Raw genomic sequence first — 54358 nt, 5'->3', positions numbered from 1 at the left:
AGTCATGCTCGATATCATATGGACATTGTAGATTCATTATTGAACTAGACCCGATTCAGACCCTAACCCCACAGGACCCCCTTTTATGAGCGCCACCAGCCCAACCAATATTGCCCGCCCAAGCGGCCGTCAGCCAAAAGATTTGCGCCCAGTCACCATCTCTAGAGCCTTTACCAAGCATGCCGAAGGTTCAGTATTAATTGCCTTTGGGGATACCAAAGTACTCTGCACCGCCAGCATCCTGGAAAAAGTGCCTCCCCATAAAAAGGGCTCTGGCGAGGGTTGGGTAACTGCCGAGTACGGCATGCTCCCGCGCTCTACGCACACCCGAAGCGATCGTGAAGCTGCGCGCGGCAAACAATCAGGACGTACCCAAGAAATTCAGCGCCTCATTGGCCGAGCGATGCGTAGCGTTTTTGACTTGAAAGTGTTAGGCGAGAGAACCATTCATCTGGATTGCGATGTATTACAAGCCGACGGTGGCACACGTACGGCATCTATTACTGGAGCCTATGTAGCAGCAAGAGATGCCGTTAACCAACTTCTAAAGAGTGGTGCTCTCACCCAGGATCCAATCATTGATAGCGTAGCCGCTATTTCTGTTGGTATCTATCAAGGTACTCCTGTGCTTGATTTGGATTACCCAGAAGACTCTTCTTGCGATACCGATATGAACGTGGTCATGACTGGTAAAGGCGGCATGATTGAAGTACAAGGCACTGCTGAAGGCGCAGCCTTCTCTAGAGCTGAGTTAAATGCGCTCCTGGATCTTGCTGAGCAAGGCATTCGTGAGCTCACCCAAATGCAAATTGATGCATTGAAATAAACATCCAGATGCAAAAGCTCGTTCTCGCCTCCAATAACGCTGGCAAGGTAAAGGAATTTCAGGCGCTTTTAGCTCCCCTGAATTTTCACGTTATTCCCCAGGGTGAATTAGGCATTCCGTCCGCAGATGAACCTCACTGCACTTTTGTAGAAAACGCACTAGCCAAAGCACGTCACGCCAGCGCGGCGTCTGGTCTTCCTGCTTTAGCTGATGACTCCGGTATTTGCGCCCATGCTTTATATGGCAAGCCTGGTGTTTTATCAGCCCGCTTTGCAGGAGAGCAAGGCGATGATGCAGCGAACAATGAAAAACTCATTCAAGAATTAAAGGCTCACACTGATCGGGGTGCGCATTATGTATGTGCACTGGTATTCGTCAATAGCGCAGATGATCCAGAGCCCATCATTGTTCAAACACGTTGGTATGGGCAAATTGTGGATAAAGCATCGGGTAGCAATGGTTTTGGATATGACCCTCACTTTTTCCTGCAGGAACATGGCTGCACTGCTGCAGAGCTAGAGCCCGCAAAAAAGAACTTGATTAGCCATCGCGGTCAAGCCTTGCGCGAACTCATTACCCAACTTAAAGCGCGTGCTTAACTCCAACCCCAACAAAGTAAGTCTCAGTGCATTGCCACCTCTGGCTTTGTATATTCACTTTCCTTGGTGTGAAAAGAAATGCCCTTATTGCGATTTCAATTCGCATCAAATTAAAGAGGGTAAAGCAGGTTTTGATGAGGCGCGGTATATCCATGCGCTGATTGCCGATCTAGAAACAGAATTGCCCAATACTTGGGGGCGCCAAGTCCACAGTATTTTTATTGGTGGCGGAACTCCAAGCCTGCTTTCCGCCGAAGGCATGGATCAACTTTTATGCGCAATACGTGCCAGAGTGAACCTAGAGCCAGATGCCGAGATCACGATGGAAGCGAATCCTGGATCAGTTGAGGCTGAAAAATTTGCTGGTTTTGCAAAGGCAGGAATTAACCGCGTTTCCCTAGGTATTCAGAGCTTTCAAGATGAATACCTTAAGGCCTTGGGTCGTATACATAACGGTGAGGAAGCCAAGCGAGCCGTAGAGATAGCACTAAAACACTTTAAGTCCGTAAATTTAGACCTCATGTACGGCCTGCCAAATCAAACGCTAGCGATGGCCAAAGCAGATGTAGAAACTGCCTTGTCATTTAAGACGCCCCACCTCTCTTTCTACAACCTTACCCTTGAGCCCAATACGTACTTTGCTAGCTTTCCACCATCCCTTCCGAATGATGATGCAATTGATGCTATCTATGAGCAGAATTTAGATCTACTCACTAAGGCGGGCTATCAACGCTATGAAGTCTCTGCTTACGCTAAAAAAAATCAGGAGTGCAAACACAACCTAAACTACTGGCGCTTTGGAGATTACATTGGCATTGGTGCAGGGGCACATGGCAAAGTTTCCTACCCAGACCGAATCACACGACAAGTTCGAGAACGTCAACCCGAGGCCTATATGACTGCGATGGAAACCAAAGGTAATGCACTCATTGAAAATCGCGAGATTGCAGCCAAAGACCTCCCATTTGAATTTATGCTCAACACTTTAAGGTTGACTGATGGGGTAGATACCAACACCTTTAGTGAGCGCACCGGCTTACCTTTGAGCGTCATTAGCAAAGGTCTTGATGAGGCAAGTAAAAAAGGATTGCTAGATGAAAATCCTAGCAGACTAAAAGCAACTGAGCTAGGGATTCGCTACCTTAATAATCTGCAAGAGATGTTTTTGGATTGATTGAAATTAAGTCTGGGGCTCTAGATTGCTACTTACCAATCCAGCTTGGTGGCTCACCCTTTAAAAATGCTGTGACACCACTCTTAAAGTCTGCACTTCCATACGTTTCACTAATCAGATCGTTGCAATCAGGTAAATTATTTTTGATCAATCTTGCAAGAACAAGCTTGCTCGATTTTTGCGTAATCGGAGCCAATTTACTTAGTCGCTCAGCTAAGTGATCAGCCTCTTGACTAAGTTGATCTTGATTATGGATGGCAAAGATATAGCCTTGCTTTGCTAACTCTTCAGCAGAAATCATTTCTGCCAATAGCAACATCCGCTTCACAATATTGATATCAAGATGAGCTACAAGCCAAGCGATATTGCCTGCCGATAAACAGTTGCCTAGTGTTTTAGCAATAGGAACACCAAATTTTGCGCCTGGGGTGGCAATTCGAAAATCACAACAGCTCGCAATCGCTAATCCACCGCCTACTGCCATGCCGTCAATTACCGCAATCGTTGGGATGGGTAAGGTGGCAAGTGGAGCAAGATAGCTATCGATGCCCTCTTCATAGCGCACACCATCTTCACCACTCTTAAAACCAGCAAATTGGGCGATATCGCTACCTGATACGAAAGACTTGCCTCCAGCCCCCCGAAAGAGAGCAACCCGCACCTGTGGATTTTTAGCAAGATCCTCGCAAATTGTCTTGAGGCTTTGATACATGGAGACGGTCATCGCATTGCGAGCCACCACATGATCAAAGGTAATGTGGGCAATGTTGTCGCGTATCTCTAATACAACTTGCGCAACATTACCCCCTTTAACGTACTCAGCCATGCAATTTATTCAGCCTTGATGTTGAGACTCTTTACAAGACGCTGATATTTAGCAAGTTCAGCTGCCAAGAACAAACTAAAGGCTGCTGGTGTTGCAGGGCCCTCTGGCTGTAAGCCTTGGGCATCCAATGTCTTCTTGATTTCAGGATCATTCATAGCGGCTTTTACAGCTTGATCAATTTTGTTTACTACCGCTGGATCCATCGCTTTTGGCCCCATCACGGAGTACCAATTAGTGACATCGAAACCAACAATACCGACTTCAGCAAATGTTGGCACATTAGGCAACAGTGATAAACGTTTTGGTGTTGAGATCGCCAATGCCTTGAGGTTACCCTGACGAATCTGCTGCAAGTTTGGAGGCAAGGTATCAAAGTTCATTGTGATTTGACCGCCTAGCAAGTCCACAATCGCCTGGCCACTACCTTTGTATGGCACATGGTTCATCTGGATACCAGCAATCTTGGAGAACAAAGCACCAGCTAAATGCTGAGTACTACCAATTCCTGAAGATCCATAGGTCATCTGACCTGGATTTGCCTTAGCAAGAGAAATTAACTGAGCTACCGAATTAACAGGCAATGAAGACTTCACAACCAATACGTTTGGCACGTAACCCAAATAGGTAATCGGCGTGAAATCCATTGCAGGGTTATATGGCACGTTAGTTAATACAAATGGAGAAATCGCATTCGAATTAGAGTGCCCCATCAGCAAGGTGTAGCCATCAGGATTTGACTTTGCTACCAAATCTGCACCAATCGTGCCAGCTGCGCCTGACTTATTCTCAATAATGATGCTTTGACCGAGAATTTCACTCATCTTCGGTGCAATTGCACGCGCAACAATGTCAGTACCGCCACCCGGTGCGAAACCAACAATTAAACGGATCGGTTTTGATGGGTAGGCTTGCTGACCCATGGCAAAAAATGAACTAGTGGCCAGTGTGATTGCGAGCAAGCTACGCATAGCCCATTTAGGCGTTTTAACCAACATAAAGTCTCCAAAATTGTTTTAATTGTGTTTGTTACTATTACAGGGTAATTCTAAACATATAAAAACAATTGAGACAATGACGAAAACACCTATAAATGGCGCTTTAGATGCCTCACATCATGGACCCACAAAGCCATTACCCCTATCGGGAGTGCGTGTTCTTGACGTGAGTCAAGTCATGGCCGGCCCATACTGTTGCATGCTCTTGGCCGACCTGGGTGCCGATGTCATCAAGATTGAGCCGCCTGGCACTGGAGATCAAACTCGAGGATCCATGGGATTCAAGATGAAAGGTTCAGACAGCATGGGCTTTCTGAATATGAATCGCAATAAACGTAGTCTCACCCTTAATCTCAAAACAGAAGCCGGTAAAAAGGTATTTTTTGAGCTGGTCAAAACAGCCGATATCTTGGTTGAAAACTACCGCCCAGGTGTAATGAAAAAACTCGGCATTGACTACCCATCTTTGCAAGCGATTAATCCAGGCCTGGTCTATGCCAGCATCTCCGGTTTTGGTCAAACAGGTCCTTGGGCAGATCGCCCTGGCTTTGATTTAATGGCCCAAGCAATGTCTGGCGTAATGAGTGTCACAGGCTACCCTGATGGCCCACCAGTGAAAGCTGGTGTACCAGTAGCTGACATCGGCTGCGCCCTATTCGCCGTATACGGAATTTTGTCTGCCTATATTGGTAAAACTAAAACGGGTGAAGGTCAGTTTATTGATGCCTCACTATTTGATTCTGCTTTGGCATTTTCTATATGGGATACCGCTCAGTATTGGGGCACTGGGGTTGAGCCCTACAAACTAGGCACAGCTAATCATATGAGTGCACCCTATCAAGCCATGAAGGCTTCCGATGGATACTTTGTGATGGGCGCTACGAATCAAAAACTCTGGAAACTGCTCTGCGACAAAATTGAACGTCCTGAATTATTTGAAGATGCCCGTTTTAAAACCAATCCACTCCGTTTAGCCAACCGGCTAGAACTTGCAGCTGAATTAGAAACATCATTCGCTAAGAAAACTAGTGAGGAATGGGTAGACGCACTTTTGGCGGCAGGAATTCCTGCTGGCCCAATCAATACCTATCCGGAAGCATTTGATAGTGAACATGGGCGTCATCGCAAGATGCGCATGGAAATCGATCATCCCATTGAAGGCAAAATTCCCAATATTGGCTTTGCCGTCAAAATGAATGGCACTCCTCAGCAGGTTTATCGCCACCCTCCTTTACTGGGCGAACATACCAGTGAGCTGCTTGCTGAATTAGGCATTGCCGGCGATGAACTCAAATCGTTAGAAGCTGGTGGAGCATTTACGGCCTAACAAATACCTCTGTTTTGGATAAAAGAAATGGGCTCCTAGGAGCCCATTTCTTATTACCTACCAGCTGATTTACTTAGGCGCCATCAGAATTGGCAATCGGAGGAGCCTCAAACGGATCTTTACTTGGTTTAGCTGGTGGCGCTTTTACTTTCGTGCCAGGCATTAACTCAAAGTCTGGGGCAAAGGTAGTCATGGTGCTACGCAATTGATCAAATACTTTGCGGTCACCAACAAACTTGGCTTTTCCTTCGGCCTGAAGTTTTTCAAAAGTAGTTTGTCCGCCCATGACTTTCTCCAAGTCACTACGATTTACGGTAATGGTCAAGTTTGGATTCTTATCTTGATAACCTTTGATATTGGTCAGCGCAGAATTACTCATCTCCACAACAAACTGTTCACCGTTATCAGGAGTGCTCAGGTTGATAGCGAACTTCATACCGGCGGCTTTTTTACTATCCATGCTGATTGCTAAGGCATTCAGCCAAAGCTCTGTGGTCATTGCTCTGATCATGTCAGGGCCGTTGGTCTTCGGCGATGCTCCAGAAGGCATGCCATGACGCAATTCGTATGCAGCACCCAGGAAGCTATTGCGTACACTAGGACTTTCTTTTTGATAGCCAATTTGCTCAAAAATATCGGCCAGCAAATCTTTAGCGGCAGCATTGTTAGGTTCCGCATAAACTAATTTATTCACAATTTCCATGGCTTCGCGATATTTGCCCTGCTGATAGAGTTGCTTACCCTTAGCCATAATCTTGCTAGAGCCGCCCATCATCTCAACATAAAGCGGTGCAGAATCTTTTGGTGACAGAGGAATCAAAGTAGCTGGATTGGCATCCCAGTAACCTAAGTAACGATTAATCACCGCGCGACTGTTGTGCTCTTCAGATCCGTGGTAGCTATGCGCCGCCCATTGCTTTTTCAAACTCTCAGGCTGTTTGTAGACGTTATGCACTTCATTAATTGTGATGCCATTGTTCGCCAAATGGAGAACCTCATTATTTAAATGGGCATAACTATCGCGCTGCGTACGCATCACTTCTTGTACGCGGTCATTACCCCAGCGTGGCCAAGAGTGTGAGGCAAACATCACCTGCGCCTCATTACCATAGCGATACAAAGCATTATTGATGTTCTTAGACCATGCCAAAGCATCACGCACTAGTGCGCCGCGTAAGGTGTAAATGTTATGAATAGTGCCGGTGATATTTTCAGCAGCCCAGAATGCCTTGAACTGTGGGAAGTACGTATTCATTTCAGCAGGTGCTTCGGTTCCTGGCGTGTTTTGGAACTCCATTTCGACACCATCCACCGTCATTTTTTCAAATGGCTCATTAATCAAAATGGTTGGCTCAATTAAACCCAGGTTACCGGCTGCAGTATTTTTACCAATCGATTGGTCAACGTGGCCAAATGGACTGCGCGGCAATAAGACGCCATACTGAAAATACAAGCGACGAGTCATGGCGTTACCAGCGTATACGTTCTCTGCAACAGCATGATCCATAAAGCCCGCTGGGGCAATGATTTTTACCCTGCCGCTCTTCACATCAGCTTCCTCCACTACACCACGAACACCACCAAAGTGGTCGGCATGTGAGTGGGAGTAAACAACAGCAACGACTGGGCGCTTGCCAAGCTTCTCATTTACCAACTCTAAGGCCGCTCTAGCAGTCTCTTTTGACGTTAATGGATCAAAAACAATCCAACCCGAATTTGTTTTAACAAAACTAATGTTCGATAAGTCAAAGCCGCGAACTTGATAAATTTTGCCAGGCACTACTTCATACAAACCGTAGCCCATATTCAGAATGGCTTGACGTTGCAATGATGGATGCACGCTATCGAAATCTTTACCCTGCAAGAGGAACTCATAGCTACCCATATCCCAAGCCACATTACCGGCATCGGCCATAATAGTTTTATAAGTTGGCGCAGCTATAAAGCCTCTTTTGGACTCCTCAAAGTCGCGCTTATCTTCAAAAGGCAGCGTTTTGCGTAAGCCATTTTGCAATTCAACTGTATAGCTCGATGGCATCTTGCCTTTGACATCAAAGTGCTTGCCTTGCATGGCACCAGCATCGGCAACTACACCACCACCGCCTGCGGCAAACACCAAGCCCGAGCTGATCAAAGATGCTGCCAGTGCAATTTGAGAAAGTTTGGTTTTCATAAGGATGTCTTTATGGGAAATAACAAAGTAATGACTATTTATTTAATGATATGAGCTACTTCATCTAGGGCAATTAGCTCTTGAGCTAATGTTTTACTCAAAGATTAATACGGCTCAATTGCGTCGGGAAATTTCAGAACAAACTTTGCGCCGCCACCATCATTTGGCTCGAATTCAATAGAGCCACCATGGCGCGTAATGATGTGCTTACAGAGCCATAGACCAAGGCCCATTCCAGAAGACTTGCTGCTAGAAAGCAGTTCAAATAATTGTTGCTGGGAACCTACGGGAATGCCGTCACCATTATCAGCAACAGACAATAAGACACCGCCTTCAATATTTCGCGCTGAGATCGTCAATTTTTTAACAGTCTGTGATGAGGTCGCCAAGGCTTGAATCGCGTTATTGATTAAGTTCAAAAGCACTTGTTGAATTTCGCCGCGATTTGCTTGAATCATTATTTGAGGCTCAACGCTTAATACGATCTGAATCGACTTTGCAGTGAGCTCAGGCTTTGTAATATTAAGAACTGCTTCGATTAACTCAGCAAGATTGATCTTGGATGATCCCACCTGTTCATCTGAAAATATGGAGCGCAATGAACGGATAATCCCTGCAGCTCGTTGGTTATCAGAAAGCAAAGTATCCAGAATCTCTTTTTGAAGTGCTGGGTTTAACTGCCCTTCCGAAAGTTTCTTCTGTAAAAATTGAATATTCAGACTTGATGCGCCCAGCGGTTGATTTAATTCATGGGCAATAGCGGCTGATAAAGCTCCAGTACTAGCTGTCTTATTGGCTTTGAGCAAAGAGCCAATCAGGGTCTCACGCTCCTTTAGGAGGGCTTTAATCTCTTGATTTTCTTGGTTAGACTTGAAGCTCGAGAACGCAATTTGCTCAGCCCAATAACTACCAATTGCAATGTACGACAGCGTATTCATCACAAGCTGTGCAATCGTAAAGAGAATTAGAACTTGGGGGATCTGCTCTACCTGTCTGATCGCCAGCGAACCAACAATGACAATCGTGAGTCGCCCGATGGCGAAAAATAATTCAGCCATGCTTGCGTACTGCATATAAATAAGCTGACTCGAAGGAGATGTTTTTCTCTTGATTCGCACCTCAATAATCTGCCAGATATAAAAAAATCCCGCCAGTACACACATAAATGCTGTGCGAATTTCAAAGGTAGATTCATTACGCAGCCACTCAAATATCAGTAAAAATAGAGCGATCGATACAGTAAGGATCACTTTTACAGGTTTACTGACATCGCGATTTAAGGACTGACAGAACAAGGCTTGCAAAACAGCTGCGCCATAGAAGAAAGTATTGGCGACAGTGAAATTAAACTCAGGCCGCGCGATATCTTCAATCGTCAGAATGCCGCCGCCAAAAATCGCTAAAGCCAAAACACTGAGAGTTAAAGAGCTCATCCAGTAAATATTTGGACGCACTAAATTTTGAGAACGGTAGTAGTGATAAATACCAAAGAGCAAACCCGTCTGGATGATGGCCAATATAAAGAAATAGAGAGCGAGCATGAGCTTCATGTCTCATATCGTACATCGATAGAGCATGTGCGCCTAAAACCTTACAATACTTATTATGAATTCAACGTATAGAACCTCACTACCCCTAAGATTTGCTGCCTTTGTTCTTGTAGCCTTATCCCTCATCGGTTGCTCTGCCCTAGAGCGTAAATCTGCCGTTCCCGCGCAGTCTCTTGCCAAAGCTCAAATCGCTGGACTACCTAGCGTTCGATATCTCATCTCTACACAAGCCGGTGTAGATGCCATGGTGAATGACGTGATTGCGCTTGAAAAATCACGTGGCAAGAATGCCTTTACGGGTGATGCTAATTACTTAGCCCTTTCTGGTGGTGGTGATGATGGTGCATTTGGAGCTGGTCTTTTGGTTGGTTGGACCAAACAAGGCTCTAGACCTTCCTTTAATTTAGTAACCGGCATTAGTACTGGTGCGTTAATTGCGCCCTTTGCTTATCTTGGTAAAGACTACGACCCCCTCTTGCAAGAGGTGTACACCACCATAAAACCAAAAGATGTGTACATTGAGAGAAGCATTCTTTCTGGCATTTTTAGTGATGGCTTAGCCGACTCAAGCCCTTTATATCAATTGATTTCTAAATATGTTGATGCCAATTTCCTTAAGAAAATTGCCTATGAATACGATACCAATGGGCGCTGGTTATTGATTGGTACTACCAATATTGATGCAGGTCAGCCTGTGATTTGGAATATGGGTCGCATTGCTAGTATTGGTACCCCTGCATCGCTAGAACTCTTTCGCCGCATCATGCTGGCATCCGCGTCTATCCCTGGTGCCTTTCCGCCAGTCATGTTTGACTTCTTACTAGATGAGCAAGTTTTTCAAGAGATGCATGTTGATGGCGGCGCAAGTACCCAAGTATTCTTATATCCCGCTTCCGCTGCAATAAAAGCTAAGGAGCTTGGCATTCAGCGTCGCGCCAATCGTCAAGTGTTCATCATTCGCAACTCTAGACTGGATCCCCGTTGGAATGAAACTGAGCGTCGCACCCTCAGCGTTGCGGGACGTGCTATTTCTCAACTAATTCAAACGCAGGGTATTGGCGATCTTTATCGCATCTACAACACTGCTATAAATGATCAGCTGGGATTTAATTTGGCCTATATCGGCTCAGACTTCAATGAACCTCATAATGAAGAGTTCGATACGAAGTATATGAATGCGCTGTTTCAATATGGCTATGCACAAGCAATTAAGGGCTACCCCTGGAGCAAACACCCCCCAGGCTTCATGAACGCTTTTGATACCGATGGCGCCAAGATGATCATTAAAAAGACTGATACACGGTCTAAATAGTGGATTTGCCAGATTAAGAGCTTGCTAGTTGCGATAACAATACAATAGCCATAAATACTAGACCGCTAGTTTTTAAACATTACCGCATCACCACTCTATGGTGGTGCAATTTGATTATCTTAAGGAATAAACCATTATGAAAAAAATTATTATTGCTATCGTTATTGCCGCTATTGCGGTTGGCGCTTACATGATGCTCACCAAACCAAAGGCTCCTATTGCTGGAGTAGCTGCACAGGAAGCAGCGCTTCTTTATGATGGTGAAGTAACTAAAGTTGATGCTACAACCCGTACTGTTACCCTCAAAAATAGTGATGGCGAAACATCTATCGTTGCCGGCCCTGAAGTGAAGAACTTTGCAGAAATTAAGGTAGGCGACCGTTTTGATGTTGTTTATGAACTCGCTGTAGCTGTTGAGTTGGTTAAGGTAAAAAATCCAGGCGCAGTTGGTGAGCAAGTTAGCACTAGCACTGTAACCGCTCCACAAGGTGACAAGCCAGGCATGATCACTACCAATACCGTTACTGCAACTGCGAACGTTGAAGCGATTGATACAGCTAAAAATACTGTTTCTTTGAAAGGTCCACAAGGAAATATTTTCAAGGTTAAGGTTAAGAATCCTGACTTGATGAAAGATATCGCTGTAAACGATCAAGTAAAAGTGGTTTACACAGAAGCAATCGCTGCAGTAGTAAGCGCGCCAGCTGCGAAGAAGTAATTATTCTTCAGCAGTAGATTAAAGAAAAAGCCCAGCAAGTAGTTGCTGGGCTTTTTTATTTGAACTGGCGGAAGAGGTGGCTTAGCCTAGGGGTGTACGGCTTTAGACGCTAGTGACATTGCCTAGACCCCCTTAGATGCATTAACCAGTTGTTCCAAAAGCAGAATTTCTCATAACTTAAGTTATGAATAGGTAAAAAGCGTCTGAAGTCATACATTGAAATCTAAAGCGATCTACCCCATTCCAAGGGTGGATTTTGGTAACAAACTTTGGTAACCAATGGTGAAATCATGACAATCAAGCTCGACTATCAAACAGTCAAAAACCTCAGAACCCCAGGAAGATATACGGACGCCTTAATTAAGGGCCTGCATATTTGGATAAAGCCAAATGGGAAAAAATACTGGATCTTTCGATACAGCTATGAAAATAGGCAGCACAACATCAGCCTAGGCTCATTTCCCACTCTATCTATAGCGGAAGCAAGAATCAAGGCGCAACAATCCCGAGATGATCTAGATAGAGGAATTAATCCGGTGGCAGTCAAAAATTCCGCTAAAGCTCAAAAACTTGCCTTGCAGACTAAAAAACTCAGCTTTAAGGAGTTTGCCGAGGCCTGCATTAAATCTAAACGAGCGGAATGGACAAATCAGAAGCACGGAGACCAATGGGAATATACATTGAGTGAATTTGCCTACCCTTTCATCGGCAACATGGGGCTCGATGAGATTGAAACAGAGGATATTCTCAAAATCCTCACACCCATCTGGACAACCAAGACCGAGACGGCATCCAGACTAAGGGGGCGAATTGAATGGATTCTGGCATCCGCTACCACCCGTAAGCTGCGCACAGGTGTTAACCCAGCACTTTGGCGTGGGCATCTACAAACCATCTTACCCGCCCCCAACAAGGTTAAAAAAGTAGCGCACCACAAGGCACTCCCATATCGCCAAGTGCCTGGGCTAATTACAAATCTTCGTGAAACAGCAACAATGAGCGCCCTAGCCCTAGAATTCACGATTCTTAACGCATCAAGGACTGGCGAGGTCATCGATGGACTCAGAGAAGAGGTTCAAGGCGATATCTGGATAATTCCAGCCTCAAGAATGAAGGCCAAAAAGGAGCATCGGGTTCCACTATGCCAAAGATCTTTGGATGTATTGGCAACAGCAAGAGCAATGGATAAAGACAGCAAGTATCTATTTTCAGTGAAGGGAAAGAAGCTTACCAATATGGCAATGCCAATGATGCTTCGACGCGCAAAAATTGATGCGACCGTACACGGCTTTAGATCCTCATTCAGGGATTGGGTTTCAGAGGAAACAAACCACCCATCTGAGGTGGCAGAAATGGCGCTAGCCCATGCCATAGGAAACAAGGTTGAAGCGGCGTATCGCCGAAAAGATTTACTTGAAAAAAGACGCACTCTCCTCTTAGACTGGGAATCATACTGCTCCATTCCAGTCCAAAATAATATTTATGAATTACAGGCAGCCTAGGAGAAAAGATGTCGCAACTACTACACCCACTACCGCCTTCATACAGCACTCTGGCGAGGGCTACAGCCTGCCTAGATTATCAGCACTCGATTATTGAATCTATCGATGTCGTCAAAAATCCAGATTTGAAAGCTTCAAAAGAAGACACGTTAAAACTACTTGATCATGAATTTGACGCTATAAATTCCGACATTGAATTTATTAACCAGCAGATAACCAAGTCACTTAAATTCAAGCCTAGAGGCGAGAAACTGTCATATTCATCCTATGTAACCGCTTTAGAAAAATGTATGGAGTTACTCATCCACATGGAGCGCTGGGCTATCTGGCACAGCACCAAAATGGCTGACAGGAGGGCTGCGAAGCTAGCAGCCAAATATTCGGAAAATGAACTTATTTGCAAGAATGAAATCATCAAGCTGGAGGCGGCCCTAAGAAGGAAAGCAATTGGATCAGATTATTTGGCCTGGACGAGACAACTTCGTAAAGCACACCCCAATCCACCTGTCCCTAAGGCGCCGCGCAACCAAAAACATAATGGTACGCCGTTAAAGCCCATTGCTGGAGCTCCTGTTTTAAATACAACCACAGGCTGGAGCGACTCCACTCTTAGAAAAATTTATGAAAAATTGACTGGGTGCAAACCAACAACAAAAAAATAATTGCAACTTAAGTTAAGAATCGACTGCCGCTTGATTGACTGAAAAAATTCATTTGTGTTTAAACATTACGAAAGGAACACAAATGAAACGCTTTGTACAACTGCTTCGAATAGCTGAAGTATCAAAAAAGACAACACTCGCCAAAAGTACGATTTGGCTGAAGCTTGCTAGACAAGAGTTTGTTGCTCCTGCGCGCATTGGCGGTATCTGCGTATGGAAAGAATCGGATGTGGACGACTGGATTGAGAGCCATTTTCAATCAGAAGCGAAGGAGGCAGTATGAGAACCCTTCAGCATTTTACACTGATCACTCCCACAGAACCAATAGAGCTCGTAGTTCTTGAGTATTGGCAAGACCAAGTTGAGGATTCAGGTCTTTGCAGTTCTGCTCAGGTTATTCCAGTGACGGCACTAAAGATAGAAACCTACGAGCAAAGCTACCAAAACTCAAGTAGCACTGACCTTATTACCCAAACAAAATATATTTCCCCGACTGGTGAGGTTAATGTGGATGCGTTCTCCATGATTCAGCCAATCAGGCCGGACAATACCCTGGCTTGCATGTCCATAATTGCATTGCGCACCAGGGGATCGGATCAAGTCTGCATACTTGAGCCATCAATAAGCAATAAAAACTGGCTAGAGCACTGCTCGCTTACCATCAATCCTAATCAATACATCACGCATTCATCAGGAGAAATACATCCGGTTTTAGTTGACTTGAATAAGTTACGCGAAGATTTAGAGTTGACGTTTGCGGCAGTTACCGAATTTACCCAAAAGGTATTGCCATGAACATGCTTGCAGACATCCCCGCCCTCTCCATTCAACTGGCTGAACTTATTCCAGAGGGCCAATTAACTTTGGCAACAATTGATCCGAAAGATAAGCAAAGCAGCGTGCCTTGCAAAACATTTGCGATGCCACACCAAGTGGCTCAGGCGCAGGCCTGGGTTTTAGAAGCAAATGCATCCGGTCGTAATTGCTATTTCCATACCAATATTGCTAAAGCCATAGATAAGCGGTATTCAAAACTAGATATGGTTACCGCAAGGTTTGTATGGGCTGATATTGACCCCGATATTAGCGCCTATGGATCCTATTCTGCTGCCAGAGAATATCTAATCTCGCTAATACCAATACTGCAAGAACATGCTTCTCTTATTATTGATTCAGGCAACGGGCTACAAGTTCTTTACCGAATCAATCCTGGGATGGCTATTTCAGAAACCCCACAAAGGGAGGAGTACGAAATACTCAATCGAGCGATTGCAAAGCACTGGGACGCAGATTCAACGCAGGACTGCAGCCGCATTCTTAGACTTCCTGGGACACTAAACCACCCTAGCCTAGCAAAGCTTGGGAAAGGCTACCCCACTGAACCCACGCTAGCAAAAATTATTTACCATTCGCCTCGAGAATACACGCCCACATCAATTCAAGAGGCTCTTGGGATTACGCCACAACTGATCAAACAGACTCGATCTGAATTCCGCTCAAAGAATAAAAGCATTCAATCCCAGAAACCCATTGCCAGAATTGAACTTACTGAACATCTTAAAACTCGTTTCAATCTTTTCCTGGATACAAACCCAGCAGCAAAAGCTCGCTTCTTTGGAAACACAGAAGGTCTTGTAGATAAATCAGGATCGGCCATGGATATGGGTATGGCAACCTCACTCATGCGGGGTGGTTTTAATATCGAGGAAATCAGAGTATTCCTAATGGACTGGCAGCATGGTTCCAAAAATAATGATCGAACCCAAGATCGCTACTGGGCAAACATCCAACAAAACTCTTACGCCAGAGAAGAAGAGATCACCCAAGAAAAGCTTGATGCTTTCTGGGCGCAGGTAAAGGGTACCCCACCCCCACGTATCAATACTGATAGCCCCACTCTAGAAGACCAAGAAGCTATTTGCCCACTAGATGCAATTGATCTCCTAAATCAAGACTATGCCTGGGATAACTTCACGCGAGAAATTTACGATATCAAAAATGGGTTGTATGTGGCTGCCCCCAAGTTTTGCATGCACTACGACAACGTACCCCACAAGCCAAATGGAGAAACAAAAGCAACCACCCTGGGTAGAGGATGGCTCAAAAGCCCAAAACGCCGCAGCGTAACACGTCTATTGCTAGCCCCTGGTGAGCCATCGACACTGAAGGATGGGTCATTCAATACTTGGCGTGGCTTTACAACCAAACCAGAGCCCGGAGATGTAACGCCCTTTATCACGCTGACCAACTTCGTACTACCCAACGTTCAGGAGCGGGATTACTGCATAAAGTGGCTGGCAAAGATGATTCAAGATCCGGGCACTAAATTTCTTGTCTCGCTCGTGGTGTGGTCAATCGAAGAAGGGGTCGGCAAGGGTTTACTTTTCGAAACTATTGGGAGTCTATTTAATCAAAGACACTTTAAGGTGGTCGGCAATGAGGTATTTAGCGACCAGTTTACCGAATGGCAGTCTCAGAAAGTCTTTGTTATTGCTGATGAAGTGTCTAGCGCCGATAAGCGCAGCACTGCAGACCGAATCAAGGGGTGGATTACCGCCACTGAAAATAATATCAACGTCAAAAATACATCTAAGTTTTCAGAGCAAAATCTAATTAAGTATGTGTTTCTCAGCAACCACCCAGATGCCGTGTACCTGAATAACAAAGACAGGCGATTTTTTGTAGCTGAAGGGCCAGACAAGAAGCTTCCAGAAGAAATACGTAAAAGCTTTGTCGACTGGATCAAGGCTGGTGGCAAAGCAGCCCTCTTAGACCACCTTCTAAACCTTGATATTGGTTCGTTTGATCCAACTGCTCCCGCCCCCATGAGCCAGTCAAAGCTCAGCATGCTTGATAGCAATAAATCCGATCTTGAGCAATGGGTGGAAAACGCCCTACTCAAAGCCGAGGGTAAACAGCATGACCTCATCAGCACTGAGGACCTAGCTGCGCACTACAACAGCGGCACACACCCTACCAAGTGCTCTGGCAAAACAGTAGCAACCATCTTAAAAAGATTGGGGTACAAAAAACTAACTAAGAAGGCAAAGTTCGATAACGGAACTCGCAAGGGTCTATACACCATAGCCAAGCAGTTCGAAAACTACAACCAGATGAGCGAAACAGAGATTGCTCGCCACTATCAACAAACCATTTTCTAAGTTATGTGTGTGACGATATTCCCAATAATCCCAAAGACTTGCAAAGGTTCGCACAGTTCACACAGAAATAATGCAAATGTTATTTATTGCTAATACACCCTATGCCATATATTAATAATTACTTACATTTAAATAAAGTGTGCGATGTGTGGGGTCGCCATCCAACCCATGTATATCAAGGGTTATCTCCGCACAATTTAATAACGAACAACGTGCGAAATTCATGCGCCTGGGTGAAATCCACATTCCGTTTGCATGGGGCTCAGAGTTTATTTCTTCCACCGGCCTCCTTGAAGGGGTTATTACAGTGTTAAGCACTGTCAAATATTAGACATATGCCGCTACCCTCTTTTAAATTTTCTACCCGCCCGTTATGTGGTGCCAAATGCAAACGCACCAGATTGCCCTGCTTGAATATGCCGGTCCGCAGCAGCAAGGCTAACCGTTGCAGGATGCATGGAGGGATTGTCAAGCCTAGAAAAATTCTCCAAGGCGCGGAGCATCCGCAGTATAGAAATAAAGGCGAATCTAGGCAGGAGCGAGAGGTTCGCAGCAAGCGAAGTGCTGCCCTGCTCTACTTAAGAGATATTGGCGACCATATCAACTTATTTAATGGAACCAAAACTCGTGGGCGTCGACCCAAAGGATACGTCCGCCTGGAGATGACAAATACCGAACACTTGGCGGCTGCCATAAAAAAGACTGTTGAAGATTAGACATGCGTGTAAAAAATTAAAATCATTTGAGCAAAACAGTGTGTACGGGTAAGTGGATGGGACCCATTCTTAAAAGACGGGGTACGGGCCGGGTGGGGTCAGCCCTCTAGAATAAATCACAGGGGGACACCCCCTCGACAAGGTTGTGAAGCTCGAACCTCAAACCTCAAACCAGAACATCAAACCCCAATCAAAGCTACAGCAACAACGAGCAATGCTCAGGCTTGGTTTGGTAACAAACTTTGGTAACTTTAGTGCTATCTGGCACAAACCATTGTAGGCAATGGTCGTTTGGCGGAGTCTACGTCCGCAATCTAAAAGATCGGGAAAATAAATAATGTAGAAAACAGCAAGCGCTACTGGGCAAAGCTAAGTGTTTTTAAGAAACTGGCGACTTGATTAACTTCATCCGGAGTCAAATAACCAACCCTACTAGTACTATCCGCATAAGCCAATCTTTTTGCAAGCTCGTACCTGTCGAACTTGTTTAATTTATCAACCGCAACCAATGACAATGGATCAAAGTGAGCTGTAATAGCCTCATTTAACGTATTCACGGAGCCAGAGTGTCCATATGGAGCAGTCTTTTCAACGTTATACAGCGGAGCAGTTCTAAATTTATATAGATCCTTTGGATTAAAGGTGACGTTATATCTGCCATAGTCAACACCAAACCCATTTTTTCCAAAGCCCAGCTGTGGAAATGGAACTGTATAAAAACTAAAATCAGAGAAATGCGGCCCAGAGTGACATGTAATGCATGCACCTTTCCCGTAAAAAATTCTGGCACCCTTTAACTCGGAGTCGGAGAAGCTGTCTGATCCACGTACCACTCTTTCGAGCTTTGTTTCTTTTAATCTAAATTCTTTTCTAATAAATGCAGCTATCGCCCTTGCATAATCGATGTACTCCAAATCCTGAGTCTTTTTATTAAGCTTTACCGCCAAATCAGCGCTAGCTTTGGGCTCGACCGTCTTTAAATTATTTGCAATAGCTTGATAGACTAATTTTGATTTTTCAACAGATTCGATCTTATGCTTTCTGACAAAATCATCCTCATCAAGCATCTCTCGAACTTCCACCACCGGCAAATGAACTGCTGTGACTAAGGCATCGCCCGACGGAGTTTTTGAGCCAAATTGAGTTAACTTTTTTGAATTTGCAAAATCAACTCTTCCATCCCAAAAAAATACATCAAAGCCTTTAGCTCCTCTACCCCAAAAAGCAAGCGTGTTTCTGGGTAATTGCTTTGCTCCATTCATTAATCTTTCTGGACCAACTTTTGTGGCCCCGTCACCACCACCAATAGCTGCCGCATTCGGAATACCATCTGCAGAGCCAAACTTATCCTGATGGCAAGTTCTGCATGAAATATTGCCATTTAAGCTAAGGCCCTTATTGCTTTCAAAAAAGGTTTTTCCCAAATCTGCTAAAGGCTCATCCGGGTTGCGATACAGCTCAGCAGCAGGAACAAAGCCTGCTGCTTTAATTTGACCTTTAATAATCTTCTCTTCAGCACTTGAATTGGCGCTTACAAATCCGGAATATATAAGCAAAAGGCCGAAGAATATATTTTTAGTACTTGAATTCATGTGTCCTCACAAAAGTACGCACATCCTCAGCCTTTTCCTCTATTGCCTCCAGACCAAACATGGAAAGCTTGCCTTCGGAAACCCCAAGATCAATCATTTTCTTTCGCAACCTGTCATAGTCGTCGCACGTCATCAACCCCACTTCGGCAGCTTTAAGCCGCTTAATTGAATCTTCTGTTTTATCGTTAATTACCTTGTTTTTCGCAATTAAATGATCTCTCATGACGTTATCGCAGCCAAAGACCAGCTCTTTGTATTGCTCTTTATAGATATTTGCGGCGGCAAATGGTAGAGCCACATATTTGATAGCTAGTGAAATGCAGGCAACTGACGCTACAACATTTAAGGCAATTAGATATTTTTCATATTTCATTTCAACATCCCAATTTAGCTCTGGTCTGATTGTCTGCAGACCCTGTAATCAACATTCCGTTCGATTTTTGAAATTCAATGATTGCCTTGATGTATGTTGCATTAAATGAAGTATCCATATCATCAATTTGATAGCCTAAATCTTGCAGCCTACTTATACATTTCTCGGTGCTTAGGCCAGATCGTAATTCTGCCACCCTCTTCTCTTGCTCGATGGCGACAGCAGGGGTTGCCGGAAGAATGAAAGATCTCGGAGTGCTTTGATCGTTTCGCTCGGGATCCGACTCATCTGCAATGGCATATCGTGGATCACTAAAAAAATATATTTGATATGCTGAATATATAGATACAGCGATGAACCCGAAGGTTAATATTGTCAATAATTTTCTAACTCTACTTTGCATAGAATCAACCGATAAATGGGCTTATGTTGTCGCTATATCGATGAATTTTAGAGGATGAGAAGAACCCGCCACATTCAGATTTGCGCTGACAGGGATTACACTCATCAACAAATTCATTTTTCCAATCACTAATAGACTTTACATAGTTTGGCAAAACATCGGGATTAACAAGGCATAACTGGTGGTTATATACGGAAGCTCTAATTCCGTAGGCATTTAATACGGCAACAGCCTCACTTAATGTATCTTTGTATTCAATAGGATCAATCCACAAAGAATCTAAGTTTGCCCTGGTAAAGCCCATCATCTCCAAGCCCATTAGGGCAACATGATCAACAAACAATAGGTTTCTAGCAATAAATTCACATGTTTGCACCAATCTCTCGATTGATTGCTTGTGAATAACAATTCTTATCTCAACCTTTTGATTGTATTTTTTTAAATTTAAGATTCCACGAACAGTTTCATCAAAAGCACCCGAGGACTGAACAATATAATCGTGTCTTACAGGGTCATCGGAATATATTGGAATTCCCAGCAGGCAATCTGGATGATTAATTGCAGCATATGCCTGCGTAAACTGAAGATCACTAAACCTTCTGCCGTTTGATAGGACATCAATTGCTGTTGTTGGAAGGCTTTTCTTCGCTTTGCTTATCAGTTCGATAAATTGGGCGCCGTAAAGAGTTGGCTCGCCACCGGAAAAACCAATATTTCCTGTCTCTTTAGGGATTAAATCTAACAAGCCCATCGCCTCACTCATCAACCAGGAGTCATCCACATCTTTGGGCGGCTGAGAACACATCAAACAGTAATGATTGCAACGCTCAGTCAAAAGAATTGTATTGTGTGGTGATTTGACCCGAAAAACGACATTGGCATGGCCACTTGGCTCGACGCTAATAATGTCACCCTCGGCTAAATAACCCATTTCTTTTGGCAGATTAAGGTAGCCATCCATATGCGAACTAGATTTGTGGGTACCGCCAAAATCCAAATAGCACCCATAATCGCTATCCACATCCATGCCGTCCAGTAAGTAGGCGTACCGCCTTTTTTCAGAGTTAACCAATGCGCTGGAGCGAGTGACTGTAAATAGTTGGCGAGAACCAACGACAATATTGGAATCTAAAGCATTGCCGTGAAGCTTAAGCATGAGGCTGCCCCCAGAGCATGAAAAGCCTTTTTACAAATGGATCAGACTCCATTTTGTTAATCAAATATTTAAAAATAGCCATGTTTCTTTGACAAAACTGGGAATCAGGTTTTCTTGCCACAAAGTCACCATATATCCCATGATGGAAGACTGGATCGGCGCCACAGTAATCCTCAAAGGCACAGTCATTACACATTGGAACGCTATAGGAAAAAGATTCTTCTATCGGATTTAACAAGACATCATTTAAAAATATTTCTTCATAGCTATTAGTTAATACATTGCCAAGCTTGAAAGAATCATCCCCCATTTCAGCAAGCATCCTGCTCTCATCCGATGGGTATACCGTTCCGTCATAGTTATAAATGATTGCGCTTATCCCAATACCTGCAGGACTCATTAAATCCACATACCCAGGATCTTGACTTGTAAACATTTTTGCCAATATTGTGGCTGCGTAGTACTCCTTGAATTCAATGCCACGACGATTGAGGTCAATAATATATTCCAGCCCCTTAAAGTAGAACTCGTTCCACTGATCTACCCCATAAGCTTTGAATGTTTTTGTTTTTAAGGCAAACCCATATGGTGATAACGGCCTCAAAAAAATACCGGGCATATTCTGATTAATATATTCATCAATGATTTCCTCAACCCGATCCAAACTAGCAGCAGTTGTTGTCATTAATGCTGAAACTGCATCAAATCCAAGGCGTTCCCTGACCATCTTGATGCCTGAAACTGCCTTCTCGTAGCTATTTTTTCCCGGCCTTGGGCGATTGCTATTGTGAAGATCTTTTGGCCCATCTAGAGAAGTCGATATTTGAATTGCGTTGCTCTTGCAGTAATCCAGTATTTCTTCATTAATCAGCGCGAGGTTAGTGGCAATGACATAGCTAACATTCTTACTGCCTTTTCTAAAATTAGCCTGCTCAACTATGTACTTAATAATAGGGAAATTTAGCAATGGCTCCCCACCCTGAAATTCAATTTTTATTGCCCTAGCTGGAGATCGAAGAGCGAGGTCAATTGCCTTATCTGCAATCTCTTCAGTCATGTCATATTTCATCTTGTCATCAGATTGCCTAGAAACTTGACAATAAGGGCAGCTATGCTCACACCTAAGTGAAACCACGAACATATGTAAGGCGGTAAATTCACTTAAGTTTGCATATTTTGTTCTAAGCTTAACTTCCAGCAATTCTTTGGCTACATTAGTTTTGCCATCAACCAAAAAATGCTTTGCCCTCAAATCTATATAGCTTTGGGAGCCGTCATCTAACTCATGGGATACAAATAACTTTAGAGCATCATCACTAATGACGAGATACTCTCCAGCTAAGTTAGTCAAAACGCATCTAGCGCCATCTAACCTATCGAATCTAAATGGTAGTAACGAATACTGGCTCTTTTCTTTTTTGAAGAACTCAATCTTTTGAAACTTACTCATTCCCTATTAAACCCGCCTTTGAAAACGCATGGGCCAGTATTAAGTTTCTGACACCTTCTGTTTCTTTTTTAATCGTCTCGCGCAAATCTTGATCTAATACCTCTTTCTTAAAATCATCCATTAAGAATGAAATTTTTTCAGATGGCGTTTCAGGAGGGAAAGAGAAAAGGCACTCGAGTTGAGTGCCTTTTTTATTAATTACCACTGAATAATTAGATATACCTTTATAGGCAGCTTTTTTCAAAGTATCAATAGAGTAAATATCTTCGTTAAACGTTAGCACCAACCCAGCATAAGCCACCATTTATCTACCTGATCTGTGAGAGCTATGGGAAGCATGCGATGCGTGTGATGAGTGATAAGCAAGAACTTGCCCCGAGTCTAATTTTTTCATCATAAGTAAGTGCGACTCACCATTTTTTTCATATTCGAAAGATTTAATGGGGCTGCTGATGAGATCACTCAAATCGGCTAGATTTGATTGATTTTGTTTTGACAGGCCATTCTCAATCTTTGGGGCAAGAGTCGCATTTGAATTATTAGCAGCCAAAGCAGCAATAGCGGCACCAACAGGAATTAGGAATTTTTTAGACATTTGAATCTTTCTTTTCATATAGCAAGCAAAATGCAAATTAGTACTAATAATTAAAACATAAAATAAGGCAACTTTTACTCTGCGCAGCAAATTTTGTGCATTTCACCACTCTAGAGGTTAAAACGTTGTTTTTCTTGAAGAGGTAGCCATTTTTGGCCGATTGAAGCTAGCAATACAACACCGCTGACACGAATGCGTCACATGCACTACCCCCTTTTTTTAGACCATTGATTCGACAGCATCTTTCCTATTTAGGAGAATTTAAGTAAGGATAGATTTGGGTTGGGTGCAGGTCGGCCTTAGTATGGTCCATGCCGAATAACCGCTTAAATGATTTCACGTAAAAGGGGGTGCGATCAGGTTTTGGCTTTTGTATTGAGCCTACGTAAATAAACTGCTTAAAAGGCCTTATAACTCCACAATCAATACAAATCCTCAAATCTTCATCAGGTACGAATGCATCTATAGCTACGGTCATACTTATTGATGCGTAATTTGGAAGAATATGCTCTCGTTTACAAACGGGGCACTGATAGACGCTGTAAGAGGATATTCTTGTCATGCCTGCCTTATTTACACATTCCAAGCTCGTTAAGAGCTTTCGCCATACCCGAACCATCAGATACCAGTGGGCGCAAGCCGATTATGCAAAATGATTTTCTGGAGAAATTTTTAACCTCCTCTGGGCAAGGCACGCTCCCATAAGAATTGGGTGACACACCCGCCCCTTCCCAGCTACCCCCACAATAAAACGTAGCATCATATTCAGCGTAATTTGTAGGGCAACTTTTACCTTTTACGCCCATACCAAGCATCAAGCCTGAAATCCCGCTTTGGTTATTGTTCTGAAATTTCACCACGGGGGTATAACCATCCGCAACCAACTTAATATTTTTTATGTTTTCTATTGCAGACCAAACTTCAGGAGTATTTTGAAGGCCAATATACGATATTGTGGAATCAACCTTCTCAGATATTCGGCATTTTTTTATCAAGGCCTTTCTTTCGCGTTCAGTTTTTTTGTCCTCAGGTGATGGGAATTTTCTTTCACAGACATCATAAACGGCATGGACCGCAGCCTTATTGTTAGCCTTCTTCACTCCATCCAAGATGCACTCATCATAGTTTGATGGGCCAAATAAGCCAGCCATTACAGATCCCGACCATACAAGAGCAGGTAAGATAAAAAGGTAAGTGTATTTTTTGTGCGGCATTGGTTTGACTGGTAAAGATTATCTTGATTTGTAACTATGGGTATCATCTCCCGTGGTATTAAAAACGTCAATAGGCAAATATTCTGCCTATGGCAAGACCCTCACCCACGCATAGCGGCTCAATTGATTTAGTTGCCTTAGGGGCCACCATCAGGGATATAAGACGCGATCTAAACCTCTCACAAGAGGCGCTTGCCAATGAGGTCGGCATTGACCGTAGCTATATGGGCGGTATAGAGCGGGGTGAGCACAATCTGGCAATGATTAACTTAATTAAGATTGCAAAGGCCCTCAAGCATTCAGTGGCTGACCTGCTAAAAAAAGCAAACCTCTAGGGCGATGGCACCAACAAGGGCTCACCTGATAAATACAGGCATTAAGTTACAACCAAAGCCACCCCGCAGGATGCCTTTGGTAACGCTTTTGGTAACTTCTTTGGTAACTATTAAGGGATTCAGGCTATAAGCCCGGCTCCTCATAGCACCTAGGCGGAAAGTACCTCCGCAATGACTGCTAACGACCCAAAGCTGACGCCCGTAAGGCTAGCTCATATGCGCACAGCAAATATCGAGCCAACCATTTTGCCTAGCCTTCTCGTATGGGTAATGAAATCTTTCTTTAAACTCGGCGCGCTTCTGGCATTGCTTGGCAATTTCTGCACACCGCTCCAGTGTCCAAGTTTCCTGTACAGCAGGCTTTCGTTTAAACCCGACAATGTGAGCTGTACATTTGGTTAACCAACCCCTATTGATCGCCTTTTGATAGCTAACTGGGCTCCCTTTCTCCCACTCGTCTCTTGTCTGGTATTTCTCCGCCTCTTCTTTACATAAAGCTAGAGTCCAGTAACTATCATCAGATAATGATTGGTTGGCACACCAGGTTCTGACTGGGAAGTTACTTCTAAAGGATTTAATAAAACTGCTTTGGATATTTTCAGAACGCATGAATTTTTCCTAACAACCAAACCTTTTTAAGTAATGACGTGGGCTAAAAAGTAACCTCACGTCATTTAATTAAAAGCCATTACTTAATAAAGCGAATCTTCTCGTTAATTTTGCTTAAGATTGGGCCCTTCTTAGCATTGAATACTTTCTTATTTTCTTCAATCAAGTTTTTGCCCTTAGTATCAATTGAGATAATTAGTGGGCCAAATTCTTTAACTCGGTTAACCCATAGCGTTTCTGGCATCCCCAAGTCTTTCCATTGAGCATCTTCAATTTTCTCAACCTTAGTTGCTGCTAAAACAGCACAGCCGCCCGGGAAAATGGCATGAACCGCCTTGTTCTCAACGCAACCTTCTTGCGTTTCGATACCCATACCACCCTTACCAACAATCAACTTAACGCCTGTTTGTTTGATAAATTCTTTTTCGAACTTTTCCATGCGCATGGATGTTGTTGGTCCAATAGAGACCATTTCGTATTCGCCATCCTCTTTTTGACGAACAATCGGGCCAGCATGAAAAATTGCCCCGCCCTTAAGATCAACTGGCAACTCACGTCCCAACTCGATTAAACGACGGTGAGCAACATCACGACAAGTCACCAAGGTTCCAGTGAGATAAACCACATCACCGATGTTTAATGCTTCTAAATCTTCGTCTTTTATTGGTGTTTGTAGAATTTTCTTCACAGCTTGAATCCTTCATGGGAAATAACTTCGTAAGACATATCGGCATTGATCTTGATCTTGCCGCGGCGATGCGCCCAGCATCCGGTTGATACAGCTACACCGATTGTGGATGGGTGGCGTGCGGATGACTCAATGTTTACACCCATCACACTGTTGGCACCAGTAAGCCCTTGTGGACCTAATCCCAATTCGTTTAGACCATCAGTGAGTAGCTCTTCCATCATCGCCGCATTTGCATTTGGATGGCTTGAGGTCACTGGGCGCAAGATTGCCTTCTTAGATAAGCGGGCAGCAGTTTCTGCTGAAGTAGAAACGCCAACACCAACCAATAATGGTGGGCAGGCATTTACACCGCGTGATGTGATGACATCAAATACAAACTCAGCAACACCTTCATAACCTTGTCCTGGCATCAGTACCTTAGCAGCACCGGGCAATGTACATCCACCACCAGCCATATAAACATCAACGATACAGTGATCAGCGCCAGGGATAATTTCCCAGTCTAGCCATGGAATCTTTGACCCAGTATTGGTGCCAGTATTTTTTTCTTCAAAAGTTTCAACTGCGTTATGACGTAATGGACCTTCTTTGGTAGCGCCTTTAGTAGCATTAAGCAAAATATCTTCCAACTCGCCCAATAAAGGAAAGTTTGAACCAGCAGAGAGGAAGTACTGAATGACTCCGGTGTCTTGGCAGCTCGGACGATCTAGCTTATCTGCCAACTCTTGGTTTTCACGCATTGACTCGAAAACCTCTTTAGCTAGGAAATTCACTTCCTTGCTTCGTAACTCACCTAATTTGGTAGTTACATCCGTTGGCAAACGCTTGCCAATATATGAGGTGAACTTTGATAAGACATTAGTTATATCTGCTACTGCTGCCTCTTTATCCACGACGGATGATTGCTTATTCACTATGTGCTCCTTTGTATGTGAATGCTGGGTAATTATTCGATTGCCAATTTCGCGGCTTTTGCTAGCCCCGCGAATTTAGCTGTTTCTTCAGATATTTGTTTTGCCATTTGTGCCTGTGTATTGCCTACAGGTTCAGCGCCAATATCAAACATTTGTTTTTGAAACTCAGGTGACTTAATAATTTTTACGATTTCGGTATTAAGTCTTGCGGTAACTTCTTTAGGTGTTGCAGCCGGAGCAAGAAGACCAAACCAAGTACCTATGTCCATATTGATTCCAGACTCTTTCATTGTTGGCACAGAAGGTAGCGTTGAAGAACGCTTAGCCGTTGTGACTGCCAATGGGCGTAATTTCTTTTCTTTGATAAACGGCAAAACAGGAGTGATGGTGTCAAACGACATAGTTACTTGACCACCCAATAAATCAGTTGCCAAGGGAGCTGAGCCTTTGTACGGAACATGAAGAATCTCAGTGCCAGTCAACATCTGGAACTGCGTGCCAATCATGTGCTGTGCTGTGCCATTTCCATTTGAACCATAGGAAAGTGAGTCAGGCTTTGCTTTTGCTGCTGCCACAACATCTTTAACTGTTTTATACGGTGAAGCTTCAGACACAACCATAATATTTGGTACTAATGCCACAGTAGTGATTGGCGCAAAGTCTTTTTCAAAACTGTATGGCAGAGTTTTATAAACCGCGGGAGCGATTGTGTGATGTACGGCGCCCATGAAAAGCGTATAGCCATCAGGAGCAGATTTAGCAGCCAATCCAGCGCCCAATGTTGCGCCAGCGCCAGGCTTGTTATCAACAATGACTGATTGCCCTAGGACTGGACCCAGTTTTTGGGCAACCGCTCTTGCTAAGACATCAGTTGTTCCACCAGGGGGAAACGGCACGATGATCGTAATTGTTTTGGTTGGGTATGCCTGAGCGGCTGCTGTCCCTATAAAGCTACACAACAAAAGAATTGCTAGGCTATTTTTTGTTACCTTTTTTAACATTCTGTCCCCTCCAATAATTGACTCCATCAGCCCATTAGAGGCTTGGAATATTGGCACTATAAATTTGAAGGGTATTAAAAAATCATGTATAAAGTTAAACCATAGTTAACTTTTACTTAACAATCGAAAATGGCTAAAAGTATTAATCCCGCTGATTTAGGATTCTTTTCAACGCTCATCAGCTCTGGGAGTCTTGGGGCCGCCGCCCGTGAGCTTGGGGTGACAACTGCCGCAGTAAGTAAACATTTAGCGCAAATGGAATCTCGCCTAGGATTAGTGCTCGTAAATAGAACCACGCGAAGAATGAGCCTTACCCATGAGGGCGAAATCTATCTAGACCATGCCAGAAGAATTTTGGGTGAAATTGATGATCTTGAGCATATGCTGTGGGGCTCAACAAAAGCTCCACAAGGCTTACTTAGAGTCAATGCGACACTCGGATTTGGACGCAGTCATATCGCGCCTTTAATAGCTGAATATGTAAAACAATTTCCACAAGTAGATATTCAATTACAGCTATCCGTAAACCCTCCCCCGATTACCGATGATGCCTATGATGTTTGTTTTCGATTTGGTCATCCACCTGACTCTAGATCAATTGCTAGGCTGATAGCCCCCAACAAAAGAATACTTGTAGCCTCTCCCGCCTACATTAAGGAATATGGCGAACCAAAGTCACCCAGTGAATTAATTAAACACAACTGTATTGGCATACGCCAAGGTGATGAGGGTTATGGACTGTGGCGCTTCTCGAGCGGTAAAGGTAAGTCAAAAAATGAATTTACCGATAGCGCAAAAGTTCGCGGTAACTTAACAACAAATGATGGTGGCATTGCCGTGAACTGGGCACTAGATGGCCGAGGCATTGTTTTGAGGGCTGAATGGGATGTCACACAACACCTTAAGTCCGGCAGATTAATACAGGTAATGAAAAACTTTGAAACACCAGATGCTGATATCTATGCTGTCTATGCTGAGCGCCATAAAACATCTGTGAGGGTGAAAACATTAATTGACTTCGCTATTGCCTCATTTGGAGTCAAGTAGCTTTTATCGATAGTCTGCTATTGGCCGATAGCGGACCCTCAGCGCCAAAAGAAAAGCCACCCCGTAGGATGGCTTTGGTAACGATTTTGGTAACAAGGCTGTTGTATTGCCACAAACCCTTGTAATACCTATTGACTTGGCGGAAGAGGTGAGATTCGAACTCACGGACCTTTGACAGTCGGCAGTTTTCAAGACTGCTGGTTTAAACCGCTCACCCACTCTTCCTTTTGAACGATGGTGAGATTATAAAGAACTTTTGATTTGCCCCTCTAAATGCTTGGCAATGGCAAGGCTAGAGGTCAGCCCGGGGGACTCAAAGCCATATAGATTAAAGAGGCCTTCTAGCCCATGATCCTTAGGCATATTGAAGCAAAAGTCGCCTGCAGGCGCATTGGGCGGGACAATTTTTGCCCTCACGCCTGAATAATCTGGCTGTAAGGCATTGTCTTTCAGGCCAGGCCAATACTTTCTGACCGCCTCATAGAAGCCCTCGCCTCGCTTTGGGTTTACTGTGTAATCAATTTGATTTTCTTCATCGATTTCGAGCCACTCCACATCGGGGCCAAATTTAGCTTGGCCACCCATGTCCAGAGTTAAGTGCACGCCTAAGCCACCAGGCTCTGGGATGGGATAAATCAAATGTTTGAATGGCGATTTACCAGATAAAGAAAAGTAATTACCTTTAGCAAAATACGCTTTGGGTATTTGCTCTTGTGCAAGACCTTCTATTTTTTTCGCAATCGCTGGGGCACTCATGCCGGCACAATTAATCAGCAATTTTGTCTGAATCTTCATGCCATCCGCTCCACCAATTTCTAACTCAAATCCATCTTGAGCGCTTGTCCCAATTGGTTTAGCGCTGATCAGAGGTGATTGATAGGCAATCATGCCGCCAGCATCCTCGAATCCACCCAATAGAGACAGCATAAATCCGTGACTATCAACAATACCTGTGGTCGATGAAAGAACTGCAGCAGCGCATTGGAGATCTGCCTCCATTGCTTTAGCTTGCTCGCCAGTAATGAGCTTTATTTCTGGGACTTGGTTTTGTTGCGCTTTGTATAGGATGGCTTGCAAGTCATCCAATTGAGACTCATCACTAGCTACGATGAGTTTTCCATAAGGTTGCGTGGCCACATGATGCGTTCGGCAATACTCATAGAGCATGCGATTACCCTCTACACACAACTTAGCTTTGAGAGAATCCTTGGGGTAATAAATACCAGCGTGAATCACTTCGCTGTTACGGGCGCTACTGATCGTGCCAAATGCGCTTTCTCGCTCGAGCAAAATCGTTTCACGGCCTTGCAGAGCCATTTCCCTGGCAACCGCTAGGCCAATGACCCCAGCACCAATAACGACACAGTCAACGCGCTCCATTTACCCGATCCTGCATCTAAATTTGCTTGTATTCATCATGAAATCGTAACATTTTCAGTGGTTTAAGGTGGTTTTTGGGGTTTTTGAGGGGTAGTTATTGATAAAATTCATAGATGTCTTTAAAACCTGCTGCACAGAACTCGCAACCCCTCCATCAAACTAACGGTATCGCTTTAGATAGCGCCTATCAAGGCATTGATGCGGCTGGTTGGACTTCTCTTTTTCAGCAAGCCAGAAAAGCGCACTTAGAGCAATTTATTGCCGACCTGTTTAGCGGTAAGCACATCAATAACTCTGAAGATCGCCCCGCCCTGCACTCGGCCCTGCGCAATCTGGATAAATCACCAGTTTTGGTAGACGGCAAAGATGTCATGCCAGACGTTGCGGAGGTTTGGCACCGAATCGAAGCCTTATGCAATAAATGGGTTGGTGTGACCGATGTTATTCATATTGGTATTGGCGGATCTGATTTTGGACCGCGCCTTGCAATCGAAGCTTTAGCACATGTTCCCGATATCGAGAGCCGTGGCATGCGCATGCATTTCTTGGCCAATATCGATACGGCAGAACTCAATCGCATTTTGCAACGGGCCTTACCGCACAGCACTAAAGTCATCATTGTTTCCAAGTCCTTTACGACGCTGGAAACCACTATGAATGCCAAGGCAGTGGTGAAGTGGCTCAAAAATAATGGCCTGACTGATAGTCAAGTTAGTAAATCCCTCTTTGCAGTTACGGCCAATGTACCAGCTGCTGAAGCGTTTGGTATAGAGCAAGACCACATCTACCCCTTCTGGGATTGGGTTGGCGGTCGTTATTCTGTTTGGTCAGCAGTGGGCCTACCCATTGCCTTGCAGTATGGATTTGATACTTTTAAAGAATTTTTATCCGGCGCGCAAGCCATTGATCAGCACTTTAAAACTGCCCCGCTTGAAGAAAATCTCCCGGTCATCATGGCCTTGAGCTTGCTGTACCAACAAGAAAAACACCACATCAAGTCCTATGCAGTCATTCCATATGCGGATGCTTTGGATTGGTTTCCAAAGTGGTTGCAACAGCTGGATATGGAGAGTAATGGCAAGAGCGTTGATCGCGATGGCAAGCTAGTGAAGTTCTCTTGTCCAGTCGTGTTTGGCAGCTCTGGTAGCAATGCCCAGCATTCTTACTTCCAGCTCCTGCATCAAGGTACAGAAATTATTCCGATTGATTTCATTGCGGTACGTGAGCCAATGAGTCATTTGCCAGAAGCAAAGGCACATCACCGCATCTTGTTATCAAACTGTTTGGCTCAAGCTCAAGCATTAGCTAACGGCAAGAAGACAGATAACCCAAACAATACCTACCCAGGCAAGCGCCCTAGCAACTTACTGATCCTGCCCAAGCTCAATGCGTTTTACTTAGGCGCACTCTTGGCACTCTATGAGAGTCGCACAGCTGCCTTAGGTGCCCTATGGAATATCAATAGCTTTGATCAACCTGGCGTTGAGTTAGGCAAAGTCCTGGCCAAGCCGATTGAGGCTGCTTTAAAAGATGGTGGCACTGTGCAAGCCAATGCTGGCATTGATGAAGTCACTGCTGCCCGTATTAACTTATTTAATCAATAGTTTTATTAGCTCTAGCATTAGCCTAGACAACGAAAGAACCACCATGCAACTTTCTCCATCGATTTTCAAAGCTTATGACATCCGCGGCATTATTGATGAAACCTTAGATCCATCGATTGCCAAACTGATTGGTCAAGCCTTTGGTACAGAGATGCGTGAATTGGGTGAGACTGAAATTGTGATTGGTCGCGATGGTCGCTTATCTGGCCCTAGTCTGATTGAGGCGTTGACTGAAGGCCTGCTCTCCACCGGCATTAATGTGATTGACTTAGGCATGGTTGCTACACCGATGGTGTACTTTGGTGCCAATCAAACACTCAATGGAAAGAAACCGAAGTCCGGCATCATGATCACTGGTAGCCACAATCCTCCTAACTACAACGGCTTTAAGATGGTCTTAGGTGGTGCAGCTATTTATGGCGACCAGATTCAGGCTTTACGTAAACGCATTGAAGCCAAGAAATTTGCTAGTGGCCAAGGCACTCGCAGCACTTTTGATATTTTCCCCATGTACTTAGAGCGTATTGTGGGTGATGTGAAACTGGCTCGCCCGATGAAGATTGTGGTCGATTGCGGCAATGGTGTTGGTGGCGCATTTGCAGGCAAGCTCTTTAGGGCATTGGGCTGCGAAGTGCAAGAACTCTTTTGTGAGGTAGACGGTCATTTTCCGAATCACCATCCAGACCCTGCGCATATTGAGAACCTGCAAGACCTCATTAAGAACTTACAGACTACCGACAATGAGTTAGGTCTTGCCTTTGATGGCGATGCCGATCGCTTGGGTGTGGTCACTAAAGATGGTCAGGTGATCTTCCCAGACCGTCAAATGATGCTTTTTGCCAAAGATGTTCTCTCCAGAAATCCAGGTGGACAGATTATTTATGACGTGAAGTGCACCCGTAACCTAGCGACCTATGTAAAGCAGCATGGTGGCGAGCCTTTAATGTGGAAAACGGGTCACTCTTTAGTCAAAGCCAAGCTAAAAGAGACTGGTGCCCCGCTTGCCGGTGAAATGTCAGGCCATATCTTCTTTAAAGATCGCTGGTTTGGCTTTGATGATGGCCTCTATACCGGCGCACGTTTGTTAGAGATTCTTTCAAAAGAGAAAGATCCTAACCAAACGCTCAATAATTTGCCAAATGCGATCTGTACACCTGAACTGCAACTTGCTTGTACTGAAGGTGAGCCTTTTGCCTTACTAGAAACCATCAAAGCGAATGCTAAGTTCCCTACTTCCGAGTCAATCAATACGATCGATGGTGTGCGCGTGGAATATGCCGATGGCTTTGGCTTGGCTAGACCATCTAATACCACCCCAGTAGTGGTAATGCGCTTTGAGGCTGATAGTGATGAAGCGATTGCCCGTATTCAGGCGGAGTTTAAGGCGGTATTGCTAGCTGCCAAGCCGGATGCCAAACTGCCGTTCTAAGGGGATTTAGTCCTCACCGCAGAATAAGTCGCCTTTTGCATCAACGGAGCAAATAACGTGGGCATCACCTGCCTTCAAGAGATTGGTTCCGGCAGACTTAGCCAAAGCAACAGTTTCAGGCGCGCTTACCGTTACCGCTGCAACGAGATTGCGGGCATCCACCGCCATCTGTACTTGATCCGCATGATAATCAAGCACTTCTCGTAATGATCCACCATTGATGTACTCATATGAGCTCATTGTTACTGGGGTTGCCGGTGCTGCAGTAATGGCTGGAGCAATATAACCAAGCGCTTGGTTGGTCGTAATTTGGCTACCCCAATTATTCACACCGGTCTCATTTGCATCCAACATGAAATTGCTTGTGCCGTTTATAGTAAGCCTATCTAAGCTTCCTGGATTCTGAAGGTTGTACTGACCACAATTAGATGAGCAACCACTATTAGCAAGTGATTGCTCTGGAAGGTTAAAGCTCACAGTGGCTGCAGGATCCCATACCGAGAATGTAACTGAGTTCGGAGCTGCACTTGATTGCGCACTCATTAGGTTGGCCCGATAGGTTTGATTGGAATATGTTCTCACACTATCTACCAAGCTCACTGTACCGATATAGGTTGTTGAGGCATTCGCTTGCGTATTACTCACTACAGTCTGAGCATTCAAGCTATATAAAGGTGCAGTAGCACCTACTGCTGCATTAAAGTTAATTGATGCACCTGCATTCACAGCTGCATACCCACTACCATATGGAATCACTGCTGGTGCGATTGCGGCAACTAGCAAAGTATGGGTATTGGCTACTGTGTCATTTACAGTACCGTTATAGGTAATGCTAGGGTCTTCAGAAATCATTGTTCTGACATAAATCGGATTGAGGTCAAGATAGCTAATCGTGCTTGCACGAATACCTGTACCAGCAACATATTGGAAATAGCCTCTATAGTTATCCGTAAACAAGAAGCCTACTGTAGGAGTACGCCCTAAATAACTTGCATCGCCAATATATACCGCGCCGTTATAGGTCTGAGCAATTCCAGTAACAATATCTGCCAGGATATATATCTGCGATCCAGTTACTGTAAGGTTATTTAAACGTGCAGCCTCACCTATGGAGTTACCCAAGGTAACAACGCCCGTTCCAGCATTAATTACCAAAGATTCAGTCTTATTGACAGCCCCATTAATTGTCGCATCCAGCAAAATATTGGCATTGGAGCTTTGTAGCGTAGTGGTGCCCGTGCCAGAGGTTCCAATAATTAAACTACCACTGTAACTTTGCGCACCAGCAGTATTGATATCACTCAAGATGGCCGTTGTGCCACCGACGATATTCAGAGCAGGCATTGTGATGCCTGATGAAGTTGAGAAATTGGCAGGGCTTGCAGCAGTTCCGGATGAGTTAATGAGGCCAGAACCCAATGCATTGTTGGATCCGGCTATCAAAGTATTGCTAGCGCCTAAGTTGATACCGCCAGTAAACGAACTGTCGCCAGTCAGCGTAATTGCACCTACGCCTGAAATCGTGACACTACCTGCCCCACTAATCGGCATTCCTATCGTAGCCGCAGAACTCAGATTGAAATTCAGATTGCCGCTATTAGATACGGCTGAGGTAACAGGACCTTGTACTGAATCGTCATAAATCACACTGTAGCCAGATGGCAGAATGACATTAGCTACGTTAGATAGATCTGGTATTGCGCCTACGTTAGTAGTACCAGTAGTTGTCCAGTTTGATGGGTTAGCCCAGCTACCACCTGAAGTAGGACCGGTATAAGTTACAGAATTCAGTTGAGTAATCACTCCATTAGTACCGCTTAATGGCATGGAATTATTAATTTGATAATTAGCAGCATCTACACCAGAGAGGGCTATGGCTACGGTGTAAGGAATGTTGATGCCGACATTCTTACTTGCATAGGTGCCACTTGCAGCAATGGAAACTGTATCGCCTGGAAGAATCCCGCTAGTTGCTGTAATGCCTAAATTAGTCATATTGACTGAGCCGTTGTATACCTGGGTCACTCCTGCAATACCCAAATCAGCATAAGTTAACTGAAGCGGCGTGACAGTTAAGCCACCCACAACGTAGACCTGATTAAAGTTTGGCGTACCTCCTGGTGGAGATGTAGTGATTTCGGTCGCCGTAGCTCTCAAACCATAACTACCAACGCCAATTTGAGTGCCAGCTGCATTCATGGTGGGGTTTACAGGGCTGATCGTAAACGCTCCAGTTGTATTACCAGTCACAACCGTAACAGCAGATCTAGAGGCGGTGATATCAGCACCTGTAATCGAAACAATACTAGGTGAGGCATTACCAAGAGCGCAGTCAGTGCAGTAGGAAACTGTCATCGCCCCTGCATTATAGCTTGCTGGCGTTCCATATACCGTTGCATTTGAGCCAACTTGTACTAGCAGCTGGTTAGCGCCAACAATGGTGAACTTACCGTTGACGTAGCCAACGGTGTAGTTCTGCAAGCTTGTAGAGACATTAGGTACTAACACGTCACTATATACACCAGCATTATTTTCTGAAGAATTGCTTCTGCTAACAGATACAACCGCTAAGCCCAATGCTCCGCTTGTACTTGAATCGGAGTTTTTAAAGCCGCTATACATTACCCCACTGAAACCAGATGGATCACTGGTACCAACAAACTTAGCGCTATCAGCTGCGGTAACGGTTAACAAGGCTTTGGCTACTGTTAGATCGCCAGGGGTATAGGTGATGTTGTAATTACTTAAACGAATGCCGTTTAGCGCAGAAACATCAATCGAGCCTGCATAAAGACCGGCGTTGGTTGTTGCTGGAATAGTCTGGTTACCACTATAGAGAACAGTGGCGGAGCTTGCAGAATCATCATTTCTGAGACCTGCAACTGAATAGGCACTAGTACCTGATTGAGGCAGTACCAATAAAGAACCATAAGTGCTTACTTGGTTTTCTGCAGTGACATAGAGGTTAGCTGGATTAACTGTCAGAGATGCGCGTGTATAGGTAATATCGTAATTTGATCCCGCAGTAACAGTACCCTGGGTAATGTAATAAGAGCCCACATTGGATGCAGAGCCTGCGGTTGTCCATGGTGTAGCGCTAGTGGCTAACGCACCACTCATTTGATCGCCGTTAACCAATCCTGAAACCGTTTGATATGAGAGTGTTGGCAAAGTAGTATCGGCATAGGTCATCGACGCATTATTAGCAATTACATTGATCGCTTTTCTAGCGATCGTTAATGTGCCCGGGCTATAGGTGATTTGATAGTTGCTCAAATTAGTGCCGCTTGCTGCGCTTGGCAGGATGCCGTTTGCTGAGCCAGTATATGTGCCAGCATTTTGAGTGCCGGGAACAGTCGCATTACCCTGCTGTGCCAGGGTCACTGATGAGATGGCATCGCTTCCTAATAAGCCCGATACAGTAAAGCTTGCTGTACCAAGACTTAATGGTGTGCCATAGGTAGTGCTCTGGTTGTCTGCGGTGACTGTGACTGGAGCAGCAGTGATATTGGCAGAGATTAAATTGCTTATCCCAGTGATTTCGTAGTTTGAATTACTTAAACTGAGGCCCGATATGGTTGGCGTTACTGCAATTCCAGTGCCCACGTTCGCTGATGCAAAAGTACCAGCGGTAACGCTACCAGTAACCGTCACAACATCAGATCCGAGTGCGCCATTGGCTACTGGGGTTCCAGATATAGTTGCAGCGGTACCTGTGTCATAGACCTTATTGGCAGCACTAATGCCGCTAATGGTAATTGGTGCAACGGTGATATTTGCAGTTAGTGGACTAGCAACACCAGTAATTTGATAGTTAGCATTGCTCAGGCTTAAGCCAGATAAAACTGGAGTCACCACAATTCCTGTGCCTACGTTGGCTGACGCAAAGCTACCGGTAGTTGCGCTTCCAGAAATAGTAATAGAGTCTGCGCCAATGGTACCTACTGCTGTTGGTGTACCTGCTACGACTGCGCTTAAACCAGTATCGTATTGCTTATTGCTGGCAGTTAAGCCGCTAATGGTGATCGGTGCTGGAGTAATCGTACTGGTAGTGTTATCAACATAGGTAATGCTGTAGTTGGCCGCAGCGTTATTGCTACCATTCAAGATCCCCACACCACTAACACTCAGCGTTTTATTACCGCTACCGGCCCCACTGCTTGCATAACTAAATGATCCGCCGGAGAGAGTATCTACATCACCAGTAGTAGAATTAGTAAAGAGGGTTCCAGTTGACAATGAAGCGGCCGGAGCTGTGCTGGCACCCGTTACTGAAGTGGTAGCATCATATACCTTCATCGCATTGCTAGCGGTAATGCTGATTGCAGCAGGCGTAATTGTCACAACACCAGTTGGGCTGATCAATGTGTAATTAGATGCAAAGCCAGAACCATCAGATAATGTAGCCCCGTTCAGAGAAGATAATCCTGCATAACCAACATTCGGATTGGTCAAAGTTGCCGTACCCGTAGCTAAAGTTAATGTCTGCCCTGCAACACCAGTAATCGCTATATTGGCATTGGCTACCGAGGTAGTTCCGTCATAAGCACGGGTAATTGTTGCTGTTACTGGAGCAGCGGTGATATTAGCTGCAAGAGTTGTTGTTACCCCAGAGATGGAATAGTTGCTATTGCTGAGGCTGAGACCTGATAGGACAGGCGTCACTACGATTCCAGCGGCAACGTTAGCTGATGCAAAAGTACCGGTAGTTGCACTACCACTCACAGTCGCAGTATCTGAGCCTAAAACACCTACTGCAGTTGGCGTTCCACTTACGACTGCGGTCAGACCAGCATCATAAATTTTGTTAGCAGCCGCTAAACCACTAATCGTGATTGGTGCAGGAGTAATGGAACCATTAGTTCCTGCAATATTGCCAGCTGTGTAGCGGTAGTTTGCGGCATCTGCCCCACTTAGACTCACACTAGTAATAGTGTAATTCGTAGTACCCACATTTTTACTGGAATATACGCCAGCGCCAGTCAAACTCAATGCGTCACCTGTTAACTTGTTAGAGGCTGCAAGACTTAGGCCGTTAGTCAATGCTGTCGTAGCGTCATATACCTTGGTTGGCGCAGAATTATTTGTTGCGATGACGCTAATGGGTGTTACGGTCGCAGCCCCAGGTATGTAAATCACTGGCAATGTTGTGCCGGAGATTGTGGCATTAGTAGATCCACTCGGCGTGAATGTATAAGTACCTGCGTTTAAATAATTACCGGTACTGAATCCCAAAGTAGCATCAGAAATGACCTTAAGGTTGTAATTATTCGATGCTGAATCAGTAGCAACCCAGGTTGGGGTCGTACCTGCAGAGGTGGTAATTTGAGAAACGGTTGCACTTGGCGCAGTTAGACTCAGTGTAATGATGGTTCCGGAGGTGCAATTACTGCTAACTGTGCAATATTGCGCTACCAGATTAACCGGAGTATTTGCTGATGAAGAGCTAGTAATAGAGCCATAGGCGCTACTAGAGTTTGCGGCTGTGACTACTAATTGATATTGCTGGGCCTCTGTATAAGTACCCGTCACCACTGTTGGGGTGCCATAGTTACCACTGAGTGCTGTGCTCATTACTGCTGCCGGAGTTAGCGTATAGACACCACCAGTAGCGGTTGAACTTTGAGTCACGCTGACAGTAATAGCATCACTACCCATGGCACCGGTCACCGAACCAGTAAAGCTTGCTGGTGCCTGACCAGTAAATGCAGAGTAGGAATTAGCGCTCACCGTTAGAGGCGCAGTGGTAATCACACCTGCACCAGAAGCGCTGGTTGGTAATACGTAATTGCTCAGGAGGGTTCCAGAATCTGCCGTGAAATGACTGGGCACCAAAGATGCAGTAATCGTGCTTGCAGGCGAGTATCCAGTATTGGTGCTGGCATTGGCTGAGTTATAAGTACCAATGGTTTGAGTTACGGTGGCACCCTCACCTGCTATGAACCCAGATAAGGAGAAATTTCCGGAAGTTAATGTAGCAGCCGTAGTTGCATCGTATTGCTTAGATGGTGTGCCGGCTACGGAAGCAGTAATACTTAACGGGTTGATTACGACACTAGAGGTAGATGCTGGTAATACGTAGTTTCCAGCCAAACCACCATTCGTTCCGTTGCCGAGAGTTAATCCAGTAGTAGTGAGCGATGAAACGCTTGTAACATTCGCACTATTGGCATTTGCAGTCCCGCTGAGGGTTAGGGCTTGAGTGCCAATACCAGTCAGTACCGTGATTTGGTTAGCCGCAAAACTTCTCGATCCGTCATAGTCCTTAGAAGCTGACACAGAAACAGTTGCAGGATTAATGACATAAGCATTGCTGGATGGGTTAGCAAAGGCAATTTGATAATTTCCATTTGTAGTGGTGCCCGCTAATGTGCCAACGGTGAGTGCATAGGTGGCCGCATTTTTAACGACTGTTGTTGCGCTACCATTAAACGCCATGGAGCCGCTTAATACCACCGGCACACTTGCCGCTACATCAGTATTTTTATAGCCAGTTGCAGTGTAGTTTGTGACTAGCTGTGAGTAAGTGCTGTTATTAAGCGTCGAGGCATCATAAGTAACTGAACCGCCATTCGGGGCTAAGGTCAGCGTAGCTTTACCAACCACTAAATTGCCTGCAACGTAGCTAATCGCGTAGTTCGATAGTCCAACACCACTGGAAGCGCTTGGAACGATGCCCGCTGAATACGTTGCCGCATTAACAGTGGGTGAAACAGTGGCGTTACCGCTATAAAGTAATGTCGTGCTGGTTACGCTATCGCTATTGACGAGGCCGCTGGTGGTAAATGCACTGCTGCCTAAAGCATAAGCAGTGCCATAAGTGCTATTTTGCGTGCTTGCGGTAATCGTCAGCGCCTTTGTTGCAACAACTAGGTTGCCAGCCACATAGCTAATAGAGTAATTACTTAAGCCCGTTCCAGAGGCTGCACTAGCGATAATGCCACCGGTATAAGTGCCTGCATTAGTAGTTCCAGCTACAGTAGTGGCGCCATTGTATTTAAGAGTTGCCGAACTCACAGCATCCGTATTGACTAAGCCACTCGTCGTAAATGCACTAGTACCCAATGCATAGGATGTGCCGTAATTGGTATTTTGAGTGCTAGCAGTAATCGTTAGTGGTCGAGCCGTAACAGCCATTGCTCCATTGGCATAGGTAATAGTGTAATTACCGATACCACTTCCGCTGGCAGCGCTTGGCACGATGGAGATGCCTGTACCAACAGCGGTTGTTGCTGCTCCACCGGTACTGGTGAGGGTTACCCCCGTTAAGGTGTCAGAGCCAAATAATGAACCAGAGGTAATTGAGTAGCCTACTCCGCCTGTAGCGGATGAGGCGCCAGCGCTATAGACAATCCCCGCTCCAGTAGTAGTATTGCCATACACCTTCGTATCGGCCGCTGCCGTAATTGTTAATGTCGCTTTGTTAACTGTAGAGGCTACGCCAACGTAAGTAATTGTGTAGTTTGATAACCCCACTCCAACTGCAGCGCTAGGAACTGTATTAAATGAACCATTTTGTGCAACACCAGAAACTACCGAGCCAGAACCCACTACTGAGCCAGACTTCATCGTCTGGGTAACGGATGTCACTGCATCGGTCACAGCAATACCACCTATCGATGTCACTAATCCGCTGACGCTATACCCTGCTGTATTTACTAGAGATGCATAAGTGGTGGATGCATCATAAGAACTCGTACTTGCCAGATTGGTAATCGTAAGTGCTTTTGCGGTGATGGTGTACGTCCTGCTGGTACCAGATAGGGTAACGCTCTGTCCTGTTCCAGCAGAAATATTGGCAGAAACAATGGTAGTGCCCGCTTGCACTGCATTGGCATTGATACCAGCAGATCCAATTGTGCTATTCCACACTAAGCCGTCCTTAATGCCTGCAGTTGAAACACCGAAAGGCGTAGCGCTTAATGTTACGGTCGCATTACTACGCAACCAAGTCAAGGCGCTGGAATCTGTATATGCAGTGCCATAAGCAGCTGAATAGTTGGCCCCAAGAGAAACTGTAATGGTGTAACTAGTTGTTCCGGATCGGTAATCAATGTAGTTACCACTGGTGTAAGTAGTTGGAGTGGTAAATGTACCGCCCTGTACGCTATAACGAACATTAGAAGTTGAGGCATTAGAAGAAGTTATTCCAACAGCACCCTCAACGTCATAAGAATTTGCAGTTCTAGGCGCCGCCATAGATAGGGCAACTACACCGCCAGTATTGGTTACGGTACCTAAGGCAATAATGGTTCCGCCAGTAGTAGTGCCAGCAGCAATGCCATTACCACCTGTAATCCGAATACCATCTGAACCAGAGTTTGTAACAGCACCAATGCTGGCATTAGCTACCGCATTAATGATGATGCCACCAGCTGTACCGGTGTTGCGCACTAAGGCAGCTGTTGTAATGCTTCCTGCGGCACCAACACCATAAAGCGCAACACCGGTATAGCCTGTGATGGTTCCTCCGCTCAGGGTGCGAATTCCATAACCTGTTGTGGAAGTACCTGTCATCGTTACGGAACCGGCGGTGGATTCAATGGCTGCAACGTTATAAATTGCGTAAGAGCCTGTTGATGATCCTGTAATCGAGATATCCCCTGCCGCTTTGTAACCTGTATAAGTTGTACCCCCGTATGCCCAGCTAGCCGAAGATGCAATATGTACACCCGTATCAGCCATGGTATTCATGGAGGCGGTTCCTGGAGCTGCCGTTGCTATACCACCAGTATTGGTTGCCCCCTGAATTACAAAGCTATCGCCAGCGTTGATAACAGAAGTCACTAAATAGATGGCTGGGTGAACTGCGCCATTACCCGTTGCTCCACCCCTAGCAGATAGAGTGATATCTCCTGTAGTAGTCCTCATCAAAATATTGTGGATATTGAGTGCAGAACTATAAGCAGTACTGTAGCCAATTAAATCAATATTGCCAGATGCGATGTAATTCTTTTGCACTCCCGATTGGGCGTAATAAGCCCATGCATTACTAGTAGCATATGCACTTGCAGAGATATTTCCAGCTGTGGCAATCAGACTACCCATCTGATAAATACCGTGTACACCAACACCGACTAGCGTGAGATCTCCAGCACCTGCAGTTAATGTATAGGCAGATGAATTCTGAATACCCCAGCTGCTTGCAGATACCCCTTTAATAGTTAAAGCCCCACCAGCAGTTAGCACTCCACTAACGAGTACGCCTGCTGAACCAGTGACATTTGACGTTGTATTGTTTGTGCCATTGAAATATCCGCTAGATTTAGCGCCACTTGCAGAGCCGTATGTATTATCAATATTGATATAGCCAGATACAGCTGCACCGGCTACGGTAATAGCAGATCCAGCCGACTTAACGAGATAGTTGATAGCATACGTTGACCCTGCTGCTGTTGTAACAACACCCGCGCCAATAGTCGAGAGTCGATTTCCACTGGTCGCATCATATGTAATGCTAGAAATTGCGTTGGTATTAGCAGCCATCGCAATAGCGCCATTCTGATCAATGATATTGTTTGATGTGAAGCTAATATCAGACCCATTAGCCGCACTAATGGCACCCGCCTGATAGATACCGTTGTCACTTCCTGCACTTGTGCCCGTAGCAGAAATCGCGATATCTCCACCTATTGCACCCGAATTGATTGTCATGGGGCCAAGGTAGGCGATATATGTGGCATCCACAGTCGCCCTAGCATCAATGGTGATGAAATTGGCAGTAATGAGTGATGAAGCGGTGTAAACACCGTAACTGTTATAGGTGGTACCAGTTAATTCCACTCCGCCAGCACTTGAATTGATAACTGCGGTGTACTGCACCCCGTGTGAGGCGTAAGAGATGCCCTTGATGCTAATCAACTTGGTGCTGTGTATTGCATTGTTAACAGTAACACCAACACTTGAGGTTGCGAGAGTTGAAATATTGCTAGTGGTGATATATCCAGAAGCTGGAGAAACGCCGCCATAGGTGTTATCAACAGTCACTGTCCCAGGCAGGCGGACAGAGCTAGTGCCGATTAGATTTGGGTTGATTGCGCTTCCAGCAGATTTGATTAGTAAATTCACATCACTGGTTGATCCAGAAATAATGGCCAAGGCACCAGAAGCAATGGTTGAAGCTTTTGTACCAGAGGTAGTGTCGTAGGTGATGCTTGTAGTGTTACCGCTGGTGTTTGCTGCCAAGGTAACAGCACCGGTTTGGTTAATCAGATTATTGGAGGTAAAAGTGATATTGCTACCTGCCACATTGTTAGTGATAGCGCCAGATTGACTGATACCGGTATTACCGCCGCCAGCAGTATTGTTCGCTGTGACACTAATATTCCCGGACGGGCTATTTGGAGTGTATCCAGCACCACTAACAACAATATTTGCTGCTCCGTATCCTGTTGCTGCTGCTGATGTGGCTAAAGTTTGCGCTGTAGCCCCACTCCAAATAGACGCAAGATTTGTGGTTCCTCCAAATAAATTAGGGTCGCTGCCTGTCGATAAAAAGCCAGCCTTATACTTGGCTAATGTCTCGGTGGCATAAAGCTGACCATCGCTAACAGTCAACACAAGCTGCACCATCTTTGTATAGGTGCTATCAGAAAAACCAATGAGATAGGTTGCAGTTGTGGCAGTCGAACTTTGTAGAATGGCTGCAGTAGCAGAATAAGTGCCTGGTACAGAGGCCCCTGAAATTGATGCCGAGCTAATTGTCGGAATGGTTAAGCCACCAAAAGCCCCCAGCAAGCTCCCTGAGGAACCTGTTGAGGAAGAGATCATCCTAGCGCTAGTGTTGTCACCAGCGTAATAGCCATAGCCTAAAGTCAAGGCATTTACTGTTGCAATCGTGCCTGCGGTTGTACCGGTTCCAACAATGGTGATGCCGGTGTGCGAGGTGACTTCAGCACCTAAGTTAACCGCCTGTCCAGTTGTGGATGTTCCGGCAATACTTACCGCACCAGAGGCAGCAGTGATGACTCCTGCACTATTGGTATAGATTCCGTAATTGGTAGCAATACCAGACCAAATAATATCTCCACCAGTTGAGGTAATGGCCGCAACAGCGTAGATAGAGTAATTACCGTTAGAAACACCATTGACAACGATATTCCCCGTAGCAGTCAATGCATTATTAATCGTGATACCAGCAACACCACTTGGACCAGAAGCAATGTTGGAGGCTACGATATATCCGCTGGCGGGAGTACAGCTTGCACCAGAGCATCCATAGGTGTTATCCAAAGTGATGGAGCCAGGCACATTAATCACACCCGGATCTAAATTAGCGCCAGCACTTTTCTGAACATAATTGATTGCACTTGTTGATCCAGAGGTAACAGTGAGATTGCCGCCAGTAATCGTTGATGCATTTGTGCCACGGGTGGTGTCATAGGTTACTGTGGCGGCGTTGCCACTAGTATTAGCTGCCATGGTAATGGCACCAGTTTGATTGATCAGATTATTGGAGGTAAAAGTAACACTTCCACCGGATGCGTTAGCTGTGATTACGCCAGATTGGGTAATGCCGGTATTACCACCGCCAGAGGTGTTATTGGCAGTGACGGCGAGATCTGAACCGCCCGCATTAATTGTTAATGCACTCAAGGTCACAATCGTTCCTGCTGTTGTGCCATTGCCAACAATTGTGATGCTATCTCCCGTTACCAAAGCACCAAGATTTACTGCTTGGCCAGTAGTGGAATTGCCTGTAATAGAAACATTACCCCCTGATGCAGTAATGGTTCCTGAGCTATTGGTATAGATACCGTAGTTGGTAGCCCTTCCCGTCCACGTAATGTCCCCAGCCGAAGAGGAAATGGCTGCAACTCCATAAATAGAGTAGTTGCCATTAGAAACACCATTAATAGAAATATCGCTTGTAGCTGTCAATGCATTATTAATGGTGATGCCGGCGACGCTGTTAGGTGCTAGAGCAATATTAGAGGCAACGATATAAGCACTAGCTGGCGTACAGTTTGTACCAGAGCAACCATAGGTATTATTTAGAGTGATACTTCCAGGGACATTAATTAATCCAGGATCTAAATTAGCCCCGGCACTCTTTTGAACATAATTGATCGCACTAGTTGATCCAGAAGTAATGCTGAGGTTGCCGCCGGTAACTGTAGAGGCATTAGTTCCGCGAGTAGTGTCATAAATCACATTAGACTCAGTTCCACTCGTATTGGCCGCCAATGTAATGGCTCCAGTTTGGTTAATCAAATTATTTGAGGTAAAGGTGATGCTGCTACCAGAAGCATTATTAATAATGTCACCAGATTGAGTGATACCAGTATTTCCTCCACCAGAAGTATTGTTCGCAGTGATGGTAATATTGCCAGATGGGGTGTTTGGCGTATAGCCATCACCAGTTAACTGAAGATTTGCTGCAGCATATCCAGCCGCAGACGAACTCGTAACTAAGGTCATCGAATTAGCAGTTCCAACGCCACCGGCACTTGAACCATTCCAAAGGGATAATAGGTTTGTAGTGCCGCCTAGTGTGTTAACCGCTGTACCCGTAGAAAGCAGTGTCGAGTTGTACCTCGCAACAGTTTCAGTTGCATAAATACTGCCACCGCTTGCGGTCAATACAACCTGCACCATCTTGGTATGAATACCATTCCAAAAACCTATGACGTATGTTGCTGTGGTTGCAGTTGAACTTTGTAGGGTTGCAGCTGTTATTGAATAGGTGCCTGGCACTGCCCCACCAGTAAGTGCTCCCGATGTAATAATAGGTAATGTTGAGCCAGACAATAACCCCAGTAGGCTGCCGGAAGTACCGCTCGATGCAGAAATGACCGTTGGATTGGAGTTGTCGCCGGCGTAATAACCAGCACCTAAAGTCATAGCGCCAACGGTGGCGATAGTCGCTGCAGTAGTGCCATTGGCATCAATCGTAATTCCAGTGTGGGCAGTAATTGCACCAGCTAACTGAACAGCCTGCCCTGTTGTGGAAGTGCCCGTAATTGTCACCGCACCCGCAGAAGCCAGAATTGTCCCAGCACTATTGCTATGTACTGCGTAATTAATACCAGTACCCGTGATTGAAATAGATCCAGTCGATGTTGCAATAGCCGCTTGCAATGTGACTGAGTAGTAACCAGTAAGTGACGCACCTTTTAGAGTTATTCCAGTGCCAGCGGTAATCGCAGCATTAACCAGGACGCCAATACTTGCACCTGCAAACGTAGCAGAATTTGCAGTGGTAATGTATCCAGATGTTGGTGTACCCCCTACTCCTGCGGTGCCGCCATAGGTGTTATCCAGCAATACAGAGCCCGGAACATTCAATATGCCAGTGTCGATGCCAGCGCCTGAGGTTTTAACTATGTAATTAACAGCACTGGTTGAGCCAGACGAAACCGTTAATGCACCAGTAGTAATCGTAGAAGTTTTTGCTCCTGCAGCAGTGTCATACAAAACAGTTGAAGCAGTGCCGCTTGTATTGGCTGCTAATGCGATTGCACCAGCTTGATTAATGATGTTATTGGAAATAAAGCTGATGTTGCCACCATCAGAATTTACCGTAATTGCACCCGTTTGAGTGATACCCGTATTAGCACCACCAGCAGTGTTGTTTGCCGTAACCGAAAGATCGCTACCACCAGCAACAATTGTCATTGCACCCAGAGAAACAATTGTTGCGGCTGTAGTTGACGTACCAGTAATCGCAATACTTTTAGCTGACATTGCACCGATCAGTGATACGGCTGTACTTGCATTCGATGTACTGGTAACTGTAATTGCTCCAGCATTAGCCGTAAGGGTGCCTGTTGTAGTTCCACTGACGCCAGGATTAAGAGTTGCACTTGTATTGGTAGAGGTTGCAGTTAAGGTGATATTGCCAGCTGTTGAAATTAAGGCGGAAGTTAAATAAATGAGTCCCGTATTACTGGTACTCACACCAATACTAGTGATATCGATGTTCCCAAAAGCGGTGATAGGAGAAGTTGTTGCATAGCCGGCAACAACAAAGCCATAACTTGCATTGGTGTAATTCTTCAGTGAGAAAGTGGCGTCCCCGCCAATGTTCAGAGTTGCTACATTGGGCTCAAATGAACCAATTCCGCTTGCTAAGTTAGCTGAGGCTGCTAAAGAGAAGTTGCCGCCAGTGCCGCTTGCAGATGTACCTGTAGCAGTTGTATTGATAGCAGCATTTAAATAGATTGGACCATTCTGAATAGATCCAATCGTAACTGTTGTGCCGCTTACTGATCCTCCAGTTGCGTCCATCACAACATAGCCGCCCTTGGTAGTAATACTTCCGGAGGCTCCGTTATAGATGCTAGCGCATGCGCCTGCTGTACAAGTTGTTAAGGTATTTGTTGCGTAGCTTGTTTTTGCAACTACGTTAATTTTTCCGGTGCTAGTTGAGTTAATGGCACCATTAATCTTAATTTGGCCATTAGAAATATAGTTGAGATTAAGGTCTCCAGCGCCTGTGTTGGTAGTAGTACCAGTAAGCGTAATGGCTTGAGCTGTTCCACTGCTGTTATCTAAAGTCAAGCTGGCACTACTGCCAGAAGCAATTGAGAATGAAAGGTTTGCTGTTTGAGTGATGGTGCCATCAGCAATAATTTGGACGCTAATGCCGCTATTGATGGCCGTCTGAATTTGTGTAGCGCTAATGTTGGTTTGATTGGTAAATAGAAGCGGGTCTGTACCTGTTGAAGTGCCTGCTGTAGTGCTGATAGTGACGTTAGCTGGGTCAATTAGCCACATTCCTCCTCTACCTGCATTGATGCTAGCCATCATGCTGAGGGTTTGGCCAGAGGTCTCGATGAAACCACCGTTTTGATTGCTTGGGTTTTGATCTGGCTGGGCTACATTGATACTGGAATGCTGATCTATGACCGCAGATAAAGCAAAAGGCAATGTGCCGTTCTTTGCATCATTGCCTATTAATATTTTTCCACCTTGGGTATAGCCAGTTGCTTCGATTGCGCTACTGGTGATAGCGAGATGATTATTTGTGGAGATGCCAATGCTGCCGCCACGACCATTAGAGCCGTTGGTCTGGATAGTACTGTTATTGATTGTGAGATCGCCATGGTTGGCGATGAGTGTGATGGCGCCGCCATCTGTGGATCCGTTTGCTGCAATATTGCCTGCTACTGTAATTTGATCACCTGAGAAAGCAATGAAGCCACCTGGGCCATTATTGCCATTAGCCTGAACCACACTACCCGCTTGGGTGTTAATAACTGGGGCTTGAGCATAGATCGATCCACCGGTTGTGCCATTGGCTAGCACTTGGGCTGTGGAGTTGATATTCAGTTGATTGCTTGCAGTCAGGTAAATAACATTGCTTTGCGCTGGGGTGACCTGAAGACTATTGGCGTCATTTGCTGCTGTAGCTGAGTAGACCTGATTGAGATTGCCACTATGATTATTGTTCTGCGCAATCAGATAGCTTGGCAACTCATCTGGTCGTTTAGCTACCCCGCCCACCGTCACAATTTGAGCGGAGTTACTTGGAAGATTGGCATTCAGACTCAGGCCACCAGAAACATAAATGGCTTGGGCCAAGAGTTTGATGGCGTTACCTAGACTACTGCTGTTATTGGCTAAGCTGTATGGGCTAGTTTGGATATTGCCTGCCGCATAGATCGTTTGGGCCTGAACAGTGACTTCACTCGCTGTAACAGAGCTACCTACATTGAGGTATGCAATTGAGCTATTGATGATGACATTTAGGTTCTGACCGCTGATGTTGGCATTGAGATTAAAGATGCCTGAGGAGCTCAATGTCAAGGTAGTCATATTGCCACCTGCTTTAAGAATATCTGCCCCACTGGCAATCGTTAAGCTACCAGTTCCATTTTGGGTGCAGCCGCCTAAGCTTGGGCATGCAGTGCTATTGGCATTGACCTCGATGGTGACATTATTGTTTGCCAACGCAGCAGAAATGACATTGGCTGCAGCGCTGTCAATCGTCAGATCAATTGGATCCAATAACCAGGAACCAGATTTACCAGTTTGGTTGTTAGCGCTGGTATTAATCGTCGCTGTTGAGATCAGAGCGACCGCACCCTTAGAACTGGTTTCAATAAAGCCACCGTTACCAGACAAGGCTCCGCCCATGGATTTGAGGATGCCGGCCACCGTGGTTTTGACTTCTGACCAAATGGCGATAGAACCACCGTTGCCAGACTGGGTGGCAGAGGTATCGATTAAAGCGCCCTGCTCTATGTTGACTGTTCTAGCCAGTTGTTTGTTATTAGATGCGGTATCAGAATTCGCTTTTGCTACTTGGGCAGCTTGCGTAGGATTGCTTGCTTGTGTATTAACTTGAGTGCCACCAGATACTTGGGTATTGGCTAGACCAATATTCACTTGCCCACCAGCCGCTGAACCAGTAGCTGTAGTTTTTGAGTTTTGAGCAATGGTGATGTCATTACCCACAATATTGACCTGACCGCCCTGGGAGTCGGCACCTTTGCCATTAGCAAGCACTTTGCCGGCCTGGGTCACGGTATTGGCGACCAATTCAATCACCCCGCCATTGTTGACCAACGAGGAGGCGGAGATTCTGCCGGTGTTTTTAATGACTCCTGCCATCAGTTGATTGGCTGAGCCAGCCGCAATAACCACCAGGCCGCCGTTCACCTCTACGACGCGCTTGTTTTCAATAAGACCGTTATAGGTTGCAACATCCACTTTTACGCTAATAAGTGAATTACCCTTGAAATCAAGAGTAATTTGCTCACCCGAAGCCAAAGCTACAGTTCCAGAACCTTTTTTAGCTAGCAAGTAGCCATCATTACGCACTTCAGGAGCCAATAAAGCAATATAACCACCATCGGTTGTTGTGGTGATCTTGCCTTCGTTAATCACAGCACCTTTGTTATTGCCTTTGTAGGTAGATTTGCCTTCCATGAAATCTTTATTAGCAATATCCATTGTGGTTGCCACTACACCACCGGCATTAATTTCAGCACCTTTAGAAAAAGTGACGCCATTGGGGTTTACAAAAATCACTTGACCGTTTGCTTTTACAGCGCCCTCTATCATCGACGCCGTTGTACCAGTCACACGATTAAGAGTTACTGCACTTGCATTTGGTTGATTAAAGCTTACTGTCGCATTTTTTCCTACGTTAAAACTATCCCAATTCACAACTGCACGTTGCGAAGTTTGGTTTACTGTCATTGATGCAGAAGTTGCTGTTTGGGTCTGCGAAATCACCGCGCTTCCAGCCACCACTTTTCCATTTGATGGAAGTGCAATTGGAGGCAGTAATGGCACTGCAGGATTTGCAAAAACAGTTGATGAAAAAATGATGGTGCCAACGAAAAAAAAGCGCGAGAAAATACACGCAAAATTGGTATTTGCAAAACAATTTTTTAGCGAGATTTTTAAAGAAAGGAGCGACCTTTCTATGCAGGCTTTTTTCAACAAAAAATCAGTGTTTAATCCCGGAACCAGAATTTTCCCAAAGCCCTATAGCCATTGGAATTAGCCCAAGGGGTAACAGCCTGAAACCCCCGAAATTACAAGCTTAATTTTGACCAAAAAGGATTTAAATACTAAATATTGCGAAATAAACTTGTTTACGGGAAATTTAATCAATATTTGTAAATATTGAACTAGTTCACGTGGAGCTAATTTTCGCTAAGAAAATGATAAAAAATTCGATAAATATTTATCAATGAATCGAAATCTTTTGGCTTAATTTCTCATCCAAAATGGCATCACCATCTACTTTATTTTCGCTCACATTTTTTGTTGATAAAGTAGCCTCACCCCACCCTGCCTGTTGACGCAATTGATCTAATAATAGACACATTGCACGCATCATATTTCCGGCTAATTTAAGGTTTAAATTGGCTCCACCTGGAAGAACAAAATCAACTGATAATCCATCATGAAAAGCATGTTCATTTGATTGGATTTTTGGATCTAATATCTCGTCATTTTTAGTGAGTGCGCATGTAATGTCCATGACCAATAATGGATCAAATCCAATCGGAAATTGCGTACCTGATTCGTAAGTATTTTGACCCGCATTGGCTGTTTTTGCTGCTTCTAAAAAAGCTTCATTCTCAAACTTGTTGAGTGCTTTTGCAGCCTCCGCAGAATGCTCTTGTTCTAATTTTTTTGATAGCAAATGGGAGCTAGCAGCAAGTAGAAAAAGTGTGACTCTACGCGTGAACCAAAGACGATATTCGGCCTGATCTTGAGTGTTAAAGCGGAACAAAATACGGTCTTCGTTAACTAAATACGTGGCATTAATTTGCTTGATAGTCATAGTTATTTACACTCAACATGGGTATTATCTTCACCGCAATCAACGCCAGTTTTCTTGGCAGACTTGTCTTGAGATTGGACCGACTCATCCATAGTGACCGTTACGGATGAGTTATCGCCATATATTTTGCTGAGAGCTAATTGGCGCTCAAACTTGGAGACATTTGCCAAGTTACCGCCAGACTGCGCTGCAGCTGCCGCTGCAGCAGCTCTTGCGGCAGCCTCTGCCTCACGAATTGGGAAGCGTACACCTGGGAATCTACCAGAGGCGCTTGTGAAATTAGTCAAGCCATCAATCACAACGCCAGTAACCGCACTTTCTGCAGACATATTGAGGCTACCTCCAACCATAGCGGCATTAAAGTCAATATTGCCAGGCTGACTTGCTCTAAAGGTTGCGATAGTACTATTTCCACCAGCTAGGACAGCTATTTGCTCTGCAGTGTAGTTTTGTGTATTCGTGGTTTCAACACCCACCACACTGACTTTTCCGGCCAAAGCTACGCCAGCAGGTGAAAGCGATGAAAGGCTTGGGGTGGACAAGGACTGGAAGTTGGTTGAATAGAATGGCGTGATATTGCCCACCAAGCCATTCAGAATCACTCTTGGAATAATGGATTGGTCAACAGTGCCATTAATAATGCCGATGTAAATTGCTGCTGCCACCAGGCTATAACCAGCACCCTCTGGATTAACGGTACCTACAAAACGCACCATTGGATCCCTAGAGATAAATGTACGGGTCAATATTGAGTTATTGATAGTAAATTTCTCAGAAGGACGTGTACTTTGGACAAACTCTGGATACAAGAATCCTGCGCTACCGTTGTTACCGATGGTAGTTATACCGGTATAACTCTGCTCGCCACTGGTCTTGACGTCAGCCAGTATGCGAATATTGCGCGCTGTCACATTAAAGTGTTGTAGCGGTGTACTTGAGCCAACACTATTGCCGATCGTTACGGTGCCATTGCCTGCATTCACGCTCAGAGATTGGCCTTTAGCTGTGCTTGCATCAATAGTGCTATTAAAGGTAATGCCGCCGTTAGCGGAGGATAAATGCACCCCTGTCGCACTGAAATTAGAGCTTGCTTCAGATGAGCCAGCATTTGCGTAACCGTTTAACAAGGCAGCTGCAGAGCCTCCGGCAATAGTAACTGCACCATCATAGGTCTGTGAACCTGAAGTGCTGATAGAACTGGTGATCGTGATTGGGCCACTAACGCGTAAGCTTGATAGTGTTACACCCGAAGCCATTTGTAGATCACCAGAATTTGAAACCAACACACTTGAACTCAAGGCATCAGCGCTGGCCAAGATCAAGGTAGAAGCATTGAGTACAGTGTTGCCTGTGAATGATGTGCTATCTCCACCAAGCGTCATCGCTGCAGAACCAGTCTTAATCAATGAGCCTGTACCATCAAACGAACCACTGAAAGTAAATGCTTGGCTTGCTGAACCTACAGTTAAGTTTGCTCCTAGATTGACCGTACCGCTGCCCATGATTTTATTAATGGTGTCTGCGCCGGCAACGTTATAACTTGCGCCGCTATTAACAGTGATATTTGCGCTATCTGCAAGACTGCCGTTGACCAACAATGTGCCATTGGCTACTGTAGTGGCACCGGTATAGGTATTGTCACCACCCAATACCAAGGTACCTGCCCCACTCTTCGTGAGATCACCTGTACCAGCAATGATGCCGTTGTAAGTCAAGGCAGTAGAACCATCGACATTGATCGTGCCGTTACCGGTCATGGCAATGCCACGATTGGCATTTAAGGTAAATGTGGCTGTACTGTTCAGTGTTCCACCGTTAAAGATAATGGATCCTGGTGTTGCGCTTGCTGGAGCAGCGCCTAACTGGTTATCTGCAGAAATCGCTAAAGTACCGCCAGTCAGAGTGCTTGTACCGGTGTAGGTATTAGCGCCAGATAGCGTGGTTGTTCCGGAGCCTACTTGCTCTAAGTTCGCAGAACCCGCCAAGATCGCAGATACCGTGGCTGCGCTAGTGTTATTGAAGGTGTAGCTAGAACCTGTCAGAGCGCCAGTAGTGCTGGTGATCGATCCACCGTTTGTGCCGATGGTGACAGCACCAACCGTATCAGAGTTAGCGCCTAGAGCAAAAGTACCGCCATTGACTGTCAGTGCTGAGCTATTGGAGATCACATCATTCGCACCGAGAGACAAAGTACCTGCTGATACGGTGGTAGTACCCGTGTAGGTGTTGTTGCTTGACAAGGTTGTCGTACCACTACCTGCTTGAGTCAGATTTGCAGTACCTGCCAAGATCGCGGACACCGTTGCAGTGCTGGTGTTATTAAGTGTGTAGCTTGATCCTGTCAGAGCGCCAGTAGTGCTGGTGATCGATCCACCGTTTGTACCAATGGTGACTGCACCAACCGTATCAGAGTAGACACCTAAAGCAAAAGTACCGCCATTGACTGTCAGCGCTGAGCTATTAGAGATCACATCGCTAGCACCAAGAGCTAAAGTACCTGCAGAAATAGTTGTTGTACCGGTGTAGGTGTTGGTGCCGGAGAGTACTTGTGTGCCGCCTGCTACTGTGAGATTACCGTTAGTACCACTAATCACACCTGCAAAGGTATCAGCACCAGCAGTAATGGTGAGGGTTTTGCTACCCAGCACGGTAGAGCCTGAGCTATTACCTGCCAAGCTGATGATCGATGTGCCAGCAGCGGTACCGCTGATATTGAGAGTAGCGTTATTAATAATGCTGCTAGAGCTAGCGATCGAGCCTGTACCGGTCAGAGACAG

Annotated in this window: 35 protein-coding genes and 1 tRNA gene; 15 read left to right on the top strand and 21 right to left on the bottom strand. The window is 45.1% G+C overall.

What is annotated here, in order from left to right; genetic code table 11:
- Positions 1–85: 85 nt before the first annotated feature.
- The 3 genes from rph to hemW are packed head-to-tail and all read left to right on the top strand — an operon-like array spanning position 86 to position 2599.
- Positions 86–826, top strand: coding sequence for a ribonuclease PH (gene rph, locus ICN23_RS09905; RefSeq protein WP_216232085.1), 741 nt, complete (start codon positions 86–88; stop codon positions 824–826).
- 8 nt (positions 827–834) lie between these two features.
- On the top strand, positions 835–1425 hold the full coding sequence (gene rdgB / locus ICN23_RS09900) for an RdgB/HAM1 family non-canonical purine NTP pyrophosphatase (RefSeq protein WP_216232084.1): 591 nt from the start codon (positions 835–837) through the stop codon (positions 1423–1425).
- Positions 1418–2599 carry a radical SAM family heme chaperone HemW gene (gene hemW / locus ICN23_RS09895; protein ID WP_216232083.1) on the top strand — a complete coding sequence of 394 codons (1182 nt, stop codon included), beginning with the start codon at positions 1418–1420 and terminating at the stop codon, positions 2597–2599. Before rdgB ends, hemW begins: the two co-directional genes overlap by 8 nt.
- 28 nt (positions 2600–2627) lie before the next feature.
- Here hemW and ICN23_RS09890 read toward each other — a convergent pair whose 3' ends face one another.
- Both ICN23_RS09890 and ICN23_RS09885 read right to left on the bottom strand, forming a co-directional pair.
- Positions 2628–3425, bottom strand: coding sequence for an enoyl-CoA hydratase/isomerase family protein (locus tag ICN23_RS09890; RefSeq protein ID WP_216232082.1), 798 nt, complete (start codon positions 3423–3425; stop codon positions 2628–2630).
- 5 nt (positions 3426–3430) lie between these two features.
- On the bottom strand, positions 3431–4420 hold the full coding sequence (locus ICN23_RS09885) for a tripartite tricarboxylate transporter substrate binding protein (protein ID WP_216232081.1): 990 nt from the start codon (positions 4418–4420) through the stop codon (positions 3431–3433).
- 76 nt (positions 4421–4496) lie between these two features.
- On the opposite strand from ICN23_RS09885, the gene ICN23_RS09880 reads away from it, so the two are divergent.
- On the top strand, positions 4497–5747 hold the full coding sequence (locus tag ICN23_RS09880; RefSeq protein ID WP_216232080.1) for a CaiB/BaiF CoA-transferase family protein: 1251 nt from the start codon (positions 4497–4499) through the stop codon (positions 5745–5747).
- Positions 5748–5820: 73 nt separating this feature from the next.
- Here the strand turns inward: ICN23_RS09880 and ICN23_RS09875 are convergent, their stop codons facing one another.
- Positions 5821–7920 carry an alkyl/aryl-sulfatase gene (locus ICN23_RS09875; RefSeq protein WP_216232079.1) on the bottom strand — a complete coding sequence of 700 codons (2100 nt, stop codon included), beginning with the start codon at positions 7918–7920 and terminating at the stop codon, positions 5821–5823.
- A 104-nt stretch (positions 7921–8024) separates the two neighbouring features.
- Positions 8025–9470, bottom strand: coding sequence for a sensor histidine kinase (locus ICN23_RS09870; RefSeq protein WP_216232078.1), 1446 nt, complete (start codon positions 9468–9470; stop codon positions 8025–8027).
- Positions 9471–9525: 55 nt separating this feature from the next.
- Between ICN23_RS09870 and ICN23_RS09865 the strand changes: the two genes are divergently transcribed.
- The 7 genes from ICN23_RS09865 to ICN23_RS09835 all read left to right on the top strand — a co-directional run bounded on the left by ICN23_RS09865 (position 9526) and on the right by ICN23_RS09835 (position 16825).
- Positions 9526–10782: a patatin-like phospholipase family protein gene (locus ICN23_RS09865; RefSeq protein ID WP_216232077.1), complete on the top strand. Its 1257-nt coding sequence runs from the start codon at positions 9526–9528 to the stop codon at positions 10780–10782.
- Positions 10783–10918: 136 nt separating this feature from the next.
- Positions 10919–11500 (top strand): hypothetical protein, encoded by a 582-nt coding sequence (locus tag ICN23_RS09860; protein WP_216232076.1) that lies wholly within the window; start codon positions 10919–10921, stop codon positions 11498–11500.
- A gap of 290 nt (positions 11501–11790) precedes the next feature.
- Entirely contained in the window at positions 11791–13002 is a 1212-nt protein-coding gene (locus tag ICN23_RS09855; protein ID WP_216232075.1) for an integrase arm-type DNA-binding domain-containing protein, read from the top strand.
- An 8-nt stretch (positions 13003–13010) separates the two neighbouring features.
- The gene (locus ICN23_RS09850; RefSeq protein ID WP_216232074.1) at positions 13011–13664 is read left to right on the top strand and encodes a hypothetical protein; all 654 of its coding nucleotides are present in this window, start codon (positions 13011–13013) and stop codon (positions 13662–13664) included.
- A gap of 82 nt (positions 13665–13746) precedes the next feature.
- A complete protein-coding gene (locus ICN23_RS09845; protein WP_216232073.1) occupies positions 13747–13947 on the top strand; it encodes an AlpA family transcriptional regulator in 201 nt (66 codons plus the stop codon).
- The gene (locus tag ICN23_RS09840) at positions 13944–14459 is read left to right on the top strand and encodes a hypothetical protein (protein WP_216232072.1); all 516 of its coding nucleotides are present in this window, start codon (positions 13944–13946) and stop codon (positions 14457–14459) included. The genes ICN23_RS09845 and ICN23_RS09840 overlap by 4 nt, the downstream gene beginning before the upstream one ends.
- Positions 14456–16825, top strand: a complete 2370-nt coding sequence (locus ICN23_RS09835; RefSeq protein ID WP_216232071.1) for a primase-helicase family protein — start codon at positions 14456–14458, stop codon at positions 16823–16825. The genes ICN23_RS09840 and ICN23_RS09835 overlap by 4 nt, the downstream gene beginning before the upstream one ends.
- Before the next feature lie 1072 nt (positions 16826–17897).
- Here the strand turns inward: ICN23_RS09835 and ICN23_RS09830 are convergent.
- From ICN23_RS09830 to ICN23_RS09795, 8 genes are all read right to left on the bottom strand, one after another.
- Complete coding sequence (locus tag ICN23_RS09830; protein ID WP_216232070.1) at positions 17898–19133, bottom strand: cytochrome-c peroxidase; 1236 nt, start codon at positions 19131–19133, stop codon at positions 17898–17900.
- Positions 19117–19506: a TIGR03982 family His-Xaa-Ser system protein gene (locus ICN23_RS09825; protein ID WP_216232069.1), complete on the bottom strand. Its 390-nt coding sequence runs from the start codon at positions 19504–19506 to the stop codon at positions 19117–19119. The genes ICN23_RS09830 and ICN23_RS09825 overlap by 17 nt, the downstream gene beginning before the upstream one ends.
- 1 nt (position 19507) lies before the next feature.
- Positions 19508–19909, bottom strand: a complete 402-nt coding sequence (locus tag ICN23_RS10105; RefSeq protein WP_370624787.1) for a peptidoglycan-binding protein — start codon at positions 19907–19909, stop codon at positions 19508–19510.
- A 4-nt stretch (positions 19910–19913) separates the two neighbouring features.
- Positions 19914–21065, bottom strand: a complete 1152-nt coding sequence (gene hxsC / locus ICN23_RS09815) for a His-Xaa-Ser system radical SAM maturase HxsC (protein WP_216232067.1) — start codon at positions 21063–21065, stop codon at positions 19914–19916.
- Complete coding sequence (gene hxsB, locus ICN23_RS09810; RefSeq protein WP_216232066.1) at positions 21058–22515, bottom strand: His-Xaa-Ser system radical SAM maturase HxsB; 1458 nt, start codon at positions 22513–22515, stop codon at positions 21058–21060. Before hxsB ends, hxsC begins: the two co-directional genes overlap by 8 nt.
- Positions 22508–22819, bottom strand: a complete 312-nt coding sequence (hxsD, locus tag ICN23_RS09805) for a His-Xaa-Ser system protein HxsD (RefSeq protein WP_216232065.1) — start codon at positions 22817–22819, stop codon at positions 22508–22510. The genes hxsB and hxsD overlap by 8 nt, the downstream gene beginning before the upstream one ends.
- On the bottom strand, positions 22820–23110 hold the full coding sequence (hxsA2, locus tag ICN23_RS09800) for a His-Xaa-Ser repeat protein HxsA2 (protein ID WP_216232064.1): 291 nt from the start codon (positions 23108–23110) through the stop codon (positions 22820–22822).
- A gap of 569 nt (positions 23111–23679) precedes the next feature.
- Positions 23680–24261 (bottom strand): hypothetical protein, encoded by a 582-nt coding sequence (locus ICN23_RS09795; protein WP_216232063.1) that lies wholly within the window; start codon positions 24259–24261, stop codon positions 23680–23682.
- 152 nt (positions 24262–24413) lie between these two features.
- On the opposite strand from ICN23_RS09795, the gene ICN23_RS09790 reads away from it, so the two are divergent.
- The gene (locus tag ICN23_RS09790; RefSeq protein ID WP_216232062.1) at positions 24414–24659 is read left to right on the top strand and encodes a helix-turn-helix domain-containing protein; all 246 of its coding nucleotides are present in this window, start codon (positions 24414–24416) and stop codon (positions 24657–24659) included.
- A gap of 207 nt (positions 24660–24866) precedes the next feature.
- Here the strand turns inward: ICN23_RS09790 and ICN23_RS09785 are convergent, their stop codons facing one another.
- The 4 genes from ICN23_RS09785 to ICN23_RS09770 all read right to left on the bottom strand — a co-directional run bounded on the left by ICN23_RS09785 (position 24867) and on the right by ICN23_RS09770 (position 27874).
- Positions 24867–25268, bottom strand: a complete 402-nt coding sequence (locus ICN23_RS09785) for a hypothetical protein (RefSeq protein WP_216232061.1) — start codon at positions 25266–25268, stop codon at positions 24867–24869.
- Positions 25269–25347: 79 nt separating this feature from the next.
- Positions 25348–25956 (bottom strand): L(+)-tartrate dehydratase subunit beta, encoded by a 609-nt coding sequence (ttdB, locus tag ICN23_RS09780; protein WP_015421408.1) that lies wholly within the window; start codon positions 25954–25956, stop codon positions 25348–25350.
- Positions 25953–26852: a L(+)-tartrate dehydratase subunit alpha gene (gene ttdA / locus ICN23_RS09775; RefSeq protein WP_216232086.1), complete on the bottom strand. Its 900-nt coding sequence runs from the start codon at positions 26850–26852 to the stop codon at positions 25953–25955. Before ttdA ends, ttdB begins: the two co-directional genes overlap by 4 nt.
- Before the next feature lie 53 nt (positions 26853–26905).
- Positions 26906–27874 (bottom strand): tripartite tricarboxylate transporter substrate binding protein, encoded by a 969-nt coding sequence (locus tag ICN23_RS09770; RefSeq protein ID WP_216232060.1) that lies wholly within the window; start codon positions 27872–27874, stop codon positions 26906–26908.
- Between the two features lie 129 nt (positions 27875–28003).
- Between ICN23_RS09770 and ICN23_RS09765 the strand changes: the two genes are divergently transcribed.
- Positions 28004–28921: a LysR family transcriptional regulator gene (locus ICN23_RS09765; protein WP_216232059.1), complete on the top strand. Its 918-nt coding sequence runs from the start codon at positions 28004–28006 to the stop codon at positions 28919–28921.
- Positions 28922–29058: 137 nt separating this feature from the next.
- Here the strand turns inward: ICN23_RS09765 and ICN23_RS09760 are convergent.
- Positions 29059–29146: transfer RNA gene (locus tag ICN23_RS09760), tRNA-Ser, on the bottom strand.
- An 18-nt stretch (positions 29147–29164) separates the two neighbouring features.
- Positions 29165–30301, bottom strand: coding sequence for an NAD(P)/FAD-dependent oxidoreductase (locus ICN23_RS09755; protein ID WP_216232058.1), 1137 nt, complete (start codon positions 30299–30301; stop codon positions 29165–29167).
- Between the two features lie 113 nt (positions 30302–30414).
- Here ICN23_RS09755 and pgi point away from each other — a divergent pair, with 113 nt between their 5' ends.
- Together pgi and ICN23_RS09745 are read left to right on the top strand one after the other, a co-directional pair.
- A complete protein-coding gene (gene pgi, locus ICN23_RS09750; RefSeq protein WP_216232057.1) occupies positions 30415–31905 on the top strand; it encodes a glucose-6-phosphate isomerase in 1491 nt (496 codons plus the stop codon).
- Positions 31906–31948: 43 nt separating this feature from the next.
- Positions 31949–33334, top strand: coding sequence for a phosphomannomutase/phosphoglucomutase (locus tag ICN23_RS09745; protein ID WP_216232056.1), 1386 nt, complete (start codon positions 31949–31951; stop codon positions 33332–33334).
- Between the two features lie 6 nt (positions 33335–33340).
- Here the strand turns inward: ICN23_RS09745 and ICN23_RS09740 are convergent, their stop codons facing one another.
- The 3 genes from ICN23_RS09740 to ICN23_RS09730 all read right to left on the bottom strand — a co-directional run.
- Entirely contained in the window at positions 33341–50578 is a 17238-nt protein-coding gene (locus ICN23_RS09740) for a YDG domain-containing protein (RefSeq protein ID WP_216232055.1), read from the bottom strand.
- Between the two features lie 400 nt (positions 50579–50978).
- Positions 50979–51581, bottom strand: coding sequence for a hypothetical protein (locus tag ICN23_RS09735; RefSeq protein WP_216232054.1), 603 nt, complete (start codon positions 51579–51581; stop codon positions 50979–50981).
- A gap of 2 nt (positions 51582–51583) precedes the next feature.
- The coding region (locus ICN23_RS09730) for an autotransporter-associated beta strand repeat-containing protein (protein WP_216232053.1) at positions 51584–54358 on the bottom strand (2775 nt) is incomplete at its 5' end.

Source organism: Polynucleobacter sp. MWH-Jannik1A5, assembly GCF_018881795.1.
GTDB lineage: Bacteria > Pseudomonadota > Gammaproteobacteria > Burkholderiales > Burkholderiaceae > Polynucleobacter.
The sequence above is the reverse complement of the archived record's forward strand: the minus strand, read 5'-3'. Positions and strand labels throughout refer to the sequence as shown.

Coding starts and splice junctions, on each gene's coding strand:
- pgi (WP_216232057.1), top strand. CDS start 30,415: ATGTCTTTAAAACCTGCTGCACAGAACTCGCAACCCCTCCATCAAACT.
- rph (WP_216232085.1), top strand. CDS start 86: ATGAGCGCCACCAGCCCAACCAATATTGCCCGCCCAAGCGGCCGTCAG.
- ICN23_RS09845 (WP_216232073.1), top strand. CDS start 13,747: ATGAAACGCTTTGTACAACTGCTTCGAATAGCTGAAGTATCAAAAAAG.
- ICN23_RS09755 (WP_216232058.1), bottom strand. CDS start 30,301: ATGGAGCGCGTTGACTGTGTCGTTATTGGTGCTGGGGTCATTGGCCTA.
- ICN23_RS09765 (WP_216232059.1), top strand. CDS start 28,004: ATGGCTAAAAGTATTAATCCCGCTGATTTAGGATTCTTTTCAACGCTC.
- ICN23_RS09745 (WP_216232056.1), top strand. CDS start 31,949: ATGCAACTTTCTCCATCGATTTTCAAAGCTTATGACATCCGCGGCATT.
- ICN23_RS09840 (WP_216232072.1), top strand. CDS start 13,944: ATGAGAACCCTTCAGCATTTTACACTGATCACTCCCACAGAACCAATA.
- ICN23_RS09875 (WP_216232079.1), bottom strand. CDS start 7,920: ATGAAAACCAAACTTTCTCAAATTGCACTGGCAGCATCTTTGATCAGC.
- ICN23_RS09860 (WP_216232076.1), top strand. CDS start 10,919: ATGAAAAAAATTATTATTGCTATCGTTATTGCCGCTATTGCGGTTGGC.
- hxsA2 (WP_216232064.1), bottom strand. CDS start 23,110: ATGTCTAAAAAATTCCTAATTCCTGTTGGTGCCGCTATTGCTGCTTTG.
- ICN23_RS09770 (WP_216232060.1), bottom strand. CDS start 27,874: ATGTTAAAAAAGGTAACAAAAAATAGCCTAGCAATTCTTTTGTTGTGT.
- ICN23_RS09785 (WP_216232061.1), bottom strand. CDS start 25,268: ATGCGTTCTGAAAATATCCAAAGCAGTTTTATTAAATCCTTTAGAAGT.
- ICN23_RS09795 (WP_216232063.1), bottom strand. CDS start 24,261: ATGGCTGGCTTATTTGGCCCATCAAACTATGATGAGTGCATCTTGGAT.
- ICN23_RS09850 (WP_216232074.1), top strand. CDS start 13,011: ATGTCGCAACTACTACACCCACTACCGCCTTCATACAGCACTCTGGCG.
- ICN23_RS09870 (WP_216232078.1), bottom strand. CDS start 9,470: ATGAAGCTCATGCTCGCTCTCTATTTCTTTATATTGGCCATCATCCAG.
- ICN23_RS09830 (WP_216232070.1), bottom strand. CDS start 19,133: ATGAATTCAAGTACTAAAAATATATTCTTCGGCCTTTTGCTTATATAT.
- hxsB (WP_216232066.1), bottom strand. CDS start 22,515: ATGAGTAAGTTTCAAAAGATTGAGTTCTTCAAAAAAGAAAAGAGCCAG.
- ICN23_RS09735 (WP_216232054.1), bottom strand. CDS start 51,581: ATGACTATCAAGCAAATTAATGCCACGTATTTAGTTAACGAAGACCGT.
- hxsC (WP_216232067.1), bottom strand. CDS start 21,065: ATGCTTAAGCTTCACGGCAATGCTTTAGATTCCAATATTGTCGTTGGT.
- rdgB (WP_216232084.1), top strand. CDS start 835: ATGCAAAAGCTCGTTCTCGCCTCCAATAACGCTGGCAAGGTAAAGGAA.
- ICN23_RS09885 (WP_216232081.1), bottom strand. CDS start 4,420: ATGTTGGTTAAAACGCCTAAATGGGCTATGCGTAGCTTGCTCGCAATC.
- ICN23_RS09790 (WP_216232062.1), top strand. CDS start 24,414: ATGGCAAGACCCTCACCCACGCATAGCGGCTCAATTGATTTAGTTGCC.
- ICN23_RS09855 (WP_216232075.1), top strand. CDS start 11,791: ATGACAATCAAGCTCGACTATCAAACAGTCAAAAACCTCAGAACCCCA.
- ICN23_RS09880 (WP_216232080.1), top strand. CDS start 4,497: ATGACGAAAACACCTATAAATGGCGCTTTAGATGCCTCACATCATGGA.
- hxsD (WP_216232065.1), bottom strand. CDS start 22,819: ATGGTGGCTTATGCTGGGTTGGTGCTAACGTTTAACGAAGATATTTAC.
- ICN23_RS09835 (WP_216232071.1), top strand. CDS start 14,456: ATGAACATGCTTGCAGACATCCCCGCCCTCTCCATTCAACTGGCTGAA.
- ICN23_RS09825 (WP_216232069.1), bottom strand. CDS start 19,506: ATGAAATATGAAAAATATCTAATTGCCTTAAATGTTGTAGCGTCAGTT.
- ICN23_RS09890 (WP_216232082.1), bottom strand. CDS start 3,425: ATGGCTGAGTACGTTAAAGGGGGTAATGTTGCGCAAGTTGTATTAGAG.
- ICN23_RS09865 (WP_216232077.1), top strand. CDS start 9,526: ATGAATTCAACGTATAGAACCTCACTACCCCTAAGATTTGCTGCCTTT.
- ICN23_RS10105 (WP_370624787.1), bottom strand. CDS start 19,909: ATGCAAAGTAGAGTTAGAAAATTATTGACAATATTAACCTTCGGGTTC.